This is a genomic window from Lentilitoribacter sp. EG35, from assembly GCF_040784015.1.
Taxonomy (GTDB): Bacteria; Pseudomonadota; Alphaproteobacteria; order Rhizobiales; family Rhizobiaceae; genus Lentilitoribacter.
This window is the reverse complement of record NZ_JBFNGQ010000001.1, coordinates 403,701-461,371: the sequence shown is the minus strand read 5'-3', so window position 1 is coordinate 461,371 and position 57,671 is coordinate 403,701. Positions and strand designations below refer to the sequence as shown.

56 protein-coding genes, 1 tRNA gene and 1 riboswitch (1 of these 58 only partly in view) are annotated in these 57,671 nt (G+C 44.5%); of the genes, 22 read left to right on the top strand and 35 right to left on the bottom strand.

Translation table 11 applies throughout. The features are described from left to right. From AB2J24_RS02120 to AB2J24_RS02105, 4 genes are all read right to left on the bottom strand, one after another. Positions 1-877: the 5' portion of a TRAP transporter large permease gene (locus tag AB2J24_RS02120; RefSeq protein WP_367384251.1), read on the bottom strand. Its footprint begins 419 nt before the window's first position; the window shows 877 of its 1,296 coding nt (coding positions 1-877); its start codon is at positions 875-877; its stop codon lies beyond the left edge, outside the window. Then, positions 874-1,428, bottom strand: coding sequence for a TRAP transporter small permease (locus AB2J24_RS02115; protein ID WP_162652530.1), 555 nt, complete (start codon positions 1,426-1,428; stop codon positions 874-876). The genes AB2J24_RS02120 and AB2J24_RS02115 overlap by 4 nt, the downstream gene beginning before the upstream one ends. Positions 1,429-1,454: 26 nt before the next feature. Then, on the bottom strand, positions 1,455-2,465 hold the full coding sequence (dctP, locus tag AB2J24_RS02110; RefSeq protein ID WP_162652531.1) for a TRAP transporter substrate-binding protein DctP: 1,011 nt from the start codon (positions 2,463-2,465) through the stop codon (positions 1,455-1,457). 120 nt (positions 2,466-2,585) lie between these two features. Beyond that, on the bottom strand, positions 2,586-3,683 hold the full coding sequence (locus AB2J24_RS02105) for a Gfo/Idh/MocA family protein (RefSeq protein WP_367384250.1): 1,098 nt from the start codon (positions 3,681-3,683) through the stop codon (positions 2,586-2,588). Between the two features lie 190 nt (positions 3,684-3,873). Between AB2J24_RS02105 and AB2J24_RS02100 the strand changes: the two genes are divergently transcribed. From AB2J24_RS02100 to AB2J24_RS02085, 4 genes are all read left to right on the top strand, one after another. Next, complete coding sequence (locus AB2J24_RS02100) at positions 3,874-4,533, top strand: GntR family transcriptional regulator (protein WP_367384249.1); 660 nt, start codon at positions 3,874-3,876, stop codon at positions 4,531-4,533. Between the two features lie 362 nt (positions 4,534-4,895). Continuing rightward, positions 4,896-5,309, top strand: a complete 414-nt coding sequence (locus AB2J24_RS02095; RefSeq protein ID WP_367384248.1) for an MbcA/ParS/Xre antitoxin family protein — start codon at positions 4,896-4,898, stop codon at positions 5,307-5,309. A 2-nt stretch (positions 5,310-5,311) separates the two neighbouring features. Next, positions 5,312-6,016, top strand: coding sequence for an RES family NAD+ phosphorylase (locus AB2J24_RS02090; RefSeq protein ID WP_367384247.1), 705 nt, complete (start codon positions 5,312-5,314; stop codon positions 6,014-6,016). An 856-nt stretch (positions 6,017-6,872) separates the two neighbouring features. Then, complete coding sequence (locus AB2J24_RS02085) at positions 6,873-7,043, top strand: hypothetical protein (protein WP_367384246.1); 171 nt, start codon at positions 6,873-6,875, stop codon at positions 7,041-7,043. A gap of 64 nt (positions 7,044-7,107) precedes the next feature. On the opposite strand, the gene AB2J24_RS02080 is transcribed toward AB2J24_RS02085, so the two are convergent. The 4 genes from AB2J24_RS02080 to AB2J24_RS02065 all read right to left on the bottom strand — a co-directional run bounded on the left by AB2J24_RS02080 (position 7,108) and on the right by AB2J24_RS02065 (position 12,631). Then, on the bottom strand, positions 7,108-7,515 hold the full coding sequence (locus tag AB2J24_RS02080; protein WP_162652537.1) for a WYL domain-containing protein: 408 nt from the start codon (positions 7,513-7,515) through the stop codon (positions 7,108-7,110). 551 nt (positions 7,516-8,066) lie between these two features. Continuing rightward, entirely contained in the window at positions 8,067-8,258 is a 192-nt protein-coding gene (locus AB2J24_RS02075; protein ID WP_367384507.1) for a TetR/AcrR family transcriptional regulator, read from the bottom strand. 141 nt (positions 8,259-8,399) lie between these two features. Beyond that, positions 8,400-11,495 (bottom strand): efflux RND transporter permease subunit, encoded by a 3,096-nt coding sequence (locus AB2J24_RS02070; protein ID WP_367384245.1) that lies wholly within the window; start codon positions 11,493-11,495, stop codon positions 8,400-8,402. Then, complete coding sequence (locus AB2J24_RS02065) at positions 11,492-12,631, bottom strand: efflux RND transporter periplasmic adaptor subunit (RefSeq protein WP_367384244.1); 1,140 nt, start codon at positions 12,629-12,631, stop codon at positions 11,492-11,494. The genes AB2J24_RS02070 and AB2J24_RS02065 overlap by 4 nt, the downstream gene beginning before the upstream one ends. A gap of 225 nt (positions 12,632-12,856) precedes the next feature. Here AB2J24_RS02065 and AB2J24_RS02060 point away from each other — a divergent pair, with 225 nt between their 5' ends. Further along, the gene (locus AB2J24_RS02060; protein ID WP_367384243.1) at positions 12,857-13,072 is read left to right on the top strand and encodes a hypothetical protein; all 216 of its coding nucleotides are present in this window, start codon (positions 12,857-12,859) and stop codon (positions 13,070-13,072) included. Between the two features lie 118 nt (positions 13,073-13,190). On the opposite strand, the gene AB2J24_RS02055 is transcribed toward AB2J24_RS02060, so the two are convergent. Continuing rightward, positions 13,191-13,280, bottom strand: a tRNA-Ser gene (locus AB2J24_RS02055). 196 nt (positions 13,281-13,476) lie between these two features. Here AB2J24_RS02055 and AB2J24_RS02050 point away from each other — a divergent pair. After that, positions 13,477-13,944 (top strand): NUDIX hydrolase, encoded by a 468-nt coding sequence (locus AB2J24_RS02050; protein ID WP_197742804.1) that lies wholly within the window; start codon positions 13,477-13,479, stop codon positions 13,942-13,944. Here the strand turns inward: AB2J24_RS02050 and AB2J24_RS02045 are convergent. The 7 genes from AB2J24_RS02045 to AB2J24_RS02015 form a co-directional block, all read right to left on the bottom strand. Next, entirely contained in the window at positions 13,883-15,376 is a 1,494-nt protein-coding gene (locus AB2J24_RS02045; RefSeq protein WP_162652542.1) for an inorganic phosphate transporter, read from the bottom strand. The genes AB2J24_RS02050 and AB2J24_RS02045 overlap by 62 nt on opposite strands. A gap of 112 nt (positions 15,377-15,488) precedes the next feature. Next, positions 15,489-16,814: a TolC family outer membrane protein gene (locus tag AB2J24_RS02040; protein ID WP_367384242.1), complete on the bottom strand. Its 1,326-nt coding sequence runs from the start codon at positions 16,812-16,814 to the stop codon at positions 15,489-15,491. 189 nt (positions 16,815-17,003) lie between these two features. Then, positions 17,004-17,636, bottom strand: a complete 633-nt coding sequence (locus tag AB2J24_RS02035) for a 5'-methylthioadenosine/S-adenosylhomocysteine nucleosidase (RefSeq protein ID WP_367384241.1) — start codon at positions 17,634-17,636, stop codon at positions 17,004-17,006. 19 nt (positions 17,637-17,655) lie between these two features. Continuing rightward, a complete protein-coding gene (locus tag AB2J24_RS02030) occupies positions 17,656-18,345 on the bottom strand; it encodes a type 1 glutamine amidotransferase (protein WP_367384240.1) in 690 nt (229 codons plus the stop codon). 36 nt (positions 18,346-18,381) lie between these two features. Further along, positions 18,382-19,872 (bottom strand): AMP nucleosidase, encoded by a 1,491-nt coding sequence (locus tag AB2J24_RS02025; RefSeq protein WP_162652546.1) that lies wholly within the window; start codon positions 19,870-19,872, stop codon positions 18,382-18,384. 71 nt (positions 19,873-19,943) lie between these two features. Then, on the bottom strand, positions 19,944-20,114 hold the full coding sequence (locus AB2J24_RS02020; protein WP_162652547.1) for a hypothetical protein: 171 nt from the start codon (positions 20,112-20,114) through the stop codon (positions 19,944-19,946). Next, positions 20,111-20,302, bottom strand: a complete 192-nt coding sequence (locus AB2J24_RS02015) for a hypothetical protein (protein WP_162652548.1) — start codon at positions 20,300-20,302, stop codon at positions 20,111-20,113. The genes AB2J24_RS02020 and AB2J24_RS02015 overlap by 4 nt, the downstream gene beginning before the upstream one ends. Before the next feature lie 565 nt (positions 20,303-20,867). Between AB2J24_RS02015 and AB2J24_RS02010 the strand changes: the two genes are divergently transcribed. Together AB2J24_RS02010 and AB2J24_RS02005 are read left to right on the top strand one after the other, a co-directional pair. Beyond that, positions 20,868-21,134 carry a sel1 repeat family protein gene (locus AB2J24_RS02010; protein WP_162652549.1) on the top strand — a complete coding sequence of 89 codons (267 nt, stop codon included), beginning with the start codon at positions 20,868-20,870 and terminating at the stop codon, positions 21,132-21,134. A gap of 202 nt (positions 21,135-21,336) precedes the next feature. After that, positions 21,337-22,302, top strand: coding sequence for an AEC family transporter (locus tag AB2J24_RS02005; protein ID WP_367384239.1), 966 nt, complete (start codon positions 21,337-21,339; stop codon positions 22,300-22,302). A 2-nt stretch (positions 22,303-22,304) separates the two neighbouring features. Here AB2J24_RS02005 and AB2J24_RS02000 read toward each other — a convergent pair whose 3' ends face one another. Beyond that, entirely contained in the window at positions 22,305-23,951 is a 1,647-nt protein-coding gene (locus tag AB2J24_RS02000) for an electron transfer flavoprotein-ubiquinone oxidoreductase (protein ID WP_367384238.1), read from the bottom strand. Positions 23,952-24,213: 262 nt separating this feature from the next. On the opposite strand from AB2J24_RS02000, the gene AB2J24_RS01995 reads away from it, so the two are divergent. The 6 genes from AB2J24_RS01995 (at position 24,214) to AB2J24_RS01970 (ending at position 29,577) form a co-directional block, all read left to right on the top strand. Then, positions 24,214-24,492, top strand: coding sequence for an acyl carrier protein (locus AB2J24_RS01995; protein WP_162652552.1), 279 nt, complete (start codon positions 24,214-24,216; stop codon positions 24,490-24,492). Between the two features lie 32 nt (positions 24,493-24,524). Continuing rightward, the gene (locus tag AB2J24_RS01990) at positions 24,525-25,001 is read left to right on the top strand and encodes a 3-hydroxyacyl-ACP dehydratase FabZ family protein (RefSeq protein WP_162652553.1); all 477 of its coding nucleotides are present in this window, start codon (positions 24,525-24,527) and stop codon (positions 24,999-25,001) included. Positions 25,002-25,016: 15 nt separating this feature from the next. Continuing rightward, entirely contained in the window at positions 25,017-26,225 is a 1,209-nt protein-coding gene (locus AB2J24_RS01985) for a beta-ketoacyl-ACP synthase (RefSeq protein ID WP_367384237.1), read from the top strand. 10 nt (positions 26,226-26,235) lie between these two features. Next, entirely contained in the window at positions 26,236-27,522 is a 1,287-nt protein-coding gene (locus AB2J24_RS01980) for a beta-ketoacyl-ACP synthase (protein WP_162652555.1), read from the top strand. Between the two features lie 62 nt (positions 27,523-27,584). Then, entirely contained in the window at positions 27,585-28,610 is a 1,026-nt protein-coding gene (locus AB2J24_RS01975) for a zinc-binding dehydrogenase (protein ID WP_162652556.1), read from the top strand. A gap of 19 nt (positions 28,611-28,629) precedes the next feature. Continuing rightward, positions 28,630-29,577 carry a lipid A biosynthesis lauroyl acyltransferase gene (locus AB2J24_RS01970; RefSeq protein WP_367384236.1) on the top strand — a complete coding sequence of 316 codons (948 nt, stop codon included), beginning with the start codon at positions 28,630-28,632 and terminating at the stop codon, positions 29,575-29,577. Between the two features lie 66 nt (positions 29,578-29,643). Here the strand turns inward: AB2J24_RS01970 and AB2J24_RS01965 are convergent, their stop codons facing one another. From AB2J24_RS01965 to cobA, 5 genes are all read right to left on the bottom strand, one after another. Beyond that, positions 29,644-30,069, bottom strand: a complete 426-nt coding sequence (locus tag AB2J24_RS01965; RefSeq protein WP_162652557.1) for a L,D-transpeptidase — start codon at positions 30,067-30,069, stop codon at positions 29,644-29,646. A gap of 82 nt (positions 30,070-30,151) precedes the next feature. Then, on the bottom strand, positions 30,152-31,135 hold the full coding sequence (cbiB, locus tag AB2J24_RS01960; protein ID WP_420883610.1) for an adenosylcobinamide-phosphate synthase CbiB: 984 nt from the start codon (positions 31,133-31,135) through the stop codon (positions 30,152-30,154). Between the two features lie 2 nt (positions 31,136-31,137). Beyond that, positions 31,138-32,130 carry a threonine-phosphate decarboxylase gene (locus AB2J24_RS01955; RefSeq protein WP_367384234.1) on the bottom strand — a complete coding sequence of 331 codons (993 nt, stop codon included), beginning with the start codon at positions 32,128-32,130 and terminating at the stop codon, positions 31,138-31,140. Positions 32,131-32,132: 2 nt separating this feature from the next. Continuing rightward, the gene (locus AB2J24_RS01950; RefSeq protein WP_367384233.1) at positions 32,133-33,425 is read right to left on the bottom strand and encodes a cobyrinate a,c-diamide synthase; all 1,293 of its coding nucleotides are present in this window, start codon (positions 33,423-33,425) and stop codon (positions 32,133-32,135) included. Further along, the gene (gene cobA, locus AB2J24_RS01945) at positions 33,422-34,261 is read right to left on the bottom strand and encodes a uroporphyrinogen-III C-methyltransferase (protein WP_367384232.1); all 840 of its coding nucleotides are present in this window, start codon (positions 34,259-34,261) and stop codon (positions 33,422-33,424) included. Before cobA ends, AB2J24_RS01950 begins: the two co-directional genes overlap by 4 nt. Before the next feature lie 123 nt (positions 34,262-34,384). Here cobA and AB2J24_RS01940 point away from each other — a divergent pair, with 123 nt between their 5' ends. Further along, complete coding sequence (locus AB2J24_RS01940) at positions 34,385-35,488, top strand: cobalt-precorrin-5B (C(1))-methyltransferase (protein WP_367384506.1); 1,104 nt, start codon at positions 34,385-34,387, stop codon at positions 35,486-35,488. Beyond that, complete coding sequence (locus tag AB2J24_RS01935) at positions 35,488-36,165, top strand: cobalt-precorrin-6A reductase (protein ID WP_367384231.1); 678 nt, start codon at positions 35,488-35,490, stop codon at positions 36,163-36,165. Before AB2J24_RS01940 ends, AB2J24_RS01935 begins: the two co-directional genes overlap by 1 nt. A 7-nt stretch (positions 36,166-36,172) precedes the next feature. Here the strand turns inward: AB2J24_RS01935 and cobM are convergent, their stop codons facing one another. From cobM to AB2J24_RS01875, 12 genes are all read right to left on the bottom strand, one after another. Next, entirely contained in the window at positions 36,173-36,955 is a 783-nt protein-coding gene (gene cobM / locus AB2J24_RS01930; protein WP_367384230.1) for a precorrin-4 C(11)-methyltransferase, read from the bottom strand. Continuing rightward, complete coding sequence (cobJ, locus tag AB2J24_RS01925; RefSeq protein ID WP_367384229.1) at positions 36,955-38,778, bottom strand: precorrin-3B C(17)-methyltransferase; 1,824 nt, start codon at positions 38,776-38,778, stop codon at positions 36,955-36,957. The genes cobM and cobJ overlap by 1 nt, the downstream gene beginning before the upstream one ends. After that, positions 38,775-39,524, bottom strand: a complete 750-nt coding sequence (gene cobI, locus AB2J24_RS01920; RefSeq protein ID WP_367384228.1) for a precorrin-2 C(20)-methyltransferase — start codon at positions 39,522-39,524, stop codon at positions 38,775-38,777. Before cobI ends, cobJ begins: the two co-directional genes overlap by 4 nt. Continuing rightward, positions 39,521-40,747, bottom strand: coding sequence for a precorrin-6y C5,15-methyltransferase (decarboxylating) subunit CbiE (gene cbiE / locus AB2J24_RS01915; protein ID WP_367384227.1), 1,227 nt, complete (start codon positions 40,745-40,747; stop codon positions 39,521-39,523). Before cbiE ends, cobI begins: the two co-directional genes overlap by 4 nt. Then, positions 40,740-41,381 (bottom strand): precorrin-8X methylmutase, encoded by a 642-nt coding sequence (locus AB2J24_RS01910; RefSeq protein ID WP_367384226.1) that lies wholly within the window; start codon positions 41,379-41,381, stop codon positions 40,740-40,742. Before AB2J24_RS01910 ends, cbiE begins: the two co-directional genes overlap by 8 nt. Continuing rightward, on the bottom strand, positions 41,382-42,482 hold the full coding sequence (locus AB2J24_RS01905; RefSeq protein ID WP_367384225.1) for a sirohydrochlorin chelatase: 1,101 nt from the start codon (positions 42,480-42,482) through the stop codon (positions 41,382-41,384). It lies immediately after the preceding gene. Next, positions 42,479-42,718: a DUF6732 family protein gene (locus tag AB2J24_RS01900; RefSeq protein WP_162652569.1), complete on the bottom strand. Its 240-nt coding sequence runs from the start codon at positions 42,716-42,718 to the stop codon at positions 42,479-42,481. Before AB2J24_RS01900 ends, AB2J24_RS01905 begins: the two co-directional genes overlap by 4 nt. A gap of 287 nt (positions 42,719-43,005) precedes the next feature. Then, the gene (gene cobO / locus AB2J24_RS01895) at positions 43,006-43,638 is read right to left on the bottom strand and encodes a cob(I)yrinic acid a,c-diamide adenosyltransferase (RefSeq protein WP_367384224.1); all 633 of its coding nucleotides are present in this window, start codon (positions 43,636-43,638) and stop codon (positions 43,006-43,008) included. A gap of 2 nt (positions 43,639-43,640) precedes the next feature. Continuing rightward, entirely contained in the window at positions 43,641-47,381 is a 3,741-nt protein-coding gene (cobN, locus tag AB2J24_RS01890) for a cobaltochelatase subunit CobN (protein WP_367384223.1), read from the bottom strand. An 8-nt stretch (positions 47,382-47,389) separates the two neighbouring features. Continuing rightward, positions 47,390-48,469, bottom strand: a complete 1,080-nt coding sequence (gene cobW / locus AB2J24_RS01885; RefSeq protein ID WP_367384222.1) for a cobalamin biosynthesis protein CobW — start codon at positions 48,467-48,469, stop codon at positions 47,390-47,392. Positions 48,470-48,471: 2 nt separating this feature from the next. Next, positions 48,472-48,990 carry a bifunctional adenosylcobinamide kinase/adenosylcobinamide-phosphate guanylyltransferase gene (gene cobU, locus AB2J24_RS01880; protein WP_367384221.1) on the bottom strand — a complete coding sequence of 173 codons (519 nt, stop codon included), beginning with the start codon at positions 48,988-48,990 and terminating at the stop codon, positions 48,472-48,474. Between the two features lie 128 nt (positions 48,991-49,118). After that, positions 49,119-49,502, bottom strand: a riboswitch (cobalamin riboswitch). Positions 49,503-49,541: 39 nt separating this feature from the next. Beyond that, the gene (locus tag AB2J24_RS01875; RefSeq protein ID WP_162652574.1) at positions 49,542-51,005 is read right to left on the bottom strand and encodes a cobyric acid synthase; all 1,464 of its coding nucleotides are present in this window, start codon (positions 51,003-51,005) and stop codon (positions 49,542-49,544) included. Between the two features lie 375 nt (positions 51,006-51,380). Here AB2J24_RS01875 and bmt point away from each other — a divergent pair, with 375 nt between their 5' ends. Continuing rightward, entirely contained in the window at positions 51,381-52,418 is a 1,038-nt protein-coding gene (gene bmt, locus AB2J24_RS01870; protein WP_367384220.1) for a betaine--homocysteine S-methyltransferase, read from the top strand. Positions 52,419-52,455: 37 nt separating this feature from the next. Here bmt and AB2J24_RS01865 read toward each other — a convergent pair whose 3' ends face one another. Then, complete coding sequence (locus AB2J24_RS01865) at positions 52,456-54,108, bottom strand: trimethylamine methyltransferase family protein (protein WP_367384219.1); 1,653 nt, start codon at positions 54,106-54,108, stop codon at positions 52,456-52,458. Positions 54,109-54,322: 214 nt separating this feature from the next. On the opposite strand from AB2J24_RS01865, the gene AB2J24_RS01860 reads away from it, so the two are divergent. The 5 genes from AB2J24_RS01860 (at position 54,323) to AB2J24_RS01840 (ending at position 57,623) form a co-directional block, all read left to right on the top strand. Next, positions 54,323-55,024: a corrinoid protein gene (locus AB2J24_RS01860; protein WP_367384218.1), complete on the top strand. Its 702-nt coding sequence runs from the start codon at positions 54,323-54,325 to the stop codon at positions 55,022-55,024. A 22-nt stretch (positions 55,025-55,046) separates the two neighbouring features. Then, on the top strand, positions 55,047-55,652 hold the full coding sequence (locus AB2J24_RS01855) for a DUF1638 domain-containing protein (protein ID WP_367384217.1): 606 nt from the start codon (positions 55,047-55,049) through the stop codon (positions 55,650-55,652). A gap of 163 nt (positions 55,653-55,815) precedes the next feature. After that, positions 55,816-56,463, top strand: a complete 648-nt coding sequence (locus AB2J24_RS01850; RefSeq protein ID WP_162652579.1) for an exopolysaccharide biosynthesis protein — start codon at positions 55,816-55,818, stop codon at positions 56,461-56,463. Between the two features lie 30 nt (positions 56,464-56,493). Next, entirely contained in the window at positions 56,494-57,267 is a 774-nt protein-coding gene (locus AB2J24_RS01845) for a formyl transferase (RefSeq protein ID WP_367384216.1), read from the top strand. A gap of 53 nt (positions 57,268-57,320) precedes the next feature. Next, entirely contained in the window at positions 57,321-57,623 is a 303-nt protein-coding gene (locus AB2J24_RS01840; RefSeq protein WP_367384215.1) for a virulence factor, read from the top strand. The last annotated feature ends 48 nt before the right edge of the window (positions 57,624-57,671 follow it).

The window sequence follows — 57,671 nt, the reverse complement described above, 5'->3', positions numbered from 1 at the left end:
AATTCAGAATAAATGCACCGCCGATAACGACACCAACCGAAGCAGAGGAACGAGCACTATCCACAAAGACACGATAAAGTCCTTGCAACGAAATCGCTCGGTAGAAAATTGCAGCAAGCATAAGCGCATAAAACGCCGCAACTGCCGCCGCCTCGGTCGGCGTCGTCACGCCCCCATATATTCCGTAAAGTAGAATCGCAGGCATAAGTAACGCAGGAAATGCATTTGCCGTTTTTCGCGGCAATTCCCGCAATGGCACTGGCTCTTCGATAGCAAAACCACGCTTGCCAGCAAGATAATAATTCATTGCCATTAGCACTAGCCCCATAAGTATGCCGGGCAAAATACCAGCCAGAAATAGCGAACCAATTGAGGCTTTTGAAACAAGGGCATAAAGAACCATGGGAATGGATGGTGGAATGATTGGGCCGATAGTAGCCGAGGCCGCCGTTATCGCTGCGGCATATCCGCGGCTATAACGACCATCTTTGGTCATCATCTCAATAATGATTTTTCCGATACCGGCTGCATCTGCAACAGCGGACCCCGACATGCCTGAAAATATGAGTGATGCCACCACGTTAACATGGCCTAAACCGCCTTTGAAGCGACCAACTGCAGCAACACAAAAATTGAGTAATCGATCCGTAATTGATCCGGCATTCATGATGTTTGCGGCAACGATGAACAACGGGACGGCCAGCAATATGGTACTTGTATAAAAACCTTGCAGTATTTTCTCACCTGCAAGCGCCACATCAAGTCCCGCAACACCAAGATACATGACCGATGCAAGTAGTATTGAATACCCGATGGGAGCGCCGATACCGGCGAGCAAGAACAGAGTAAGAAGGCATGATGCTAGTTCGATACTCATAACGCATCCCCGCCTTTGTCGCTGTCAAGTTGAGCAGCATCCACTGCCAATTCAAGTTCAGTTTTGGGTGGTCCATTGCGAAGAATGTTTATAAAACTCCATACATATCGCACGATGACCGCGAGCATGAAAATCGCGTAAATCGAGAACACATCCCGGAGAGGAATTTTGGCATCTGTGAAAGGATTCCGCACCGTAGATGTTTTACGGATTTTCATCCAATCAATGTAATCCCAAGTCGGCAGAAACGAATACAGCATGCCAATGGCGATGGCAGCCGCTGCTATCAATGCGAGAACTTTGCGAACTCTAAGAGGCGATGCTAGATATATGATATCAAATTTTACATGGTCTTGTTCGTTGACTATAAATGCGCAGCTAAAAAAGATCACCCAAACCCACAAGATACCAATAAGCTCTAATGTCCATCCCGCAGGGGTGAAGAAATAGCGCAGAACGATCTGCAATAAAAACGTGACAAAGATTGCTGCCAGCATGCCGCCAGCAATCGCTTCGGCCAAACGGGAGAATGTTTTAATCAAAGATTGCATCACTATTCTCCCCTCCGGATTACGGCTTAGTTACCAAGCGCGTTGATCTGATCAAGAACACCTTCAGGCCATGTGGCAGCGAATTCGCTGTCGAGATACATAGACTGAACTTGATTGCGGAATGCAGCCAGGTCAGGCTCGTAGACAGACATGCCCTGCTCTTCTAGAAATGCAACAAGCTCGCCCTCTAGTTTCAACTGCTTTTGGCGACCAGATTCTGCTGCAGCATCTGCCGCTGCTTGTACTTTTGCCTGCTGATCGGCTGACATCTTGTCCCACGTCGCTTTTGAGATCGCTATGTAGTTAAGGTCAACAAGGTGAGATGTTAGAATGATCTGATTTGTCACCTCAAAAAACTTCGCATCCACTACGGTCGGCAGCGGGTTATCTTGCCCATCTACAGAACCAGTTGAAAGCGCTGTATATACTTCCGAGAATGCCATAGGTGTTGGCGCGGCACCCAGTGCTTTGCCCAAGAACTGCCAAGCATCTGTGCCAGGCATACGCAAGTTTACACCTGCAAGATCCGCCGGTGTGTTGACAGTCAATTCATCTTTGCTTTGACGCAAGTTTACCTGACGACGGCCAAGATACATTACTGACAGAAGCTTTACACCAAGCTCGTCTTCAACTTTCGCTTTGAAAGTATCCATCAAAGGATCGTTGAACACTGCCACCTGGTGAGCTGCATCTTGATGCACATACCCGGCTGTAAAAATTGAGAACTCTGGAAAGAACTGTGCCAGTTCTTGCGCAGATGTGATCGACATTTCCAGATTGCCCCGGCTGATCGCATCAAGCTCAGTTCCTTGCGCAAAAATGGTACCGTTATAGCTCGGCTCGTAGCTGGCAAAATCTGCCACTGCGGGTGCAAACACCTCAGCCATTGCGATTGAACGCTGATCAGTCTCCGAACCAGATGTTGCCATACGCAATTGGATTTTGTCCATTGCAAATGCAGATGCGGCAGAACCAACGACGATGCCCGTTGCCACAATCGCTGAAAGCACGTTTCTACGTGTGAATTCGATTTTCATTTTATTCCTCCGAAATGAATAGATAAGTGAATTTATCTAAGGCAAAACTATATCTTATTTTTCCATTAATGCAATATATTATCAATAATATCTGATATTATTATTAGTATCATAGGATATTCATGCAGTAACTGCGTGAACTGATGTGACATCATCTGGATTGTGTAATTCTGCAAAATCATTAATTTTAATAAGAGAATTAGATTGAGCAGCTTCACCAATTGCCTCCACAACACGGAGGGTTTTCAGTCCTTCAAGACCAGTCACCAGCGGAGCTTCCTCTCCTAAAACAACTTTTGCAAAATGTATAATTTGATTATCGAGGGGATCGGATGCTTCTCTTGGAATAGATGTAGCTGTAATTGGTGACCACCAGTCTCGCTCTGTACCGTGCTTCCAGATCGTTAAATCAGGTACAGACAATGACCCATGAGAACCGCCAATTTTATAACAACTTTGAGAGGTTTTCGGATAGATCGGATACTCACCAGAAGTTAGTTCCCAACTCCACGGAGCCACAATAGAATCCGATACGGTAACCGTGCCTACTGCACCATTTTCAAAACTCAGAAGTACCGATGCAACATCTTCATTTTCAAACCCCCTTTGTGATGGAGCTGATTGGGCCTGAACTGTTGAAATCTCCCCGCAAAGGTATCTAATCAAATCAATATCATGAACGAGATTAACAGAAATTGGCCCTGCACCTTTGTGTTTACGCCAAGGAGCCTGGTCAAAATAATGATCTGGTTTATAGAACCAACAATTCGCATGCACCGCCCGGACATTGCCTATCTCTCCATCGGATATAATTTCGGCCGCCTTTTTGATAAGCGGATTGTGTCTTCTATGGTGACCCACAAGCAGCGGCACCTGCTTTTCCACGGCAAATTTAACAAGGTTTTCAGCTTCTACAGACGATACAGCTAGAGGCTTTTCGATGAGGGCAGCACAGCCATTTGAAATTATTTCAAGACCCAGTTCAACATGACTTGGTGTAGGCGTTGCTACAATTACGCCGTCTGGTTTCAATAGAGCAAATAGGTCGGCAAGACTGGCAAAGCATGGCACGCCATACTCGTCGCAAATATCTTCTGAGGTTAGGTTAGGTTCAACAATGCCGGTTAACCGAACACCTTTAAGCCTCTTAATTGCATCAGCATGACGCCTACCAACTAAGCCTAGCCCAACAACAACCAAATTAACAACGTCACCCATCAAACAAACCCAATCCTTTTAATCCGCCATTAGTGTAGATATTCAATTTCAACTTCCTTACCACTAATAACTTATATTAACAATAATATATGATATTTTTTAAATAATCAGATTTATTATACTATTGTTGTCTGTCAGATAATTTGGTAAATTAATGAAATGGGCGAAATAACCAGATGATAATGAAATTATGAACAAACAAGTCAGCACAGTCGGTACGAACACCTATCAGCGGATAAAACATGATATTATCTATGGTGAATTGGAACCGGGGTCGAAACTAAAGCTAGATACTCTAAAAGCCCGATACGCAGCTAGCCTGTCTACATTACGTGAGATGCTTAGTCGTTTAGCAAGTGAAGGATTTGTATCAGCAGAGGAACAGCGTGGCTTCTTTGTTACAGCCGTTTCCAAAGAAGATTTAATCGAGATTACAAACCTAAGGGTTTTACTCGAATGTTCTGCCTTGGAAGAATCCGTTCAAAATGGTGATGCTGATTGGGAAGGTAATCTTGTAGCGGCACATCATAAGCTTCATTTGATGGAACAGCGTATGTTGGATGGCGATGAAACCCAAAAAGAGAACTGGAAACGATATGATTGGGAGTTTCATCTTGCGTTAATTGAAGCATGTAATTCCAAAAATCTGCTCGATATTCATGCTACGATCTACGATAAATATCTCAGATATCAAATGTTGGTAATCACATATCGTGGCCAAGAAGCTATTGATGAGCATGAAGGCATGTTCAAAGCCGCACTGGCAAGAGACTCTAAACTTGCACGGCAACTACTCGAAAAACACATCAGAAAGGGGCTTGAGCACACGCTTGAAGCCATGCCAGCATAAAGTCTGATTTTGAATGGGAGCATTATTATTCATTCTGGCAGCAATGATATCTGTTTAGTAGTCCTAGCATGACTTAAAATCTATCAGTTATAATCATAATCGATGTTATCACATTATATTTTGATGTCGGTGGAAATTGAATTCCCATTACATCGATTAGAAGTCAATATAGGCAGTATTTACCACTCTGCCATAGCGATAAAACTATGAAATAGTGATCCCGACTTCTACAGCGTATGCCTACAAAGTGGCGCTGGTCATCTTTTGCCCCTTTGTTTCTAACAGCTCTAGTTATTTCAAATATTTGCCTTTTGGCGAAATCCGTATTATATTATGCCAAAAGGCAATATAAGGAGTCTGCAATGCCCCAACTGCAACTCATTGAGAAAACAGCTCATCAACCTACCGTTCCGGAAATCTCTGATGCGGAGAGCGAAGCTATGGCTCGAGCAGTGGTCAATCTGTTTACCAAATGGAGCCTATCAGATGCACAAGCCACCATACTTTTGGGTGGTTTATCACCACGTACATGGGCTCGTTGGAAAACTGGTTCCGTTGGCCGTGTTCCGCGTGACCTAAAGGCACGCCTGTCCAACCTTATGGGCATCCATAAAGCACTACGGATCATCTTTACCGACGCCAAACGTGGTTATAAATGGATTAGTCAAAACAACAACACTTTTGGTGGTACGTCTGCTCTTGATATCATGCTTGCTGGCGAATTGACTGACATTATGCGCGTACGTCGATACCTCGATAGCGTCCGGGGTGGTTGATATTGAACAAGCCGAAAACGGTCCACGTAAACTGGGCAACGACGCATCGAATTATCCGGTCACGCTTCCCACCAATTGATTTGTTCGAGGACATCGCTGACCCAGCCGACTGGGATGCTATTCTATCCGCGGAAACAAAGACTAATCCGCGCTTGGCTGAAAGCGTGGGCATGCTCGACCTTATTCCCAAAGAACGTCGGGTTTCTGGTGCTGGGTCATCGTGGGCCATGGCTCCTTTTACACATACATCCACTGATCGGCCAAGTCGTTTCTCTGACGGGTCATATGGCGTTTACTATGCAGGTGATCGGATAGAAGTCGCTTTGTTTGAGACTATGCACCATCATGGAAAATTTATGGCCGCTACATCAGAAGAACCGGGATGGGTTTCTGATTTTCGCGAACTTGTCGGGACGCTCTCCACTGAACTTCATGACCTGAGCGAAACATCGGCCTTTGCAGACCTTTACGACTTAGAAGATTACTCAGCGCCTCAAACCCTGGGGCGCAATCTCCGTGAAGGTGGTTCAAATGGGGTCCTATACCAAAGTGTGAGATTTCCTGACGGTTTGGCCGCAGCACTATTTTGGCCCGATATTGCTGGCATTCCGACACAAGGCCAGCACTTTTCCTACTACTGGGACGGGAACATCGTCACCAAAGTCAAAAACCTGACAAGCGGAGAAGTATTCTCAGTCATCGATTAATAAGTTTGGTTCATACCGCAACTTTTAAAGTCAAATCATAACACTAAACTTTTGTAATATCACGCTGAACCATCTCGCTTATTAGAAACACATTTTTATGGGTCTAAATAGTTGTTGAGGTATCTGTCGAAGAGGAAGAAATTGGCCGCTAAATTGGTCGGAACCTATTGCTTCATGATCAATAATAGTCAGTTTGGATATATAACAGAAAACATTGGGCACAGTTAAAAATGTCTGACGTCAGCGCCTATGTCTCAGAATTAGGCTGGTCTAATTGAGACATAGGCGCTGACGTCAGACATTGCAGCTGGGATCCGTAAATACGTCTCGCAAATTTCCGGTATGAGAACCGAAGGTATATGGTGCACTTGAGCCTGCTATTTTTGGACGGTACAAAACTCACCGCTATAGCGTGTGTGGATTACGAGTCTCCCGTCTCTACTGTATTTGTCGGCGGCCACACTTCTCGTGGCTGGTGTCGAATACAAGTCCCCCCCGCAGGCTCTTAAAGGGACGCATTTGTTGTTGTTGTTGCGCATGGCATTCAGACACCTATTACGAGTCGTCCAAACAGAATATGGGCTGCCGTTATGCATAATAACGAGATCGCTTTCCGCCGCCAATGCTTGACCTGCAGTTGACATTGCACACAAAAGTGCTCCACCAAGCAATGCCAAAGCCTTAAACGAAGTCTGCAGCTTAACCATTTTACCCATTTTTTTTCCATTCAAATTTGTTGATACTGTTATCAATTTTTAGATGCAGCGCATGGCTAAGTCAATTAGTATAGATGTACTAATGTGCCAACGATCAAAAAGCGCTAGGTTGCCAATTGTTTTGAGGGAAAGATCGTCGAATGAAATCTCTATTCACCGACGCTGTTGACTTCCATGCTGATCGCGCTCGATTATTTTCGCGTGCACCAATTAAAATATTCTTAGGCCACATCGGCTCGGCATGCCTTCTGATTTACTATGACGACGGACAGTCAGTACCCTACCTCAGTTCTAAAATTGTGCGTCATTGAAACTCCATTGAGTAGACGAAGCAGTACTTCCTTTTTCATTGCAGCACTCACGTAAAACAAAATTCTAATCGCAGATATTTTCCTTGATAAAGCAATTTGAACCGATGCAGCCATCCCAACCATCAGCTTTTATGGATTGAGATTTCTCACTGAACACACCCTCAATTACAACAACTGATTTGATCTTATCAAATCTGAATATTCGTTTGGAAGCGTAATCACGCCCCTTAGTGCAACCACGGGATTGCCAACCATGCATGTAAAGCTTACCATTATTGCCAATCGCAACCTGATGCACATCAACAAGGCGTGGAAGACAACCTTTGCTGACGTCTTTGTCATAAACCATCTCGATAATGCGGTTTGTCTTAGCAGCCTCGCAAAGTTGAGCTTCATATTTCGATTGGGCCTGAGTGGATGAGAATGGCGTAACGATAATAAGCGTTGCTATTACTAAGTTTTTAAATTTCATCGCTGGCTCCTTAAAAAAGCTACCTTCTTCTCTCACGCATGGTTCGTTGTTCTATTGAAGAACGTACATGGGGCTATCCAGCAAGGCAAATTCTAATTATCCGTTACTTGGTAAGGCTATGATAGCATCCAATATTCCGGGCCATCCAAAATCAATTGTGCCTATCGGAAAGCCCAACAGAAACCCATAGATTGGCACTGTAATTTCAGAGCGGCTCGCAGACTTTTTGCAGATGTATCTGAGTATTCAATACGATGGGTCATGTAGGCACCAACGAGAGCAACATCATGCCGTCTGCCTAGATAAACGATTAGACTGGATATTGCGTCCGCACCCAAGATTGCTAAAGTACCACCCTTGGCATAATCTCAGATGATACTAGCCAATATTGGAGCCGCCTTGTCATGAATCAAGCGGTTGAGACGGTGGTTGAGGCCTAAACTTTGATGTTCATTCAAAATCAATTGCATATCCATCTGATCGGCAAAATTACTGCCCTTAAAAAGCTCACTCTCCATTGAAAAAATGGCTATAAATCAGCCTCTTGCACTCTAGGATACATTAACTGCTACCGCTCCCAAACTATCAGCTATCCGGTCGGGCAGCTGTTCAAACTCGGAAAATAGGGGCTCATCCTTTGATGAGAAGTGGTGATGAAAGCCACCTTTCGACAACCTAGACACAAGAAGAATTTCTGCCATCGTTGTGGCCTCAAACCCTGCTGAAAAAGAGCTCTTGCGCAACTCCAAGAAGTTAGGCTCGGCGTTCGTCTGGTTTCATATTTTTGCGCTTCTCGGCACCTATATATTTATCCTTTAAAGCCTTTCGGTCAGCGTCATTTACTCAACCGAATTCGGGTGCGCAAAACTCACCGATACGAGTGACTATTTCTGCTGTTTCTTCTCACCTAGCATCAACATGGCAGGTGTTACGATGAGAGTAAGAACTGTAGCAACGACCAAGCCTCCGGCAATCGCGCTAGAAAGTTCTGTCCACCACTGTGTTGACGGAGCGCCATAAACAATATCTCGCGTGAAGAAATTTATATTAAGGCCAATTACCATTGGCATAAGACCAAGCGCTGTTGTTATTGATGTTAAAAGCACAGGTCTTAGCCGTTGTGCACCAGTTCTAAGCGCAGCTTCAAGGGATGATTGTCCATCTCTTTTCAACTGATTAAAGGTATCAATAAGCACGATATTGTTATTCACAACGATACCAGCGAGCGCAATAACGCCTATGCCGCCCATTACAATTCCGAAAGGTCGTCCAGTTATAAGTAATCCAAGCAGTACGCCGGCAACAGAAAAGACAATCGCGCTCATCACAATTAATGCCTGATAGAAACTATTGAACTGAAGAAGCAATATCATGAACATCAAGACAATTGCTGATATGAAAGCGCCTACTAGGAATACCATTGCTTCGTTCTGATCTTCAGCTTCACCTGCAAAAACAAAGTCTACACCATCGGGCAAAATTCCTTCGTTTAATGCAGATGTAAGCTCGCTTACCTGATCATTTACTAAAATACCAGGTGCTACATTTGCTTCAATTGTTACGACACGTAACTCATCAATCCGCCGGATGGTACCAACACGCTCTGCGGGAGAAAAATCAACGAAGTTTGAAATAGGAACAAGTCCAGATGACGTTGGGACACGAAGACTTCCGAGCTCCGCAAGTGAACGATCCTGGTAAGGAAATCTAATACGAATATCAAGAGTACCATCAATATCGCCAGGTCGAAAAGTTGCTATCTTAATTCCTTGAGTGAGCAACTGAACGGCTTGTCCGAGAAGGCTAACATCGGCACCAAAACGGGCTGCTTCTACTCTGTTAACATTGATAGAAAGCTCTACACCGGGAAGCGGTCTTGTATCAGTTATATCTGTAAAACCTCCAATTTTAGCCATTGCCGACCTGACGACGTTTACAGCTTCTGACTGGGCTTTTGCATCCTGCACCCGCAATTGAAGGTTAATTGGCTTTCCACCTGAGGGGCCGCCGCTCTCAGTTTGCACTTGAACATTGATGCCAGCAATATCTGAAACATCCTGTCGGATTTCTTCGCCTATTTCAGCTGCAGTGCGACGCTCATCCCAATCGGTGAGTTCAAGCTGAATTGAACCTACTGTCTCTTCATCACCCTGCCCGGCACTCATCATTGAGCGGGCATAGACACTTGATACTTCTCCATATTCAAGCAGCCTGTTCTCAACCAGACGCACCAAACGATCCCGTTCATAAATTGAGATATTATCACGAGCTCTAACTTGGACCTGCATGAACTCTGGTTCAACAGAGGGAAAGAATGTGACACCTTTACCAAGTTGGCCGTAGAGGCCAAAAGCCCCTAGCAACATGGCAACAGCAAAAAGAACAGTAGTGCCAGGACGTAGGATCGACCATTCAAGAACGCGAACATAAAGACCAACCAAACCACTCATCTTCCGTGGATCACCTATCTCAGCTGCGTGCAATACGGCCTTTGATTTAGCTGTTTGTGGTTGGCGTTTACCTATCAAACCACCAATCACCGGGATAAAAATAAGCGCCATGAACAAAGAGGCAAACAGAGTGAGAAGAACCGTGATTGGTAAGAACTTCATGAACTCGCCAACCAAGCCAGTCCAAAATAAAAGCGGAAAGAATACACTAAGTGTCGTAGCGGTAGATGCGATAATTGGCCATGCCATACGTTTGGCAGCAAAAGCATATGCATCCTTGGCAGTTGCTCCTTCCTGCAGTTTTCGGTCGGCAAGTTCCGTCGTAACAATAGCACCATCAACAAGCATTCCCACAACCAGAATAAGTGAAAACAAGACCACGATATTCATCGTATAACCCATCATCCAAATCGCAGTTACTCCAGCTAAGAATGCACCGGGGATTGCCAGCCCAACAAGAATTGCAGATCGGGGACCCAGCGCAAAGACGATGACAATCATAACCAAAATCACGGCCGCAATAACATTGGCTTCAAGGTCTGAAAGAAAAGTTTTAACTGGTTCTGACTGATCTTGCAGGTATGTAACTTCGATCGCATCGGGCCAATCCGACTTCATACTTTCGATCTGCTCTTTCACCTTTGCTACCGTTTCGATAATGTTGGCACCAGACCGCTTTTTCACTTCCATTGCGAGAGCAGGTTGCCCGTTAATCCGAGCAAAGCCTGTTGGGTCATCAAAAGCCCGGCGAATTGAAGCAACATCGCTAAAGGTGACGACTGTCCCATCCCGAACCTTAACTGGCATTGTCAAAACATCATCTAAATCTTCGATTAGTCCCGGTACTTTTAGCACCACGCGGCCAGAGCCATTTTCAATCGAACCAGCTGCGATAAGCTGATTGTTCCGTTGGATTTGACCAATCACTTCTTCAAAAGATAGGTTATAGGTTTGAAAGACAGTCGGATCGATAAGAACTTCTAAAAATTCATCACGCTTGCCGCCGATATCGACCTCTAATACACTTGGCAATCCTTCAATTTTTTCTTGAACATCTTCAGCAAGTTGATTTAGTGCGCGTTCCGGTATAGAGCCCGAAAGAATAACTGTAACAATCGGGAAAAGAGCCGTATTTATTTCCGTAATAGTTATATCATGTGCATCTTCAGGCAGGTCACCTGCAGCTCGATCAGCAGCTTCACGTACTTTATCTAGCGCTTCATCAATGTCGCCCCCAGCCTGAAACTCTAATTGAACACTGGCAAAGCCCTCAGAGGCATGGCTCTCCATGCGGTCCAATCCTGCAATTGCAGCAAATTCACTCTCGAGCGGCTCAAGAAGAAGACGTTCTGCATCGGTAGGGCTTATGCCATCCAATCCAGTTGAAACATAAACCAACGGCAAAGGCACTTCTGGATCGGATTCTTTAGGTATTGAATTGTAAGCTACGGCGCCAACCATTATGATGATCAGTAAGAGCAGCACAACCACTCGGCTGCGCGAGAAAGCAGCATCTATAAGGAGATTCATTTATCCGCACCTTTTGATGCCGAATCAACTTGCGAACGGACGAGTTCACCATCGCGAACATATCCTTGTCCCACTGTTATTATTTTAACCCTCTCTGGCAAACCCGTTACCCAGATACCCTCGATTTGGGCGCGAACAACTTCAATAGGGTAGAACCTAACCGTGTCCTGTTCATCAACGACTTTAACACCAAGTGCACCATCCTGATTGAGCGAGACAGCTGAAGGGGATAGGAAATGTGCATTAACTTGACCAACGGGAATTTGAATTTTCGCAGATATCCCAGCAGGGATAGCGCCATCACTATTGGGAACATCAATTTCTGTTAAAAACGTTCGGGTATCTTGAGCCGCTGACGTGCCTACAAATGATACCGAACCTGCTCGTTCCTCACCCGTAATGAAAAGTACTCGCGCAGGCTGATCATTTTGAAGTTGGCGCAGTGACTGTTGTGGCACCTGAATAGCCACTGTTAGTGGGGCGTTATCCACAATTCTACCTACATCGTTGCCGGATTGAATAAACTCACCACGGTCCAAACTCAGAGTTTCTATACGTCCGGCGAAGGGAGCCGAAATGATGGTATCAGCTAAGGCTTCTTCCGCGGCAGTCAATTGCGCACGTGCAGAGGCAAGTGCAGCTTCGGTTTCAGTAACTCGAGCTACCGTCGCAACACCTTGTTCTTTAAGTTTGCTAGCGCTAGTAAAGTCTCGCTGAGCTCTTTCGAGCTCAGCGCGCGAACGCATAAGATTTGCTTCTTTTTCAGCTGTTTCAAATCGAGCAATGACGCTACCCGCCTCGACATCCTGACCCTTCGTGACAAACACTTCAGCAATCTGGCCGGAGGTTTCTGCTCGAATAGCCGTATCTCTATCAGGAAGCGCCTGACCTTCGGCTTGAAAAAACTGCGTTACAGGTTTTGCCGATGATAGTTTCACGACAACGGCAACTGGCAAAATTTCGATTTGTTCAGCGGTCTCTAGTTTGTCTTCAGATGGAAATATAAAACCACTACCCATCCATATGATCAGAGCAACGGAGAGAATTAGTGCACCCCAAAAAGAGAAACCAGCTCCACGGTCGTCGGTAAACTCTAAAACTTCAACCGAAGATATGTCGTTATCAATTTCTGCCATGTATTCGTTCCATTTCAGGTCCATTATTCGAAACTATTTTTTAGCAATATGTTTCTGTATCTGTTTCAACCTATCAGAGTTCAGATGAGGTGCAAATCGAGAGGTTAGTTCTTCTTCGCGCAATAAAGAATCTGACGTACTTTGCAAGAGATTTTTCGATGGCCAACCTATGTATCTCACTTTTCGCAACTGTTGTGATCAATGCAGCCAATACGGGGAGAAAATATGGAATTCAACTTAATCATCCTATTCGTCGGATTTGTTGTCGGTTCTCGCATCATAGGTGGTGCTATCTATTCTGGTCTCGCATGTGTTGCTGATACCATTAAGGACAATCATGAGCAAACGAACACCCGATATAATATGCCTCGCGCGGATAAGTGCTCCAAAGGTTCTGTTTTGGCGTTTTGCCGAGAACGTGTTCGAGGTTCTTGGGTATAGCGTTGAAATCGAAAACCAATATGTCGGTGAGTTAAATACATAACTAAGTCCGAGCACGTGAGTGGGTACAATCCCAAACCGAGGATTTAAAAGCTATGTAGAATCAATAGATGTAAAATGGCGGAGAGGAAGGGATTCGAACCCTCGATACCATTCCTGGTATACTCCCTTAGCAGGGGAGCGCCTTCGACCACTCGGCCACCTCTCCGGTAAACTGGTTTCTAATGATTTTTAGAGCTTTGGCAATAGGTGAACGGCATTGCGGAAGCAAAAAGTCTGTTTTTTCTTAATTCGCGTAAAATATGCGAATAGATAAATGTGTCACTCTCAATTTTGCATCGGTTCAAATGATAGTTATGCTTATGGGAATTGATTCGAGCAATTTGACAACATAGAGGAATATTATGCACAGGGTTGGAGTTCTACCATTCGACATTTTTGAAAACGAAATGGCGATGCTCTTTATCACATCTAAAACACGAGGACGATGGATCCCGCCAAAGGGCCGCGCCAAAGATGGTGAAAGCCATGAGGATGTCTGTCATAGAGAAGCATTCGAAGAAGCCGGCATTAACGGAACTGTCCTATCTGATTTTCCAATTACTGTTGTTATTAGCCGAACCAAGAATGGTGTGATCGAAAAGATACCAGTGACCTATTATCCGTTCTTAGTGGAATCACAGTCCAATGCTTGGCCAGAAAAAGACGAACGCGAAAGACACTGGGTAACGATGAAGGACGTGCAGAGGTTTGCTGACCGCAAAGATTTTTACAATCTTCTTGCCCAATTTGAAGAATTGACCCCTTGGATTAAAACAGCCGCGTTATTGCATAAATCAGAGCAGCCAAAAGCGCAGAAGCAGGCACAGTAACAACCCAAGCAGCAGCAATGGAAAGCACGAAACGGCGGCGAACTAACCTTCGCTTACGTTGAGCTTTGGAATTAACAATAGCATCCTCCGCTGTATCACTCAGGATGATATCTGCGCCATATTTGCGTCTTGCCGGATGCTCGGTATATTCGCGCAAAAATCCAACACCAAATACAGCACCCACCGCAATGTGTGTGGAGCTAACTGGTAAACCAAGTGCGGATGCTATCAAAACCGTAATGGCAGACGATAATGCAACGCAATATGCGCGCGGTGAATTCAATCGCGTTATTTTCTCACCAACAATACCGATTAACTTGGGACCAAAAAGGCCGAGCCCCAGGGCAATACCAAAAGCTCCAACAACCATCACCCAAGTAGGAATGGACACTTGGCTAGAAAATTCAGCGCCCTCACCTATAGTAGAAACAATCGCCGCCAACGGTCCAACAGCATTTGCCACATCGTTTGCGCCATGCGCGAAAGATAAAAACGCAACACCAATAATCAACGGCAGATCAAACAATCCATTGATATCTTTTTTCTTGTTTTGTAGTTTTGAGATCTTCTTTAAAATATATGGCCGTGAAGCCAGGAGCGCAAGAACAAACCCTATGAGGGCATAAATAGCGATTTCGGCAATTGAGGGCTTCCAGATCTTTTTAAGACCTTTCATAGCCATATAAGCGACAAATGCGGCGGCCATAATACCGATTAATACGGGAACCCACGTTTTGGCTGCGGCTAACCGATCTGACACGTTAAGTATATTCACCTTGATGAATAGCAACAACGCAGCAGCGACCGCAGCACCAAAAACTGGCGAAATGACCCAGCTCGCAGCTATAGCAGACATCGTACTCCAATTAACCAAGCCAACACCAGCTGCGGCGATCCCTGCCCCTAAGACGCCACCCACAATCGAATGAGTGGTCGAAACAGGAGCACCAACAAATGTCGCCAGGTTGATCCAGACAGCAGCTGCAAGAAGCGCGCTAAGCATCAAATATCTAAAATCAATGACACTTATATTGTCGCCTGGTGTAATAATCCCCTTAGATACTGTTTTAACAACATCACCACCAGCCAATAAGGCGCCTGCACTCTCGCACACAGCTGCGATAACGATGGCCCAGAATACAGTGAGCACCTTGCCCCCAACCGCGGGGCCCATATTATTGGCGACATCATTTGCTCCGATATTGATGGCCATATAACCGCCAATGACGGCAGCTATAACGATTAACAACGGCTCTTCTGATATGCCTGTTAGCCGCGTGCCAGCAAAAATAGCTATAAACGCAAGAAATATAACTGATATGCCAATAGGGATAATGACACTGCGAAGGCGCAAAGCCGTAGATTGGGTATAATCCAATCTCCTTAGATCATTTACATATCGATGGTCAGGATTTTTTTTATTATCAGTCATGCGCATCTCCCCAAGTACAACAGCGGGTACCCTAAACAGCATAATTTTGGGAGAAAAAACGGATCAAAACTGATCATACTTGTTAATAGCCTGTGGAAAAGAGACTATTCAATCACTTAGTCACGGTTCTTAAACCAAACCACTTGTCTTCGACTTGCTTAAAATGGGCTTCAGGATTGTATCTTTTCGCATTCAGGTTTAACCCATTAGCAGTCAACTGGCCTGTTGTATAAAGAATATTATACGCAGCAACAATTGTATTACGTTGCGATTGTGCCAAAGCTTCTCTTGCACTTAAAACACTGGCTTGGGCATTTAGAACATCTAGCGTTGTGCGCTGACCAACTTTTCGCTCTTCTATTACACCAGACAAAGCCAAGCGGGCTGCTCTAACTTCTGCATTTCCAGCCTCTATGGAAGCTTTGGAGGAATTAAAGCTTACCCAGGCATCGATAACAATTTGCTCAACTTGGCGACGAACAGAATCAAGCCTGATACGCGCTTCGCCCAATCTTTCCTTTGATTGTCTTACACCAGCTGCATTTGCACCGCCACCATAGATCGGTATGGTTAAGCGAGCACCAATTTGCGCACTCGTCACACCGCCATCAGCTTCCGTTAAAGCACCAGTGAGATTTACTCCGGGCAAAAGGGCACTTTGAGCGACATTTACATCAAATTCTGAAGCATCGATAAAGTGCTTGGCAGAAGCAAGTGCAGGATGGTTCTGCATACTTAAACCAAGAGCCAAATTCAAATTCTTAGGGATAAATTTGGTCGGTATTTTGGGCACTTTTAACTTTGCGGGCTTAAGCCCGACAATTTGCTTATAAACCGCACGAGAAGACCGCAGATTTGTCCTGGCTGCTGTAAGCTGCGCTTGTGCAGCCGCCAGCTGCGCCTGTGCCTGCGCTACATCGGTACGCGTACCTTCACCAGCATTCAGACGTGCTTTTGACGCATTTAGCTGTTCAGCAAGAAAATCAAGGTTTTGTCTGCGAATACTCGATATTTGCTGATTAAGAAGAACGTCAACATAAGCCTGCACACCGCCTATCAAAACATCCATCTCTGTGGATTTAAGGGTTGCACGACCAGCCAAAATTCGAGAGTTCGCCGCCAAAATGCTATTCTTGGTTTTAAAACCATCAAACAATGCCTGCTTAACCGTCAATGAAACCTGGGCTGTCTTTGAAACCGTATTATTTGTATCAGAATATGTAGCTCTTGCCTCAGCCGCTACATTCGGACGACGACCAGCTTTGGCGATTGCTATACTCTCATCAGTCGCGCGTAATCCTGCACGGGCAGCTTCAATATCTGGATTAGACTCATAAGCACGCGTAAGTGCGCCATACAAGGTTTCTGCATGGCTAGCCGCGGGCAAAGCCAATAATGAAAAAATGCAGAAAAATAGAAATCTTATCGACGCTGACAACAACAACACTCCACGCAAAGGCGGCAATCCCGCTTACAGAAATTTCATTAGACTATAAATGATGCGCATTAAACCTAATCACAAGGGTAAAACAGATATCAACAGGAAAAGGACTTTATAAGTGGCGCTTGCGCAACAGCTAACAACTCATAGAAGCAACGATCATGAACGAAAGTTAGGCTAATCCCGTTAAAGAATTTCACCTGACATTATCACTTTGAACAACTTTTCGACCGTTTGGGCAAGTTTTTGATCAATAGTATCAAGATATTCTGTCCAATCAGTCATTTTTTTCAGCTCCTCTTTCCCATCTGAAATTCCTCGCAGGGCCACCATAGGAACATCAAATTTCATACAGCTGCGCAGGATTGCAAACGATTCCATATCTACCATCTCAGCATCAATATCTTTGTATGCATCCCCCGAGACGATGTTAGCCCCAGTGGATAATCTCGCGGTGGGTACGCCAGGAATTAGGAACGGAAGCACGTTTTCAACTGGCAGATCTAAAAAGGGAGTTTTACCTTTTTCAAAACCAAGGGGGGAAGCGTCCATATCCCGATAGGAAACACTTGTCGCTTGATAGACTTCCGCTTGTTTCAAAGTAGACGATCCCGCAGAGCCAAGCGAAACCAATACATCCGGCAAGTCATTCCTTAGCGATAACTCTGCTAATGCATGGGTAACCTCAACGGCAGATTCTACAGGACCTACACCGCACATTAGCGGACTAAAGATTTGCTTAAGCTGCGTCCCATATTCTGGCTCAGCAGCCATAACGAATAAAATAGACTTGGTTCCAACTTGTTTAAGAGCATACATAGTAAATCCGTATCTGGAATTATTTTTTAGTTTGAGATGTCAACATATCAACTATTTGAGACGTAATGGTGCTTACGTCCATCATTGGTTCCAAACTTGCACGAGCAGTTGCAATTTGATGAGGCGCAAGAAAGTCAGCTTTTACGTCGAGCAAGTCGAGGATAAATTCAGCGTCCATTTCTGGATGCCCCTGAAATGACAGCCCCCTTTCCCCATATGAAAGCGCCGCACATGCACAAAAGTCCGACGTCAAGATTAACGTAGAATCAGCAGGAGCTGCAAGTACTTGATCTTGGTGAAAGGCGTTTATTGGAAAGATTTTGCCATCAAAGTCTCGATATTCTTGTCTGCCTAATGCCCAACCATCTTTAAATTTTTCAACTTTACCACCGAGCGCCTGCGCCATTACCTGATGGCCAAAACAGATCCCAACAACGGGCTTGATTGCCACAAAGCAATCTCGGACGAATTGTTCTAGTTCTGATATCCAGGCGAGCTTTTCATAAACGCCATGTTGCGAGCCTGTGATTAAATAAGAATCCGCTGCATGCACACTTATTGGAAGCTTGCCACGGTTGACCTCATAAACATCGAATTCAAAACCTTGCCCATCCAGCATTGTTTTGAACAGGTCTGCATTTGAACGATATTTTGCAGCAATCGCCTCACCTTGGTCGCCGGTTTGAAGAAGCCCAACCCTTACAGACATATTTTCACATTTCTATTTGGATTCATCTGACAAAAATTATTGAAACGGTGTTTCAGCAAAGCTACGAAGTTTACGAGAGTGCAGCCGTTCCGGTGGCATATCTGCCAACATCTCCATAGCTCGAATACCAATTTTTAAATGCTGATTGACCTGCGTTTTATAAAACTCGGTTGCCATTCCGGGCATCTTCAGTTCACCATGCAATGGTTTGTCAGAAACACACAATAAGGTTCCATAAGGTACTCGAAACCTAAATCCGTTGGCTGCAATCGTCGCTGATTCCATATCAAGAGCAACAGCACGAGATTGAGATAAACGCTGAACAGGCCCTTTTTGATCTCGAAGTTCCCAGTTCCTGTTATCAATTGTTGCTACTGTTCCAGTCCGCATGATACGTTTAAGGTCATAACCGTCATACCCGGTCACTTCCTCAACAGCATCTTGCAATGCAACCTGAATTTCCGCCAATGCTGGAATTGGAACCGACAGCGGCAAATCCGAATCTAGAACATGATCTTCACGTACATAGGCATGCGCCAGCACATAATCACCCAACTGCTGACTATTACGTAATCCTGCGCAATGCCCAAGCATCAACCATGCATGAGGGCGCAAAACCGCAATATGATCGGTGATTGTTTTCGCATTTGACGGCCCCACACCAATATTGACCATCGTTATACCGCCATGCCCTGACTTTGTCAGGTGATAGGCTGGCATCTGGGGCAATTTTACTTGCTTGTCAGAATTAGTATTTGATGTATTTGGGTATGTGGTAATATTTCCCGGCTCGACAAAACTATCATAGCCCCCCGTCCCATTTGCCATCATGTTTTTGGCATAATTGCAAAATTCATCGATGTAAAACTGGTAATTCGTAAACAAAACGAAATTTTGGAAATGGTCTGGATGAGTAGCTGTATAGTGAGCTAGTCTGGCCAGAGAATAATCTACACGTTGAGCGGTAAATGGTGCAAGAGGTTTCGGCTCGCCTGGCTCTGGCTCAAACGTGCCATTGACAATGGAATCATCCATTGTAGCCAACTCAGGCGTATCAAAATGATCCCGCAAGGAAAGCTTAAACTCCTCGCCCTTAGACGAACTTACGCTGGTTTCACTGGTAATTGCGAAATGCAGAGGGATCGGAACATGAGATTCCCCGATCACAAACACAACATCATGGTTCTCTTGAATGATTTCTAGTTGTGCAGTCAAATAAGATCGAAAGAGCGTGGGATCAGTTATTGTCGCACTGTAAACGCCTGGCGACGAAAAATGCCCAAATGAAAGCCGCGGATCAGTTTGGCCAAATGTATGACAGCTGATGCAAATTTCAGGATAATAAGCGCGATAAAATTTACGAACGCTGGGAACAAAATTCTCAAAAGCATCTTGAATAAACTCTACATTCTTGTTGTAGAGCCTCTCCAATGCAGCAACGGCATCTTTTGGACTGCGAAATTCTTGAGCTTCTTCGCGTTGTGGTGAAAGTATATTGTCAGAATTGGTGTGTAAATGTGTATCCATGTGACCTTATAGCGGAATAACGGTGACAGGAAAATAACAGAATTCATCTCAGTGTCTTTTTTCACAATAGATTATGCACCGCGTTGAATACTTTTAATAAGAACAAATCCAATGGCGTTGCTATCGTCGCCAAAACCACGGTCTTGACTAAGAGCCATTGCACAAAGCGGTCCAGTTAAAACCGCCATCAAAAGAGAAACTCTAAAAACAATAGAAAAAGTTTGTTTAGCTGGCGTTCTCATTGTTCTATTCCGTTCACATCTTGAATGTTGCAAATTGGTTCTTTTCCTGAAACACAGACGAACAGTTCGCCAGATAGGTATGGTCGGCGCAAAATTTGTTGCTCGCGAACCTGCCAGACAAAAAACATTGCAAACACGGTCAGTGCCAGTCCGATTATTGTGAAGCGCTGCGCCAGAACTATTGTCATTTTTAAAAGCCCCTCATCCGATTGATCTTCTTGTCTCGATGATTGAGAAGATAGACGACTGAAACTGAACAAAATCTGAGATACCCATTCATGTTCGGTTCAGTTTCGTTAACAGGCTGATGATCAGCGTCGGATTTGTTGGCAAAAAGGCAAAACAAGACCCCAAGGTGGATAATCAAATCACACCAATTTTCAGGACAATTTTAGTAAAACTGTATTTTGTCTTCGGAATCTTTGGTTACTCAAAGGTTGAAATTCATTCATGAATCAATCGTAAATTTTGATCGAAATTCGCGCATTCTGAGTGACTCTGATGTTTAACAAAATGACAAATTTACGAAATATTTTCATTTTGTTTATCCGAAATTAATCATGCAATTTAACAGCATTTTCAAAGTATTCCGACATTCTAACAACCATCAAACAAGCGTTGAAAAACAGCGCGACAAGGACACTAAGTCCACATAAATGACAGGCGTAATGCTCCTCAAGAGCAACAGGGAAAATTCCGGAAAACCGGACAATATAAAGCTCCGCAAAGGAGTAAATGACAGGGATAAGTAAAATGGCACGTTTTGAAATGGCAGAAGTAAATAATGTAATAGCAGGCGGTGAGGCACCAGCCGATATCCTTTGCGATATGGGCCTTATGTATGCAACAGGTCGTAATTGCGAACTTGATATGATCACAGCACATAAATGGCTTAACATTGCTGCCATCAAAGGCTCGGAACGTGCGGCGGACCTTCGCGCAGAACTATCAAATACAATGACTAAAGCAGACCTCGCAAAAGCGCTTCGTCAAGCCCGCGAGTGGATGACGATGCACTAGGTCTAACCTAAGAATAAGCCAGGGGACGGCTAATTAAAGCTCGTGATCAGATGACATAAATCTGACACGGGCTTTTTAATTAAATGCTTATCCCTCTTCCTGTTTTTGATTGCCAGCCCTATGCTGCATCAAGTGTAAATTCATTTGCCCTTTTTAGGTGATAACTATAATTTCAATGAAACTTACGCTCGAAAGCGACTAAATGCCAGCATATACTGAAACCATTATCTATATATTCGCATTGATCGCACTGGGATATATATCGGTTGCCTTTAGTTACTTTAAAGCAGAAGTCAGTGATAATCTGACCGCTTTTATCTACAAAGTAGGTGTTCCACTTTTACTTTTCAAAAATACACTTTATGCAGATTTTCAAAGTGGAACTGTGATCCAGCTTTGGTCAGTTTATTTTGGTTCAGCGGCTTGTATTTGGGCTATCTCTCACCTCACAATTCAAAAAGCATTTAGGCGAGATGCACGCGCAGGTGTCGTAGCTGGTGTAACTGGCGCATTTTCAAACAGCGTGCTTGTCGGGATACCGTTTGTCAGTGGCGTCTATGGTGATGATGGTATGGCGGTTTTGTCTAAAATCCTGACAATACATCTGCCGGTCATGCTTGCCGCTACAATTATACAAATTGAATGGGCAAGCCGACGTGATGGGGCGGCGGATGGTGCTATCAACTTTATTCAACTACTTAAAAACTTCATTCGTCAATTATTGTCAAACCCGTTGGTAATTGGTGTTCTCGCCGGATTTACAGCAAAAATCATTGGTTTCTATCCTCCATCCGTTGCTAATTTGCTTATAGATAACATCAGCGCAACCGTAGGCCCCATAGCTTTATTTGCACTTGGCATGGCTGTTAGCCGCTATGGCATCGCTGGGCAAATCGCACCTGCTTTATCGCTTGTATTTTTTAAACTCATGCTCATGCCGGCATTGGTCTTGTGCGTAGCAATTTTAGTTGGAATGCCTGATTTTACAACTAAAGTTGCAGTTTCTATCGCCGGGCTACCAGCAGGAATAAATGCATGGGTTGTCTCTCAACAATTTGGTACAGGGCAACGACTAGCCGCCACATCAATAACCATAGGTACTGGCGCAGCCATAATCTCTACAAGCCTATGGCTGCTTATCACAAATACAGTGCTACAACTATTATAGAGCTACATGTTCGGGTAAAGAGGTCCCTCGCCACCCTGCGGCACAGTCCAATTAATATTTTGATTAGGATCTTTTATGTCGCAAGTTTTGCAATGCACGCAATTCTGGGAATTAATCACAAAATTTTGCTGATTATCTTCCTCCACCCACTCATAGACACCCGCAGGACAATATCTATTAGACGGGCCTGCAAACATCGCAAGCTCAGACGATTTCTGCAAATCAGCATCTCCAAGCTTCAAGTGAACAGGCTGATCTTCTTCGTGGTTTGTATTTGACAAAAACACCGATGAAAGCCGATCAAATGTCAAAACACCATCTGGTTTCGGATAGGTAATTTCCTTATGCTGATCTGCTGGCTCTAAACATGCATGATCTGGCTTCCCGTGTTTCATCGTGCCAAATGGTGACCACCCAATGAGGCTGTTAAGCCACATATCCAAGCCACCAAGACCAACGCCAATGATCGTACCAAACTTTGACCAAAGTGGTTTTACGTTTCTAACACGTTTGAGATCCTTGCCTATCTCGGTTGATCGCCATTCATTTTCATACTCGATGATCTCGTCTTGCGCACGCCCCGCAGCTAAAGTCGCAGCAACCTTCTCCGCAGCTTGCATGCCCGAAAGCACAGCATTATGAGAGCCTTTGATACGTGGCACATTTACCAATCCAGCAGAACATCCGATCAACGCACCACCTGGGAACGTGAGTTTAGGCACAGATTGCCAGCCACCCTCGGTGATGGCACGAGCGCCATAAGATAATCGCTTACCACCCTCAAAAGCTGCCGCAATCGTCGGATGAGTTTTAAAGCGTTGAAATTCTTCAAATGGAGAAATCCAAGGGTTTTTGTAATTGAGATGAAGTACAAATCCTACAGCCACTAGATTATCTTCAAGATGGTAAAGAAACGAACCGCCCCCTGTTTTCATATCCAACGGCCAGCCAAATGAATGCTGAACGAGGCCCTTTCGGTGATTTTCGGGTTTAACTTCCCAAAGTTCTTTAATACCAATACCAAATTTCTGAGGTTCTTTATCTTTATCAAGTTCAAACTTGTTAATGATCTGCTTCGCCAACGATCCTCGAACGCCTTCACCAATAAGCACATACTTTCCAAGCAGCTCCATACCCACTTCATGATTTGGGCCAGGTTGACCGTCCTTACCGATGCCCATATCACCCGTTGCAACGCCAATTACCGCGCCATCATCGTTATACAACACCTCGGCGGCGGCAAACCCGGGATAGACTTCAACGCCCAGCGCTTCAGCCTTCTCACCCAACCAACGGCACACATTACCCAATGAAACTATGTAGTTTCCGTGGTTACTCATCAAAGAGGGCATCATAATATTGGGTAGACGTACTGATCCTGCCGGTCCTAGCACCAGAAAATGATCATCTTTTACTTCTGTTTTAAAAGGATGATTTGCGTCATCCCGCCAATTCGGCAGCAACTTATCAATGCCAACCGGATCAACAACAGCACCAGAAAGAATGTGAGCACCAACTTCCGCACCCTTTTCCAGGACAACTACGGACAAATTTTCGTCAAGTTGCTTCAATCGAATAGCAGCAGAAAGTCCCGCAGGTCCCGCGCCAACGATAACCACATCAAATTCCATACTTTCACGTTCTGACATTCAATCCTCCAAATCGCACTCATAAAAGTGGTATTTGAGTCAATCTCAACCCACTCATTGAACTACCCTTACCAAGTGTTTAGGAGAATTTGAAAAGCCTTGTAAAGAAATATAACCTCTGGTCTGCAAATAATTACAAATCTGGTCCACAAAAAGTCACAAATTATGGCCAATAACATTGAATACAAGAATTAATCGTTGGCTTTTTGTGCGCACTTGATTATAGGTTCGCCGAAACAATAAATTTATGAGGTCCTAAACCGTGTCTGAAACATTTGACAAAGTTGCCGATATTATCGCTGATACGAGTGAACTTGATCGCGACACAATTCTACCGGAAAGCAATACCGTTGATGACTTGGGAATCGACAGCTTAGATTTCCTTGATATCGTTTTTGCGATTGATAAAGAATTCGGTATTAAAACGCCATTGGAAAAATGGACTCAAGACATCAATGACGGCAATGCAAATGCGGAAGATTATTTCGTATTGAAAAATCTTTGCGCAAAAATTGATGAACTTAGAGCTGCCAAGGGCTAATTAAAGCCCCAACAATTGGCGGACGACAACATATGCAATTAGAATACTTCCAAATGCTTGACCACGTTGAGGCTATAGACCTTAGCGCGAAAACTATAAGCATGCGCTCAACCGTGCCAAAAGAAAGCCCTGTTTTTGAAGGGCATTTCCCAGGTTTGCCTTTAGTGCCAGGCGTTTTACTCATAGAAACTATGGCACAATCAGTCGGTCTATTGGTTATCGCTGTCACAGACTTCAAGATCATGCCATTTTTAATGTCTGTTGATAACGCAAAAATGCGCATGTTTGTCGAGCCGGAAACAGTTTTGGATATCAAAGCTCAGATCGAGCATGAAGGTTCAGGGTTTATCGTCGCAAAGACATCAATCACAACGGCGGGTAAAAGAGTATGCAATGCGCAACTCAAATTTAAAACAAGATCCTTTGAAGAACTGCCATTTCTTGATAATGTTCTTGGCAGCGCAGAAAAATTGGGCCTACACGAAGCCATCGCAGCCCAGCAAACATAGTGAAGGAAGCCTCAAATGGCTCACAGAGCGGCTCAGAATACTGATGTTGTGGTCACGGGCATTGGTCTCGTAACGTCACTTGGTGTGGGTGTCAAAGCTCACGAGAATATTTTGACATCATCGACTAAGATTGATCCTGTAATCGATACAGAGATCCTCTCTCCCTACGCCGTTCACAAACTCCCTGAAATTGACTGGACGGAACAAATTCCCCGTAAAGGTGATCAACGTCAAATGGGAAACTGGCAAAGGCTTGGTGTATTTGCGGCAGGTTTGGCTCTAGATGACGCTGGCCTTAAAGAGGATGCAGATGCCGTAGGATCAATGGATATGATTGTTTGCGCAGGCGGCGGCGAACGCGATGTTGAAGTCGACTCAATGATCGTTGAAGGCGCTCGAGAAACAAATAATGTCGATGAATTGCTAAACGAAAAACTTGGTACCGAAATTCGCCCAACGCTTTTTCTTGCCCAGCTATCAAACTTGATGGCAGGAAACATTTCAATCGTTCATAAAGTAACCGGTTCGTCTCGCACCTTTATGGGCGAAGAAGGTTCAGGCGTTTCGGCCATTGAAACAGCCCATGCCCGAATTAAACACGGACAATCAACCCATTGCTTAGTTGGTGGTGCTTTCGTTGCAGAACGGGAAGATGTACTTTTCATATTTGAAGCAATAAATGAGCTCGAAAAGACACCTATTCGTCCATTTTGGCAACGCAAAGGCGAACAAGGTGGAATTGCACTTGGAACAGCCGGAGCATTTCTTATTCTGGAATCTCGCGAACACGCAGAAGCACGTGGCGCGAAAATTTATGCTCAGCTTGATAATGTTGCCGGTGATTGTGGTCCACGTGATGACAAAGCGCTGCAATCTCGCATAGATTATCTTTGTGAGAGTACCCAAGCGACAAATGATACTGAAACACTCGTAATATCTGGCGCGTCAGGGGCGAGAGAAATTTCGAATCAAGAACGGACATTACTTGATCAAAAATTTGCTGATTCGACCGTTAGAACCAGCAGCGCTTTATTTGGCCACACAGTTGAGGCACAATTCCCTCTAGGCATTGCTTTGGCAGCGGTTGGGCTCAGCAATGATGAAAAGCTTGGTAAATTTGCAGACGAGTTAGATCAAGATATGCAAAATCCTCCCCAGAAAGCCGTTGTTACCGGATTTGGACATCGTCGCTCTGAGGGCATCGCCACACTTTCAAAGGCTTAGGTAGAATAATATGACATCATCAGCATTTAAAGATCACCTTGGCAGACCAATTGTTGTCGTTACAGGAATGGGTGTCGTCACATCATTGGGGCAAGGTGTTGATGAAAACTGGACAAAATTGACTGAAGGTCAATCTGGCATACATCCGATAAAACGTTTCTCCACCCATGAGCTATCCACGCATATTTGTGGGAGTATCGACTTTATCAACATTGAAGAAGATAATATTGTCAATCGTTCCCATAAGCTTGCAGAGACTGCAACCATGGAAGCTGTGGCAGATTCGGGTATCAATGGGGATTTTAATGGACCTCTTTTTCTAGCCGGCCCACCCGCCGAACCTGATTGGCAACAGCGCTTTGACTTGGCTAACCAGGTGCCAATCGAAAAGCGTGAAGGTTCAGCCTATCGCCAATTACTGAACCTCTTACAAGATAAACCAAATGAAAAGCTGCATGATTCAGCCCAGTATGGCGCTATATCAGAGCGACTTGCTGCAAAATTTGGTACACGCGGTTTGCCGATCACCTTATCTACGGCTTGCGCATCGGGTGTAACAGCTATTCAGCTGGGTGTTGAAGCCATTCATCAAGGTCGTACAGACCGTGCGCTTTCTGTGGCTACAGATGGTTCAATTAATGCAGAACAACTCATACGCTTCTCGCTATTGTCAGCTTTATCTACGCAGAATGATCCGCCAGAAAAGGCTTCAAAACCTTTCTCTAAAGATAGAGATGGCTTCGTAATTGCCGAAGGTGCAGCGACACTAGTTTTGGAATCATTAGAAGCCGCTACAAATCGCGGAGCCAAAATCTATGGCGTTATTAAAGGGTGTGGCGAAAAAGCTGATCATTTTCATAGAACCCGCTCATCACCTGATGCAGCACCTGCAATTTCAGCAATAAAAGCGACACTAGCCGATGCTGGTGTTGATTGTTCAGATGTCGATTATGTGAACGCGCACGGCACCTCTACACCTGAGAACGATAAGATGGAATATCTAGCACTTTCGACAGTGTTTGGTGATAATATGGCCTCGACTCCGGTTTCATCTAACAAATCAATGGTTGGCCATACGCTCACATCTGCTGGCGCGGTAGAAGCAGTATTTTCAGTTATGACAATCAAATCTGGCACCCTTCCGCCAACGATCAATTATGATAATCCTGATCCTGCAATTCCATTGGACACCGTGCCAAACGTAAAGCGCAACATGCCAGTTACCACTGTTCTTTCAAATTCTTTTGGATTTGGTGGACAAAATGCATGTCTTGTCATCAGCGCCAATCCCGCTTAAAGGTTTGCGACACGCTTTTTGGCGTAACATTATAATAAGAATCAAATATTCAAGGAAAGCTGATGCGCGCACTGCAACTTGTTGAAGACCGCAAACTGGAAATTGTTGACCTACCTGAACCTGAAGCACCAGGTATCGGAGAAGTTCAACTTTCCATAAAAGCTGTTGCACTCAACCATATTGATGTTTGGGGATGGCGCGGCATGGCATTTGCAAAGCGCAAAATGCCACTGGTCATTGGCGCAGAGGCTGCAGGCATTGTTGAGGCGGTAGGACCAGGAACCTCAGGTTTAGTGCCCGGTCAAATTGTATCTATCTACGGTGCACGTACCTGTGGACGCTGCAAAAATTGTCAGGAAGGCCGCGATAATCTTTGCACAGAAGTCGGTGGCGTTCACGGCTTCCACCTTGATGGATTTGCACAAGAGCGGGTAAATTATCCCGCACGATTGCTCGTCCCTGCCCCACCAAATGTCGATGCCGTAAGCGCAGCTCTTGCACCTGTCACATTTGGCACAGTTGAACATATGCTCTTTGATAATGCAAAGCTCCAGCCGGGCGAAACCATTCTCATTCATGCTGGTGGTTCAGGCATTGGATCCGCGGCTATTCAGCTAGCCAAAAAAATGGGCTGCACGGTTATCACAACGGTCGGCTCTGATGACAAAATTGAAAAGGCCAAAGCACTTGGTGCTGATCACGTCATTAACTACCGCGAAGACCGTTTCGAAGGCCGAGTGCGCAAAATCACTAAAAAGAAGGGTGTTGATGTCGTTTTCGAACATGTTGGCAAAGATACCTGGGCTGGCTCCATGTTTAGCCTTAAAAAAGGTGGCCGGCTGGTCACCTGCGGCTCAACATCAGGTGTTTCTACCGAGACCAATCTCATGATGCTGTTCCAGCAGCAATTACGCCTCATTGGTTCTTTTGGTTGCCGCATGGAAAACATGAACAATGCCATGATCAAAATGTCACAAGGCCTTGTATCGCCAGTCATCGACACTGAGATTGACATGGAAAACATCCAAACTGCGCTTGAGCGTATGGAAGGACGAAAAGTGTTCGGCAAAATTATCCTGAAACTGTAAATAGTTCGAACTGAGATTAGTGTTGCAACAAACACCCAGCAAATTTTCAATAAAGCTATATAATATAGCAACAAATATCCGCTATAGACTTGAGGCGAGTGTCGCAATTTCGATGCTCAATCTTGCGCGCTTGCTACCCGTTCAGACAGCATTAAGCTTTATGGACAAAATTACAGGATTTGTTGGTCCAAGAACCAGCCGGCAAAAACTTGCCTTGAAAAATGTTGCCCTTGCATTTCCGGAGAAATCTGAGGAAGAACGGGAAGAAATAGTCTCCCAAATGTGGTCAAACATGTCTCGCTTGGGTGCGGAATATATATTTTTAGACAAAATCTCGAAATATGATCCTGAAAATCCAGACAATGGTAATATTGAAGTTATCGGCACTGATATTTTCTTAGATTTAATGGAAAATCCCAGACCATTCATTGTTTTTACAATGCACGCTGGGAATTTTGAACTCCTACCAATCGTTTCACAAAAATATGGCCTGTCTGTCAGCGCGTTGTTTCGCCCGCCAAACAATCCATATATTGCTAAGAAGATTTTTTCAGCTCGCGGTGCCCATGTTGATGACTTAGTGCCCTCAACTGCTGGCGCTGCTTGGACATTGGCTCATAAACTGGACCGAAATGGCGGCGTAGGCATGCTGGTTGATCAAAAGTTCGATAAACGAGGTGCTGACACGACTTTTTTTGGGCACAAGGTTCGAACCAATCCGCTTCTGGCTAAACTTGCACGTCAATATGAATGCGATGTTTTCCCGGCAAGATGCATCAGATTACCGGAAGGGCGGTTTCGCATCGAGCTTGAACCGGCAATCGATATCCCCAAAAACGCCGATGGTGTCGTTGACATTAACGCCACCTGCCAATTGCTAAATGATAAAGTTGAAGATTGGGTGAGAGAGTATCCCGGTCAATGGCAATGGTTTCATGACCGCTGGAATATCAAACATACGCTTTGATTGTATATCAAGCCCAAAAAAAGGAGGGCAAAGTGCCCTCTTCTAAAACCAATAACTAAAACCCGTTTAGTGCTTGATGACCACACGCGTATTACTTAAGCCCGCTTTCTCTACCAATCTGTAAAATTTTGATGCATTTTTTGGGTGTAATCGAATACAGCCGTGCGATGCTGGTCGACCCAAATTTTTAATTGCATTTGTAGCATGTACTGCATAACCACCGTTAAAAAATACAGCAAACGGCATTGGCGCATTGTTATATTTTCTAGATTTATGGTGTCTGGAAAGCCATTTAGCACTCCATTGGCCCGTAGGTGTACGGTAGCCCTTTCGACCACTGGAAATCTTCCATTTGTACTTCACTTTACCATACTGTTTGACGATCATCGTTTGTGAAGAAATATCAACGCGCGCTTCAAGTCGTGCTGCACTGGCCTGCACTGTCGAAAATACAAACATTACAAATGCAAATATCATAAGAACATTTTTCATTCGGCACTCCCCCAGAGAGATTAAAAGATCACCTCTTTTACGTGAAAAATGACTTAGTGCACAGCCAAAAGGTTGAGAATGGTTAAAACGAATGATTAATGGTGATGAGTATGACAACAACAAATGCCTCTATCAAACACGCAGTCAAAAATACAATTTTAGCCAATTCAACATCGATAAATGTTAGTTTTTTCCGACCAGTAGCGTTCATAAATGCGTCATCAACTTTGTATTCTGAATAGGTTCTAGGGCCAGCAAGTGCAATATCTAAAGCCCCTGCCATTGCAGATTCTGGCCAGCCAGCATTTGGAGATCTGTGATGTTTTGCATCTTTCAGAACTACTTTGACAACAGACATAGGGGGTTTCGTTCTTGCGCCAAGGCCGGAAGCAAAAATAATGAATAATGCGGATAAACGCGCAGGAAACCAATTAACAAGATCATCCACTTTTGCACTTGCCCATCCAAAATCCTGATATTTTTCAGTCATGTGCCCAAGCATACTATCAGCTGTATTGATCATTTTGTAAGCAAACAAACCGGGCAACCCAAAGATTGCATACCAAAATATTGGAGCAACCACACCGTCTGAAAAGTTTTCCGACATGCTTTCAATGGCAGCGCGAGAAATAGAAGATTCATCAAGTTGAGCTGTATCGCGGCCTACAATCATTGAAACAGCGTTCCTAGCGCCATTGATATCTCCATTTCTTAATGGAGTGATAATCCGTTCCACATGATCAGACATGCTTTTTTGCGCAATGAAGATGGCCACGATGATAACTTCCAGCACGTATCCCAGAAATCCAATATTGGATAAAATTGCTGTAAATAATAGGCCTAAAATTACAGCGATTGCCACAAGCATGACAATCGCCATTATACCTGTGAACTTTTTATGAGCCTGGGAGAGAAGGTTAGAATTGAAACGTTTATCCATATATCCGGTAATTTGACCAAACCAAACGATCGGATGTGTATACTTCCGCCAGATCCAGTCTGGATCCCCCACAAGCATGTCCAAAATAGTTGCGCAAAACAGGATAGTAAAATGCCATTCCGACAGCATCATACCTGAAACCCATTTAAAGCGTTGAGCAAACGAATATCTTCGCCCTGATCAGGCGTAAGACCTATACGCATCCATTTAGAATTATAATCAAATATGCGGGTCAGAATTTTTTGCTCCTTCAAATGAACATCCAGTGCTTTTGCATTTGAGTGTTCTATGAGAAAAAACAACTTATTCTCACCAATAATTGTTAGCTTAGACTGTTTTAGGATCTCGCCCATCTGCTTGTGACGGATTAAGGTTTTCTGATTAAGTTCGTTTACAATATCAGGATGTGTAAAAATATGTTCTGCAATAGCCAGTGCCGGACCTGTAACCGCCCATGGGCCAAGATATGTTGCAAATTTTATTCGAATATCAAACGATGAAAACACAAACCCAAGCCGGATACCTGCCAAGCCAAAGAATTTCCCTACCGAACGAAGTATAATAATATTATCTGCTCTACTTTGAACATTAAGAAGACTATTATGATCATCAAACTCCATAAAAGCCTCATCAACGACCAAATATCCATTACGCTTAGATAGTTGTACGGCGAGTTCTTGCAATTCCTGTGAGGTATATAGCCTGCCATCAGGATTGTTAGGATTGGCCAATATCACTGACGATACATCATCAATAATCTTAAAATCTGAAAGCGACTTGTAGGCTCTATTATTACGCAAAAACGAATTTGCATATTCACCATATGTTGGCTCGACAATCCCGACCTCACCATCCAATATCTTTGACAGATGCTGGATGGCAAACTGCGAGCCCGGTACGGCCAGGCAATTATATTTCGTTTGATAAAACTCCTGCGCTTGTCCCTCAAGACGCTCGACATGCAAAGGATCTGGTAGGCGTCGCCAGACATCTTTATGGAACGTAGGTAGATCAATAGTAAACGGGCTTACGCCTGTTGAAAGATCGAGCCAATCTTCTTGAGTGCCACCAAATTCCTCAATGGCTTTGAGTAAATTTCCACCGTGTTGAATATGCTCCATAACTAAGCCCGATCAACCACATGCATATATGAACCCGCAACATGACCCACGCGCATTCCCCTATCACCTAACGCGTTGTCTTCAGCATCCCCGGCGGAGAATAAAGGTTCAACATGATCTGCTTTATGAACAGTCGAATAATGGAACTCATGACCACGAAGCGGTCCATCCCACAACAAATTATTTTTTGGGTGCAGTTTGCGATACCCTAACTGACGTTTTCTACTCGCAAAGCTTGTTTCTAACGGTAACAGACCAAGCATCGGGTGCGATACCCCATGTGCATCGATCAACCTCTCACCAAGCACCATGTACCCACCGCACTCGCCGTAAATCAATTTGTCTTCATTGGCAGCTTTTCGCATTGCAGATCTAAAACTAGTGCAATTTGACAGCTTTTCTGCGTAAAGTTCAGGGTAACCACCCGGAAGGTAGATTGCTTTTGCATTTTGAGAGGGTGTTTGGTCATTAAGAGGAGAAAAGAAACTCAATTCTGCGCCCATATCTCTCCAACCAGTTAAAATATGCTCGTAGGAAAATGAAAACGCCATATCGCTTGCGACAGCAATATTTTGAGCAATAGGCGGCAATGCATTTACTGTGGGAATTTGCGCAGAATGCTTACTATCTGCCACATCAATAATCCGTTGCATATCAAGGTTCTGCTCAATATGTGAGGCAACATCTTCAATAAATTGCTCGATTTTCAGATGTTCACCCGCCTGCACGAGGCCAAGGTGACGTTCCGGTAACTTGAATCTATCGTCACGATGTATTGCACCAAAAATCTCGATAGATTGGCTAGATAAAGCTCCCCGCAGCATTTTTTCATGACGAGTGCTTGCGACTTTATTCAGGATAACACCACAGATATGTACATCGTCCCGAAAATGGGCAAAACCAGATACAACAGCCGCGACAGAATGAGAAAGCTTTGAGCAATCAACGACCAGAATAACTGGCAGATTAAGTAACGCTGCCAAGTCCCCTGCAGATCCAGTACCATCTGCAGCACCATCAAACACCCCCATCATAGCTTCTATAAGCAAAAAATCATCAGGGCTTTGCAATCTGTTTTTTTGGCCAATAAGAAGTTCAGGCCGCATGGCCCATGGGTCAAAATTATAGCATTTAGCACCCGATGCAATGGCGTGAAACTGCGGGTCAATGAAATCAGGACCGGCTTTACCTGATGCTATAGAAATGCCTCGGTTTTTAAGTGCCCGCAAAAGCCCCAATGTAATAGTAGTTTTACCGGAGCCTGATGAAGGAGCTGCGATCACGCACCCGCTCATGAGACCGCTTTGTTGGGTTTGAGCTTCAACGGATCAGGAACTAGCAATCTGCCAGCAGCAGCGCCGAGCCAGTCTAACCCCGAACGAAGGCGAACGACATCCCCCAAAACGACAATGGCAGGTGGCGATAAATCTGCTGCTTTGATGTCCCTCACAGCATCTGCCAATGTAGTTTCTAGCACAAAATGTTTCTCCGTGGTCGCATCACAAACTAACGCGATCGGCTCATCAGCTCTACGACCGGCCGCCAGTAATTTGGTAACGATGGCATCCATATGCTTCATCGCCATATACATAACAATTACGGGTGAACCCTTAGCTATGCTATTCCAATCAATCGAATCCGGTATAATTCCGCCAGCATCATGACCGGTCAAAAATGTCACTGCCTGATTAACTTCACGGTGAGTAACTGGGATACCAGCATAAGCCAAGCCTCCAATACCAGCTGACACACCAGGCACAATGCGAAACGGAACGTGATGTTCAACAAGTGCTAACGCTTCCTCACCCCCGCGTCCAAAAACAAAAGGATCGCCGCCCTTAAGCCGCAAAACTTTTTTTCCAGCACGCGCCAATTCTACAAGTCGAAGCGAAATGTCGCGCTGTTTCGCAGATGGCTTCCCACCTCTCTTGCCCGCATATTCTATAACTGCGTCTGCACTGGCCAGTTTTAAACAGTCCGAATTCACCAAAGCATCATGAACAATAACATCAGCCTGAGACAATGCATTATAGGCATGGAGAGTTAGCAATCCAGGATCACCTGGCCCTGCACCAACCAGCCAGACATGCCCATCTTCCATCATTGGTAATGTGTTTTGCCAATCCTGCATGCGATTAAGTTTAACCCTCGTTTCGAGTTCCTATATGGTTATGTTTCTTCTACACTCTTTCCATCCGGTGGAAAAGAATGATATCGACAAGAAACAGATGAATCTATGGTATTATCACCAATAATGACTGCTGATGAAAACAACAAAGACGGGACAAGACAGTTACAACGCGGTTGGACGACTGGCGCCTGCGCGACAGCGGCCACAAAAGCTGCATTGACAGCCCTCATTACTGGCGAATTTCCTGACCCTGTCGCAATCCTTTTGCCGAAAGGTGAAGTCCCACACTTCCCTTTAGCGATGGAAAGTCTTGGTGAAGGCTATGCAGTTGCGGGAATAATAAAAGATGCTGGTGATGATCCGGATGTAACGCATGGCGCCATGATCATCTCCTCGGTCAGGCCTATGCCGCCAGATAGCGGCATCGTATTCAAAGCTGGCGAAGGCGTGGGGATAGTCACAAAAAGCGGCTTACCTATCCCAAAAGACGAGCCTGCAATTAATCCAGTGCCACGCAAAATGATGACAGAAATTGTCGAAGAGATTTGCACCACCTATGGTCTTCCGGCAGATGTCGAAATCAGAATTTCCATACCCGATGGTGCAGAAATTGCAGAAAAGACATGGAACCCTAGATTAGGGATTGTGGGCGGCCTCTCTATATTGGGAACAACAGGTATAGTTCATCCATTCTCGTGCTCGGCATGGATACACTCCATTCATCGCGGCATAGATGTCGCAAGAGCAGAAGGGCTTGATCATGTTTTAGGTGCTACAGGTTCAACGTCGGAAAAAGCTGTTCAAGATTTATATGGTCTTCCAGATATTGCGTGTTTGGACATGGGTGATTTTGCAGGAGGATTACTAAAATATATCCGCAAACATCCGGTACCAAAACTGACAATTGCAGGAGGTTTTGCAAAGATAACAAAACTTGCACAAGGATCGATGGACCTACATTCCTCCCGAAGCCAAATAGACATGAACTTCCTGGCAAACATTGCATTGGAGGCGGGATTGAATCAAGATCTTAAAAGCACGATTCTAAGTGCGAATACCGCTCTCGAAGCCTTTGAAATAACAAAAGAAAACAACATTGATATAACAACACCGATCGCAACATTGGCCTCCAAAAATGCAAAAGATATGCTGCGAGATGCGCCAATTGAGCTGGAAGTTATTATTGTTGATCGACAAGGAAACATTATTGCTAAAGAGGTATTGTAATGGAAACCATTCTAGTCCTTGGTGGCACAGCGGAAGCCGTTACAAAAACACAAGAACTCATCGGCGAGAACACCAATCATAACATCATATATTCTCTTGCAGGCCGAACAACAGGTCAACCAAAACTCAACTGTGAAATTCGCATCGGCGGTTTTGGCGGGATAGATGGATTAATCAAATTCATCGCTGAAAACAATGTGACCAAAATCATAGATGCAACACATCCCTATGCTTTGCAAATTTCAAAAAACGCGCGAGCGGCTTCAAATAAAAAGAACATTACATACAACTCACTCTTGCGGGCAGAATGGGAAAAACAAGACGGTGATAATTGGGTAAACGTCTCATCAACATTGGAAGCTGCAAAAACCATCCCCAACATGTCACGTGTATTTCTGGCTCTTGGAAAACAATATATTGATGTTTTCCAAACACGTACAGATTGTTACTTTGTCATCAGAATGGTTGATAACCCGGAAGTGGAGCTGGGTTTCAAATCCCACAAGTTGCTAACTGGGCGACCAAGCACATCGATTGAAGAGGAGATTACACTCCTTAGAGAAAACGAAATCCAGATCATCATATGCAGAAACTCCGGCGGCGAACAATCCTACCGCAAGATTATAGCGGCAAGAGAATTAAGCATACCGGTGATCATGATCAACAGGCCGGACTAAAATAAGACTACGCCCCTGCCCTGCTCTTTTTCTTCCCTACATTTCGCAACACATGACTATATTCAGAATTATATAAATCTGAATCTCTAAAATTGACATCGCCAAACACTTTTCCAACCATAACCAAAGCTGTACGCGTAATCTTAGCCTTGCGTACATCTGCCTTCATATTCTCCAGCGTAGTAAAGATATACTGCTCGTCAGGCCACGTCGCACGATATGCGACGACCACAGGACAATCCAACCCATAATAAGGTTCAAGTGAATTTTTGATATAATCAAGATTACGAATAGAAAGATGGATCGCAAGTGTTGCTTTAGATTGACCTAAAATCTCAAGTTGTTCTCCATCCGGCATGGATGAGGCTTTCATACCAGTTCTGGTAATAATGACTGTCTGTGCTATTTCTGGCAAAGTCAATTCTGTCGAAAGTTTTGCCGCAGCGCCCGCAAAAGCCGGCACGCCCGGAATAACTTCATAAGCTATATTTAGCGCATCAAGCCGACGCATTTGTTCTGCCGTTGCACCGTAAATAGCCGGATCGCCTGAATGCACACGCGCGACATCTTTGTCCTCTCTATGCGCTTTTTTGATGTCATCAATAATTTCGTCAAGGTTCATCGGCGCAGTATCTTTAACAAGCGCATCCTTTGGAGCAGCCTGCACAATCTCTTCTGGAACCAACGAACCCGCATAAAGACAAACGGGGCAGCGCTCGATGAGCTTTAACCCGCGCACAGTAATCAAATCAGGCGCACCAGGCCCGGCACCAATAAAATAGACTTTCATTATTTCTCACCCATTGAGGAACCACTTTTACCGGAATATCCGCGCGGTGTATAAACCCATGTTTTACCATCGCCTGTATTGATTGTTCGACTTTCACTCGAACCAACAATCACGACAGTCAGCATATCAACGTCATTGATGTCCAAATCGCCAAGTTTAACAACGCGTACATTTTCACCTTCGCGTCCTAAATTAGTGGCCAACACGACAGGTGTGTCATGTGGTCGGTCAGCAAGCAAACGATCCCGCGCCCACGCAAGTTGAGTGCGGCGTTTGCGTGAAACAGGATTATAAAATGCGATAACAAAATCGCCCATGGCGGCAGCGCTCACACGTCGTTCAATATCTTCAAGCGGTGTTAGAAGATCCGAGAGTGAAATTGTACAAAAATCATGTCCAAGTGGTGCGCCGATACGAGCCGCAGCTGCCTGCAATGCCGAAATCCCCGGAGACACCGCGATCTCGATTCGTTTTGCATCTGGCGTTAATCCGTCTTCACCGTCAGCCTTATCCAACAGCTCAAAGACAAGCGTTGCCATCGCATAAATTCCAGCATCACCTGAGCAAACAAGGGCAACATCTTTGCCCTCTCCCGCCAGCTCCATAGCGTGGCGAACGCGAGCTTCTTCCTTACCAAGATCAAAGTCATGACGGGTCTTACCGTGTGTAAGCGGACCTAACAAATCGAGGTAAAGTGAATATCCGACAAGGTCTGTCGCCATACAAACATATTGTGTTACCTCTGGTGAACGCCATGCGTCATTTCCTGGCCCTATCCCAACCACAAATAATCGACCACGTTGCTTCCCTGTTTTTGATGTATCCACAAACACATCTGAAGCTTGCCCAATAGCCAATGTCGCTCGCTGGCTCTTTTGCTTAGCCACGATCAAATCGCCGTCGCCTCCAGAAGCAGCCAAAGCTGCGCCTTCCGCCACGCCGTAAACGCCAACCTCACCAAAAACAATGTCAGACGGAGTTTGCAATCGATCCGTCTGAGCAAGTAACTCATCCGAGTTATAGAATTGCGCTGGGCAGTCAAACCGTCGCGCCAATGCGTGAATTGCAGCTTCATCCGCCTTTAAATCAATTGATGAAACCATACCGATGGCAGCTTCGGAAAATCCATTTTCATTCATCGTCGCTTCGGCAAGCTCTATGAGTTCGTCCGCACTACAACCGCGTTCACAGCCCACGCCAAGAACCAGACTCTTTTTGTAATAGACCAGCTCTAATTCCTTGGGATGACTCAGTTTTTGTGTAACCGTAAGCTGAACTTCAGCACCATCTTCAAACGCCAATTTACTTTCTCGAAGCCATTGTGCATCTCCCACTAAATCAACATTCGCACCATTTACCAACGCTGCCATTACATTTTTTGTGCTCTCGGGATTCGTCAATACATACCCCTTGGGAGGATTATCAAGCGCTACACCAAAATGGAGATCACCAGCAGTCGTAATAGCTGCGTGAGCGCCTAAATCATCTGCCAATACTCTAGCCATTTCGTTTGCACCATGATGACCACCCAGTAATGGCACCACGCTCGACGCATCTTCTGCAACCACCAGAACAGGTGGTTCACTAATCTTGTTTTTAAGTAATGGAGCCAACAAACGCGTAACGGCACCAATTGCCATGACAGCAACAATCGGGCGTCTGGCTAGGAAAAGTTCAGCTAGATGCTCCTTTACATCTCCAAAAACAACATCCGCGCTTAGGACTCTTTTCTCAAATCCATGAATTTCGCCGGAAGTGCTTTGCTTAATTTTCTCTGCCACTGCCATTGCAGACGAGGACAGAATTATGATTGCAGGCTTCATTGTAAACGTTCCGCCTCTTTCTCTGGTATAGGTAAGTTAGAGACCCAATCTTCAGCACCTTTGTACATCAAGATCATTGAAAAATAGGGAGCAACTTCAGTGGGGTTCACCGATGCCAACGGCATGATTTTTTGTGTAGGAAGACTGATCCGCTCCAAGTAACCACAACAATCTATCAGTTTGGCTTTGGTCAACAGACTATGAATACGCTCAAAGTGGCGGCCAATCTTGATAATGGATGCAGCATCACAACTCTTTAGTTGGCGCGAGATATCTTCATCTGGCAAAGGTGCAGGAATAACAGTCAGCACATCATTTCTAGCTGCAAGCGGCCTGCCTAACGCAGATGCTCCTGCCATCATTGATGAAACGCCTGGAACAACCTCACATTCGAATTTATCTGCAAGGCGTTCATACAAATACATAAATGAGCCGTAAAAAAACGGGTCCCCTTCACACAAAACAACAACATCGCGGTCATGCCGCAAATGCTCAGCGATTTTGTGAGAAACAGCATCATAGACCTCCTGTGCAGGAAATCTTTCAACACGCATTGGAATGACAATGGGAATTTCGCTCTGATCTTCCGATATAAATGGCGCTGCGATCTGTCGGGCAAAGCTTTCACCATTGTCTGGCGCTGGATAGGCTACAACAGGGCACTCACGCAATATGCGCAATGCTTTCAACGTCATTAACTCGCTATCACCCGGACCTACGCCAATTCCATAAAGTGTGCCGCTCATCGGTTAGCCCCTTTTAATACTGACCATATCGTAACTGGCATAAAAGGTTTCCAACCGGAAAAACGACCAACTGGCACAGCCCTTGCAATTTGCATACGAACAAGTTCACCACCGTATTTTTCATGTAAGGCGATCAACTTCGCTTCGCTTTCAACAGTCACAGCATTTGCTACAAGCGGCTTGCCTTCATCCAATGCGGACCAACAGGCATCAAACACGCCTTTATCCGTTAAACCACCGCCGATAAATATGGCATCGGGCTTTTGTAAACCTTCCAAACTCGCAGGTGCTTCGCCTTGAACCAACTGCAACTTTGGCACACCCAAGTTCTTTGCGTTCGCCAAAATCATATCACAGCGTTCAGTATTTTCTTCAATTGCAATTGCACAGGCACCATGTGAAGATCGCATCCATTCAATTGATACTGAACCGCACCCTGCTCCAACATCCCACAGGACTGCATTTTGATATGGCATTAAAAACGAAAGTACGACGGAACGGACTTCTCGCTTTGTTAGCTGACCATCATGCTCAAACGTTTCATCAGCCAAGCCAGGAACTCGCGATAGGACAGGTGCCGAAACATCAGCCTCACATGCGATGGCAAGAATATTGAAATCAGCAAAGCTATTCAGTTCCGCCGAGATTTCAGAAGCTTTAAATGCCGTAATCTTTTCGCACTTTCCGCCAATATGCTCAAGAACCGTAACCCGAGATGAACCAAATCCACGAGCAACTAATAATTTCGCAACTTCAAAAATTGTCCTCTCATTTGACGTTAAAGACAATATCTTTGCCTTTGGCACCAGATGTGTATGAAGCCCCTCCACTGCGCGGCCATGTAGTGATATTTGGGCTGTATCCTGTAGCGGCCACCCCATCTTTGATGCTGCCAGCGAGAAGCCGGAAGGCGATGGTACAACAACCATCTCATCCGCATCAAAAAAACGCCGCAACGTGGCGCCGATCCCAAAATGCATAGGATCACCAGTTGCCAATATAGTGGTTGGTGTACCGCGTCTCTGCTTTATCAATATAATTGTTTCAGAAACACCAAATGTCCAGGGGATAATATCACGATCACCTGTTTCAATTTCTTCGAGAACGCGCGCAGGCGCAATAACGGTTTCAGCTGCTTCAAACAGTCTCGTTGCTTGGCCGCTTAAGCTGTCTAAACCATTATCGCCTATACCGATTATGTAAAGCCAGGGAGTTCTAACCATTGTTGTTCAACCCACCAGCTAGTGCATTTACCGTAGCGGCGGCCATTGCAGATCCTCCACGACGACCAGCAACTGTAACAAAAGGCACGCCACGTGGGTTGGCAGCAAGTTCGGCCTTTGATTCAACTGCACCGACAAAACCAACAGGCATGCCAATGATTAAAGCCGGTTTTTCACAACCTTCATCCAAAAGTTCCAATAATCGAAAAAGAGCTGTTGGCGCGTTGCCTATGGACACAATCGACCCTTTAAGCTGATCTTTCCACAAATCAACCTGAGCCGCTGATCTCGTCGTATTTTTCTTCTGCGCAATATTCGGAACATCTGGATCATTCACCAAACAAACAACCTCATTTTCCGATGGTAACATGCGAGGGATAATGCCCTTTCTAACCATCTCAACATCACAAAAAACCTTAGCACCGTTTTCAAGTGCATTGCGTCCGCTAGTAAATGCATCTTTTGAGAAGAAAACATCATCAGCAATATCAACCATCCCGCAAGAATGAATCAATCTGATAACCAGTTGATCCAACCCTTTGCCAAACCTGGATAAATCCACTTCCTGCCGTATAGTTTCAAATGACTTTCGATAAATTTCGGCAGGGTTTCGCTCGTATGACAAAGAAGACATTTATGTCTTCTTTGTCATTGAAACGGGTCCGTGTGGATGATCTGCGTGCGGATATGGATGATGATGGTGATCATGACTATGAGTATGGCCATCATCATGAGAATGATCATGTGAATGTATCGGTGTAAACGGAAGATTATGCTTCTCACAAAATTCCTGATCGCGGCAAGAGGCATCGCAATCGCCATTACACGGGCAATCTTCTAAACCACCGCCAATACCCTCGACATGATGATGATGGCTTTCCTGCGGCAGTCCCACTTGATCCTCAAAGCCCAAAACCTGCTCACGATATTTACAAAGCTGGCAATTCATCAATGCCTGCCCGACTTTTACTTCTTCAACCCGGTCTTTAAATGTATCCAGGACAAGCGAATGGTCATTGAGATAACCGGCCTTCACAAATTGAATATCAGGGTTTAGTGCCGCTACCTCATCGGTGTAGCTAAATATACGCTTGACCAAAACGCCCGTAAAAAGAAAATACGGGAAAACAACAATACGTTTGTAACCAAGCTTCGCTGCATGTTTAAGGCCAGGTGCGACGAGTGGAAATGTTACACCAGAATAGCAAGTATCTGCCCACCCAAAGCCCAATCCTTCCCAGAGCATCCGCGTGATCTTGGCCACATTTGAGTTGGCATCAGGATCAGATGAACCGCGCCCGACAACCATGAGAAGTGTTTCGTGCTTACCCACTTCACCATGCTCTTTATTTGCAGCTTCCACCGCTTCTTCAACACGCGCACCTGCTGCGCGGATCATCTTGAGATCTACACCAAGTTCACGACCATAATTTATAACCATACCGTCGTTCTGCGCTTGATAAGTGTTAAGTACAGAAGGGATATCATTTTTTGCATGCCCGGCAGCAAATAGCATTCCCGGAACTGCCAATACACGGGTAACACCTTGTTCACGAAGCTTATCCAAACCATCTGAAATAACCGGATTACAAAATTCCAGATAGCCATATTCAACGGGCGTATCAGGGTAGAGTTTTTTCAAACCCTTGGCGACAGATGAAAACTCTTTTGCGGCATTCTGATTACGACTTCCATGGCCACACACCATGATGCCGATTTTTTCTTGAGCGCTCATGCTGTTTCTCCAGTTTCACCGCTTGCAGTCTCTTCCGACGATACATCGTCTTGCTCGTTGTCCACCTCAGTGTTCTTTTTGCCTTTGACCAGAGCCGCAGCAATAGCGATTGCTGCAACACCAGCAGCAATTCCCACCCAATGGGCGTGCCCGGCCAATTCACCAGCATGCCCCATATGGGCGTATGCAGGTTGAGCTAAAATAATGAGTCCAGTCGTAATTGATAGAATGCGCATCGGCATCTCCTTGTGTTTCATCATTTGATGCACGAGACGCCGAAACTGAAAACAGCTTCGATGATCGATAGTTCTGGAATTGGCCCTTGGTTTAAGTCAGCCGCACCGGAATTTCTTTCAGCCCTTCAAAGGGCACCACCGTACATACGTTTGTTATCTATAATTTTGTATTCTCTCGGTCAAACAATTAAGCCCAAAATACATAAAGTATTGACCAGTTTTTTGACCTCATTCAATCCCAATTCTGAAGTACCGGTATTCCAGCACCGGAAGCTATAAACCCTCCCCTAAAACTCCACACCGACCTGTGCTTTAACGCCCGAACGGAACGGGTGTTTGATCATTGTCATTTCAGTTACCAAATCGGCAGCTTCAATGAGTTCATCCTTGGCATTCCGGCCAGTGATAATAACGTGCTTCATTTCAGGTTTTTGCTTTAAAAACTCAACGACTTCGTTAATATCAAGATAGTCATAACGCAGCACAATATTCAGCTCATCCAGCAAAACCATATGGGTACTGTCATCCATAATCATCTCTTTAGCGCGTTCCCACGCTTGCTTGGCAGCCTCTATATCACGCTGACGGTCTTGGGTTTCCCACGTAAAACCATCACCCATCGCAGTAATTTGAACTTGATCAGGAAAGGCTTCAAGAACTTTGCGCTCTCCAGTTCCCCATTTACCTTTCACAAATTGAACGATACCGACATTCATATCATTACCTAGAGCACGAAAAATCATACCAAAGGCAGCTGTTGATTTACCTTTACCCTTACCCGTATGAACCATCACAAGACCTTTTTCGATTGTCTTGGTCGCAATTATCTTATCGCGTGCGGCCTTTTTCTTCTTCATCTTTTCCGTATGGCGCTCGTTGAGCTGCTCTTCGGTCATGTTATCGGTGATTTTACCCGCCATGCTTAACTCCCATTTCCATCTAGTTTCGCCATCTCGTTGAGCTGGAATTTCGCTGAATTACTTTTCGGTTGCCATAGATTTCGATCAATGGCTTCTAAAAAGCGATTTGCCATTTCTTTCAAAGCTTCCGGATTATTATCTTCAATAAATTGCCTGACCTCATCGTCAACCAAATAGGCTTGATACACAAGTTCAAAGTGATGATCTCGTACGGCACCGGTTGTTGCAGCGAAGGCAAACATGTAATCCAGCGTTGCCGCCATCTCAAAAGCGCCTTTATAGCTATGACGCATAATACCAGAAATCCATTTTGGATTAACAGCTCGTGCACGCACCACACGTGAAATTTCCTCATCAAGCGATCGAATGACTGGTTTTTCAGGTCTTGAATGATCATTGTGATAGATCGATGGTTTCGTACCAGATACTTTTTCCACCGCAGCGGTTAAACCACCCTCAAACTGATAATAATCATCACTATCAAGCAGATCATGCTCGCGGTTATCCTGATTTTGAACAACTGCTTCAACGGATTTCAAACGAGTTTCAAACAAATCACGTTCAGATTTTCCATCTTCATTTGCACCATAAGCATAACTTCCCCAAACCATATATGCTTCGGCAAGATCATCCTTAGACTCCCAACCCTTCTCATCGATGAGAGCCTGTAAACCAGCGCCATATGCACCGGGTTTCGAACCAAATACACGGTAGCCTGACTGCTTCTTGGCATGTTCTACGCTAACGCCCTGTGCCAATAAGGCCTGCTCCTCTTCCTTCATGCGAAAAGCAATTGGATTATCGGCAGCATCTTCGTCAAGTGCGCCAATTGCACGAACAGCGCGATCAATCAATGCAATTTGATCTGGAAATGCATCTCGGAAAAAACCTGAAATTCGGAGCGTGACATCTACCCGTGGGCGACCAAGCTTGGCCAAAGGTATGATTTCGTAACCAGTCATTCTGCGTGAGGCCATATCCCAAGTTGGCCTTGCGCCCATCAGTGCCAAAACTTGCGCTAGATCATCACCACCTGTGCGCATATTGGACGTGCCCCATGCAGTGATGCCAAAGCTTGTAGGCCAATTTCCATTATCTTGGACGTAGCGCGCAATCAAAAGCTCGGCAGATTTTTTGCCAAGCTCCCATGCAGTCGGCGTCGGCAATGAACGACTATCAACGGAATAAAAATTCTTGCCCGTAGGCAAAACATCAGGACGTCCGCGTGTTGGCGCACCAGATGGGCCGGGAGGTACGAACTTTCCATCCAACGCAGTTATTATATTACTGATCTCATTTTTGCCGCTATCAATTACACTTTGCTTCAATCGATTCTGCGTTTCTAACAAAACGATATCTGTATTCACCCATTGTTCGGCACACTCAGTTCTGCCAGATACTAAGTCTGCTGCGAGTAGCTCTATCCGCTCGACTGTGTCACCATTTGATCGCCAATTTTCCGAACTCACGTTGTTGAGCGCATCAGGGCGATGTCCATCCCATGTTTTTGAAAAATCACAATCCAGTGGATCAAAACCATGCCCAAGTTCAAGGTCAGTAGCAATTGCACGATGAAGACTTTTATCTTTTTCGCCTTCTCCGCGCGGCAATCTCGCAAGCGCCACTGTCAAATCCTCAAGCAATCGATTTTGTGGTGCAACACCAAAGATATGCAGCCCATCGCGGATTTGCATCTCCTTCATTTCACAAAGCCACGCATCCAATTTCTCCAACGCCAGATCATCATTAGCGTCATTTTCAACACCCACATCTTTCGCAATATCGGTATCTTGCATCAGTTCAAAAATCTTCTTCTTGAGCAATTTTAAACGTCGAGGATCGTAACCAGAAGCAAGATAATACTCATCAACTAACGCTTCCAAATCTTTGAGTGGACCATAGCTTTCCGCACGCGTAAGCGGAGGTGTAAGATGGTCAATTATCACGGCAGATGTTCTGCGCTTTGCCTGTGTCCCCTCACCCGGATCATTGACAATAAAGGGATAAATATTTGGAACAGCTTTCAAGATTGCAGCAGGATAGCAGCTCTCAGATAAAGCTAAAGCCTTGCCGGGCAACCATTCCAAATTTCCGTGTTTACCCATGTGAACAACAGCATGTATCTTGGCGATTTCTCGTAAGTAGATGTAAAAAGCAAGATAGCCATGAGGTGGAACAAGGTCTGGGGAGTGGTAACTTTCTTTAGGATCGATATTATACCCACGTGCTGGCTGGACACCGATCAAGGTCTTACCACAGCGGATAAATGGGAGCTCCAGCTTTCCATTTTTAAAGAACGGATCATCTTCTGGAGAACCCCATCTTTGTTGAATCTCATCACGAACGGATTGAGATAATCCGTTGAAGTGATTCATATATTCATTAAGCTCAAGCACAACTTGAACATCTTGAATCACTTTGGAAGAATTTGTCTTACCCCCTTGAAGGGCATCCATCAGGTCGAGCGATGTTTTGGGGTATTCGCCCACATCATAACCATTGGCCTCCATAGCACGAAGCACTTCAATAACACTTGCAGGCGTATCTAAACCTACACCATTTCCAATGCGCCCGTCTTGGTTTGGATAGTTTGCTAGTATCAGCGCAATCGCTTTATCATTTGGCTTGGCATGCGCTAACTCTGCCCATGATTTAGCTAGATCCACAACATGCTGAATGCCGTATTCATGCGGTTGATGCTGAACAATATTCGCTTGAACATTCTCATCATAATGATCTGCCGTTTTAAACGAAATCACCTGAGCAAACACACGACCATCTACTTCTGGCAATGCCACATTCATTGCAAGATCCTTGGACCCTAACCCTTGTGATGATGCCTCCCAAGCTTCAATATTCCCGCCCGCTAAAACAGCTTGTAAAACTGGGGCACCGTTTCTCTCGAGCACTGTAGCGGCGTAATCATTGCCTGGCTTTGAAACCGCAAATCCTGTCGCATTAATCACCACGTTTGGTGGCGTTTGACGAAAGAGATGCAAAACAACATTTTGTGAAAATTCCTCTTTCAAACTGGATACATATATGGGAAGCGGGTTTAACCCGGCTTCCCGCATCTTCTTAATCAAAGCATCGATTGGTGATGTTTGTCCGCTTTGTATAAGCGCGCGATAAAAATTGATCCCTACAATCGGAGCGCCTTTGATCCAAATTGATTTAAGCTTATCTAGGGTTGGTTCAGTTTCTTGCGGCCAATATAATCCAGCTTTTAGTAGCGGCGCAGCGGAAACAGGTCTTGTTCTATCTTCAAGTAGCGTTTCACAATATTCTACAAAACCTGCTGCATTTTTTGCGCCACCCTCAATGAGGTATCGCCACAATGCAGCTACGTCTTCACCTGAAACATTGCAAAACCGATCTAGTTCCGGATCCGGTTTGTCATCACCTGGAACAACGACTATCTTGATGTTGTTGTTGCTCGCAGTCGCATAAAATGCTTCTAGTGCATGGGAGAAATAACCCGCACCACCAAGTGCACGAATGACAATCAGCTTGGCATGTTTAGCGGTATTTTCAGCATATGTGTCAACTGACATTGGATGCGTCAGCTGCCCAAGGCTAGCCAGTCGCCAATCCAAATTAGCAACACCATTAACAGCATTTGCAATACTTGAATTCTCAGTGTCTGCTGCTGAAAGGAAAATCACATCTCCCGGAGATTGACCAAGATCAATGGCCTCATCTCCGTCAGATATTGTTCCTTTTTGCGCTAAGAGAAGATGCATGATTTAACTCAGATCAATCCCTTGATTGCAGAAGCAATTTTTTGTTGCTCGATATCATGCAAACCAATGACCACGAGTTTAGAAGACTTCTCTTCATCAGCATTCCACAGACGATCAAAATGCTGATCAACACGCGCACCTACGGCTTGGATAACGAGGCGCATGGCTTTGTCTGGAACATGAACAATACCTTTGAGCCTAAGAATACCATATTCCTGGATCAACTCGCTGAGACCGACACAAAACTCCTCTGGCTTTTTAACCACACCAAGTTCAACCACAAAGCTTTCAAATTCATCATGGTCATGATGGTGGTGGTGGTGTTCATGATCATCGTCAGAATGTTCATCATGGTGATGTTTCTCATGATGTGATTTGCGAGTTGCCAGATCGTCCTCAGAACCAACACCAAGCCCAAGCAGTACATCTGATGGGACAATACCATTGCGCGCTACGACAAAGGCTGGTTTACGCTCAATAGAATTTTGTACCGATGCTTTAACCTGATCAAGTTTGATCTCATCAATGAGATCAGCTTTATTTAGGACAATCATATCCGCCGCCGTAAGCTGGTCTTCAAATAGCTCCTCTAACGGGCTTTCATGATCCAGACTTTCATCTTCCTGGCGCTGCGCATCTAGTTTATCATGATCATGGGCAAACCTGCCATCAGAAACAGCGGCACTGTCTACCACAGTCACAACCCCATCAACGGTTACTTGCGACTTTATTTCAGGCCAATTGAATGCGGCAACAAGCGGCTGTGGTAGCGCAAGGCCTGACGTTTCAATTACGATATGATCTGGCCGCTCTTCTCGCTCGAGAAGCTTCTCCATTGTGGGAATGAAATCATCAGCAACCGTGCAACAAATACAGCCATTTGTTAGTTCAACAATATCTTCCTCGGTGCAGTTTTCAGCTCCGCACCCTTTCAACACATCACCATCAACACCCAAGTCACCAAATTCATTGATAATGAGGGCGATTTTCTTGCCGTCGGCATTTTGCAACATCGATCGAATGATGGTTGTTTTACCTGCGCCAAGAAAGCCTGTGATAATCGTTGCAGGAATTTTAGATTGTAGCATGTTCAGCCCTTTAATTTGGATGGCAGTCCGGCGGTGAGAAAATATACCTCATCAACTGCTTGAGAAATTTTTTGGTGCAAAAGACCAGTATGATCAATAAATTCGCGTGCCATTTTGTTATCTGGTACAATGCCTTGTCCGACTTCATTTGAGACAAACACAACTGGCACTGAGAGAGTTTTGAGAACATCAATCAGCTCATCGCTCGCTGCTTCTACGTCTTGCTCTTCCATCATGAGGTTTGTAACCCACATCGTTAAGCAATCAACGAGAACAGGTTGTTTTTGATCATTCAATATCTTGAGTTGATGCGCGAGCTCAATCGGTTCTTCAAAGCCCAACCACTCATCCCCGCGACGTACTTTATGTTCATTAATGCGATCACGCATCTCATCATCCCAGATGCGTGCGGTTGCAAGATAGCTGCATGAAGGCGCAAGGTTAAGTGTCAGTTTTTCAGCAAACAAAGACTTGCCAGACCGAGCACCACCAAGCACGAAATAATGTCGTGCGATAGACATTTTCTAACGACGCATAATAGCCAGCATGGGCCCAGGCCATGCTTGGTTTACAGACGCATTTATAGAATATAATACATTTCCCACTCAGACAGCTCCCCGTGTCTTCAATGGCCTGACATACATCAAGCCTGTTTCAGTTCCCTTCTGGCAGGTCTCCTGGCTCACGTATTTCGACAGTTTCCTGTCATCAGCACACCCTTACCTTCCCAATGTTTGGCTTCGATCTAAATCGAATACCGGCGTCTGGGCGAGGAACGATTCGTAGAGAAAGAGGCGTTCAACCCGTGTTATCCCAGTTGCCCATCAGTGGTTTTTTCGAAATTTGCCATTGAACCCAATTCATCAATATGAATTTACAAAGCTCTTAGCCAAACAACGAAGGGGTGCCTACTCGCTCTACAGTCGCGGGATCGGCTGTGATTAAAGTCCTCGACTTGAGTCAACTTCCTCACATTCCCTTTTAATTTTGCTTTGCACCTTGCAAAACAAAAACCAAATGGTGAGCGATTGTTAAGCGCGCATTCAGTGACTGTCAATTGGGTAATTTGATTTTATGATGAAGTTTCTGCAATCTTCAGTAAAGCATCGAAATCTACAAGTTGTTCGAGTTCATTAGCAATATCATCTAATGCTACATCTACCATCTCAGTATAGTTTAGCTCAGATTGCATTATGCCGAAGTGGTTCAAAAACGCATGGCGAAAATCATCTTCGGTAAACAGGCCATGTAAATATGTGCCAAAGATCAACCCATCTTGTGTAATAGCGCCCTCGCCTCGCTCACCCACAAACGAAAACGGTCGCAAGCAATCCGGGCCAGTTGTTCTGCCTATATGGATTTCATAACCATTTATATCTTGACCAAAAAACTCCGAACGCGCATCAGTTTTCTGAGTAACTTTTTCAGGTTCCATGATGGTTTCAATATCTAGAAGACCAAAACCGTCTATTTCAGAAATGTCACCTTCAATACGATCAGGATCAAAGATTTTTCTGCCAAGCATTTGAAAACCTCCACAAATACCGAAAACTGAACCACCTTTTTTCAGATGCTCCCGAAGCTGAACATCCCATCCCTCAGACCTTAGATAAGTTAAATCAGCAATTGTCGATTTTGTTCCTGGCAGGATAATAATATTAGCATCGCCGGGTATAGCTTCCCCCGAACTGATGAACTGCACGTCAATATTCTGCTCTGCAATCAACGGGTCAAAATCATCAAAATTAGCCATCCGTGGAAGTCTTGGAATCGCTATTTTAAACTTACCTGATGTGTTTGCGCTCATTCTATCGAGAACAACTGAATCTTCAGCGGGCAATTTAGCAGCTGCTTTAAGCCACGGAATAACACCATAGCTCAGCCAGCCTGTGAACTTGTGTATTGATGTTAAGCCATCATCGAAAAGTGACACATCCCCTCGGAACTTATTAATCAAATACCCTGTAATCATATCGCGATCTTTATCCGGCAAAATCTGATATGTGCCGACAATGGAAGCAATGACACCTCCACGATCGATGTCGCCGATAAGTATAACCGGGACATTCGCTTCTGTTGCAAATCCCATATTTGCGATATCACCATCTCGCAAATTTATTTCAGCAGGTGACCCGGCCCCCTCCACCAATATCAGTTCATACTCTTGAGATAGCTTTTCAAAACTCTCCAATACGCACGTCAATAATTTTGGTTTGACCGATTTATACTCGCGAGCCTTCGCCTGCCCCCAAACTTTGCCATGAACTACAATCTGACTTCCTGTTTCTGATTGAGGCTTTAACAGAATTGGGTTCATGTGAATTGATGGTGACACACGAGCCGCAAGGGCTTGTAGCCATTGACCGCGGCCAATCTCGCCACCATCATCGGCAATCGCTGCATTATTCGACATGTTCTGTGGTTTGAATGGCGCAACCTTAATGCCACGATTAGCAGCAAGACGGCAAAGACCGGCAACCAACACGGTTTTACCAACATCCGAACCCGTACCCTGAAACATAATTGCTTTAGCCATAATCGCTGAATAACACCCGCAAAGAAAAGAGGGAACGAAAAATTGTGGCTCATAAAGAAAAACCGCGTCAGCTCAAAAAGCTGACACGGTTTTTTGCCAAAATACGCAGGCACTACAAAATACGCATGTAGTTACTAGCACTTCGGTACGCAGTACCTGATCCGAAGCGAGCAAATTTTAAGTTTGCTGGAGGTAGTTCTACAGCAACATCGTTACCGGAAAGTTATTGAAAGACTAAGCGAATCTTAATTTCGCATTTTTTCTGGTTAACTCGCAAAAAAATTTCAAACAAAAATCTGACAAAGCGAGTTTAACACTATTGCAATGATATAAAGACATGTTTATATCTTGAAATGATTTGAAAAGGCGTAATCTATGACCAATACATCTAATCCTATAACTGACCTGATCGCGGAAAAAGGGATCTTGATGGCTGATGGCGCCACAGGCACAAACCTATTTGAAATGGGATTAGAAGCAGGCGAAGCGCCTGAACTTTGGAATGAAAGCGCACCGGAAAAAATTGAAAACCTACACAAAGGCTTTGTTGATGCTGGTTCAGATATCATTCTTACAAATTCATTCGGCGGAACGCGTCACCGTTTAAAACTTCACCATGCGCAAGACAGAGTGTTTGAACTCAATAAAGCTGCAGCTGAAATTGCAACAAAAATTGCAAAGACAGCAAACAAACGTGTGATCGTGGCTGGTTCCGTTGGACCAACTGGGGAGTTGCTGGTTCCATTAGGCGCGATGACCTATGACGAAGCAGTCGCTGCATTTGTTGAACAACTGGAAGGTTTGAAGGCTGGTGGCGCAGAAGTTGCATGGATTGAAACAATGTCAGCAACGGACGAAATTCGGGCAGCGGCAGAAGCAGCAGTGAAACTTGGTATGCCTTATGTTTACACCGGTTCATTTGACACTGCTGGTAAAACCATGATGGGTCTTCATCCTAAAGATATACACAACGTCGCCGGTGACATTGGCGATGGCCCTGTCGCAGTTGGCGCAAACTGTGGTGTTGGAGCCTCCGACATTTTATCATCTCTACTTGATATGACAAAAGCTGACCCTGACGCAGTTGTTGTTGTTAAAGGCAATTGCGGCGTCCCAGAATTTCGCGGTAGTGAAATTCACTATTCCGGCACACCAGCATTGATGGCTGACTATGCTCGCCTTGCAATTGATGCCGGCGCGAAAATTATTGGCGGCTGTTGTGGCACTTCATGCGACCATCTCTCAGCTATTCGCGGTGCAATTGATAAACATAACGCCCCGGCTGACGGATTTACAAAACGACCAACTATTGAAGAGATCGTTGAACGCATCGGACCAATGAAAAATCAAGCTGCGGCTGATGGTGCTGATGCGCCAGCTCGTCCCCGTCGCAGTCGTCGTAAGGTGAATTAATTCGCTATCGTTTTTAACTTACTGAGCACTGATTAACCTACCGCGCAAACTGCCTAAAAACATCTCCCCACATATTATCATGCAGATGATTGGCAGCAATCGCCTGGCAATCAGCCTCTTTAAAACTGCTATAGTTTGATTTTGGCATTTGAGCACAAACTTCTCTCTTTGATTCAATAAAATCGCGCAAAGCCTGATCAATCCTGAGATCAAGCGGCGGTTGCTGATAATTGTCTAGCCACAATTTGCAAATTACATTCGCGCGCGCTTCAGAAGTCTTAGCACCATCGGCATTCCATTGTTCAAAAATGCTATTGTCCGAAAGAATTGAACCATTATCAAACTTTCTAAAATTATCCTTGGTGTGACGACTCCCTAAAAAACTACCAGAAGCTATTCCGTCTGAAATCGTATCTTCGCTATCACCAAAACCGATGAATTCGACGGAAGAAACACGCCTTTGAAGCAATGAAAGCTGGTCAGAATCGGTAATAAATTTCTGATAAGAAGCGACTAACCCACCTTCCAATGAGCCCGCACCACATGAAATAATATTTGCCCCACTGGAAATTGATGCGATTAATCCGTTATGAGCCTCCAATGTTGCCTGTGAATCCAACGCTTTTGAGCCGGTTATTCCACTCACTGCCCTAAATGGCACACCTAGTTTTCTTGCAATTTGCCCAGCGCACTGCATAAATTGACCGCCCTCAGGAGAGCTGAACGATAGCGTTCCTGTCTGCATGGAAGCAACGGCAGAAAAAACACCAAAAACAACGGGAGATCCCGGCCTAACAATTTGTGTAAATGCAGCTCCGGCAAAGAACTCTGCCGTAACTTGCACCAACGCATCAAAAATCGACATTGGACAGGTAATCCCCAGAAGCGCCATTGAGGTAATAACCGAAGCTTGATTTGACGAAGCATAGACCCGCAAAACATCAAGAACATTCTGCTCGAATTTTAGCGGTGATTGAACATTGACTTCAGCCAACAAAACCTGATGGTTTTCTAAAAACTGCTCACCGAAAACAATCTTTGCGATTTCAACCGAGTGCAAAGCCTCCATCTGCGAACCGACAGCACCGCTAAAAGATTTATCCGAATATTTTATGTGCGCATATAAAGAGCTGAGATATCGCTCACGTTTATCAATGTCTGATGCCTGACATGGAGTAAAACCTTGCGCATGAACACTTGGCGAAACGTGTGCCAGTTTTATAAAATTTTCTAAATCATTCTGTGTTGACTGCCGTCTGTCACCGTTTAAATCTTGGACAAAATGTGCGCCTGACGATAGTGTAAAAGACGATGTGTCGCCACCAATTTCCAAAGAGTACTTTGGATTACGTGCATGATGGGTAAAAGTTCTTGGCGCGTTGGCCAGAAGTTTTTGACACATCCCTTTTGGAAAATAAATTCGCCCATCTCGTTGTTCAGCTCCCGCATCAGTCAAGATGGTAAGAACTTCGCCATCAAGGCCAAAATCCACACCAAGATTCTCTAAGACAGATAATGCACGCTCCTCTACAAGCGGCAATGTCGCACTATCTATGAGGTTCAAACCTTTGACAGCTTGCTTCAATGAACCAAAATAAGGCTCAATCACTTGATTTTTCTGCTCTCCGCGACGCGCCTTGGAGCCACCAGTTCGCTTACGCGCATTTTCATTGTCTTTTTTAAGATTCATTATTAAATCAAACATCATTTTGCTAGAAATTGCCAGCCGTTATTGATATAAATAGCAAGGTAATTTCGTATAAGTCTCAAGCCATTTCAACGGTGCAGAATAAATTAGAAAATTAATGCAAGCTCTTGATAAACGTTAGTTAAATTAACAAAGCCTTTGCACTTATATTAGATAATAATATCTCACGAAAGCAAGACACCAAAGAGGATCTCCCATGTCTGAAGAAGAAGAAATCATACTCTCTGAATTGCCAGATGATGAGCTGGTTCTCCAGATGCATGACGACCTTTATGATGGGTTAAAAGAAGAGATACTCGAAGGAACGCAATTGCTTCTTGATCGCGGCTGGGAACCTTACGATGTTTTGACCAAATCCCTCGTTGCAGGCATGGCAATTGTCGGTGAAGATTTTCGTGATGGTATTTTATTTGTGCCAGAAGTATTGCTAGCCGCAAATGCAATGAAAGCAGGAATGGGCATTTTAAGACCACTTCTTATTGAAACTGGCGCACCGAAACTCGGCAAGATGGTGGTTGGCACCGTTAAAGGTGACATTCATGATATTGGCAAAAATCTTGTCGGCATGATGATGGAAGGTGCAGGCTTTGAGATTGTTGATCTTGGCATCAATAATCCTGTTGAGGACTATATCGAAGCACTGGAAAAAGAAGATGCGCAAATTCTTGGTATGTCCGCGCTTTTAACCACAACCATGCCCTATATGAAAGTTGTTGTGGATACACTGGTGGAAAAAGGCATCCGTGATGATTATATAATTCTTGTTGGCGGCGCGCCACTTAACGAAGAATTTGGAAAAGCCGTTGGCGCTGATGCTTATTGTCGCGACGCTGCTGTAGCGGTGGAAACTGCAAAAGAGCTTATGGCACGTAAGCATAATACTCACGCCTCTGGATAAATAGAACTACGAGAAAACCGTTATGAAACAAAGCAATAACACAAAAATAAGAGTTATTGCTTGCGGTGCCTTAGCACGTGAAATCCTAGCCGTTTCAAAGTTGAATGAGCTAACGCAAATTGATTTAGACTGCTTACCCGCACAATGGCATAATAATCCTGAGAAAATAAGCCCGGGCGTAAAAGCAGCCATAAAAAGGGCGCGTACTGAAGGGTTTACAGATATATTCATTGCCTACGCTGATTGTGGTACCGGTGGAGAATTGGACAGGGTCTGCAAAGACGAAAACGTCAAGCGACTTCGCGGCCCACATTGTTATTCATTTTTCTCAGGTAATCTGGAATTTCAAAACCGCTGGGACAATGATATGTCAGCGTTTTTTCTCACTGATTTCTTGGCTCGACAATTTGAAACACTCATCATCGATACCTATAAATTGAAAACGCATCCAGAGCTCGTTGAGATGATGTTTTCCAATTACAGCAAGCTTATTTACCTTGCTCAAACCAACGATGTTAATCTAGAAGAAAAAGCCAAAGACGCTGCTAGGTTTCTGGGGTTAGAATATGAGTATCGCTTCACAGGATATGGTGATTTAATCAAAGAACTCAATGAATTAGAGCAGTAAAGTACTGTTCGTTCAATTATCTATTTACCTTTTATTTTAATAGAAGATTTACGACGAAGCCAAGATAAGCAATGTAAACTTTCAATTTACTATACCGCATAACCGAATCCTCAATAGCTTTGTGTTCTTATCGTCATATAAAAAATATAAGATGGGACAGGGCATGGATGTGGCAATTACAAATAGCGCAATTACAAGTGTGACACAGGTGAATACTGAAGAAAATTGCGAAGAACTTTCAGTAACACTGCAAAATTTGGCAGATAACGCCACAGAGAATGTGAGTGTGAAACAAATATGCGAAGCGCTGGGAGATCGATCATTCGGTGCCTTTCTCCTCGTATTTTGCCTCCCAAATCTTGTCCCCCTTCCACCTGGATCATCAGCCATTCTGGGCATTCCACTAATCATTATTTCATTTCAAATTCTTGCAGGTCATTCGCAAATTTGGCTACCGAAACGATTAGCTGAATACAGCCTTAGTAAAGATAGTTTCCAATCTATGATTGGTAAAATCATTCCACATTTTAAAAAAGGCGAATCCTTTGTCAAAGAGCGTTACTGGCCAATAAATCTGGCGCTAGGTGATAAACTATTTGGCCTGTTTAGCCTTATTTTAGCAGTCGTCGTCACGATTCCTATTCCATTGGGGAATTGGCCACCTGCATTTGCAATTGCCTTTCTTGCAGCTGCCTATACAAAACGCGATGGGATTATGCTTTTCATAGGAACACTCCTTGGAATCGGCTCACTGATCCTTGCCGGTTCAGTTATCTTTGCAAGTATTGTTATTCTAAAGCACGTTTTTTAATCGACGACATATACCCGCTATGTAATGAATATGAGCAAGTCAGAGCAAAAAATTTTATATGTAACAGCGGGCGGGGACGCACCATATGCCCTCGCCAATCATATATATAGAACGCATCCCAACCTCATTATCGCACGTGAAAAAGTACAATCTAAAGCTGCCATAACATATTCCAGAGCCAGATCTAAAGGCTGGTTGAAAGCGCTCGGACAACTTGGCACAATGGTCTTCTCTCGTATGGGAAAATCTGTCTTTTTCAGAGTTTACAAACGTGAAATATCGGAGCGGAATCTTGATGTTAAACTAGACCGTAATATCGATATTGTAGACATTTCCACACCCAATTCATCAGAGTTTATTGATTTGGTTAAAACACTGAAACCAAACATAATATTCCTTTCAGGGTGTCGAATTATCTCACAAGAAACACTGACTGAGATCGATATCCCTATCTTAAATTATCATGCCGGGATTAATCCAAAATATCGAGGTATGTTCGGCGGCTATTGGTCGCGCAGAAATGGTGATGTAGATAATTATGGAACGACAGTACATTTGGTAGACGCTGGAGTTGATACTGGCGATATTTTGTACCAAAGCATCATTCCCATTAAGGGGCATGAAACCATGCTCACGGATGCCATTATCCAAGTCACTCATTCAATGGACATTTCACTTAGAGCTATTGATGATGTTTGCAATAATAAAATAGTTGTGAAAGATGTGAACATCCCATCTCAGCTATGGTTTCAACCAACACTTTGGTCTTATATCTGGTGTGGTATTACCAAAAATATTTGGTAACCCAATAATCTTGTTCATCTAAGAACACTCATCACATAATATAAGAGAGAACAATGGCCAGCTGCACAATCCTCTATTGGAGAGATATTCCCGCACAAGTTATCGTTAAGAAACGCAGAAATGCAGCTAAGAGAGAACTATCTCTCAGATTTACGGAAGCAATTGACATGTGCGCTATGCGAACCGGCGCAGCTGAGAGCGAAGACTATCTTGCTGAGTGGCGCAAGGGCGACCCTGTTGAGGTTTCAGATAACTTAGAACAGGAAGCTGAACAGGCCGCAACCGCGCTCGAAGCTGAATACACGAAGGATATACTTGTTGCATTGGTAAATTCTGAAGGCTGGGCAAAGAAATAGATGATTGACATGACGGTCGATCTTCCAGCAAATATGCCTTGCTATACT

What these genes read in the sequence shown, in the direction of transcription:
- AB2J24_RS01865 (WP_367384219.1), bottom strand. Translation starts at nt 54,108, where the DNA reads ATGAATCTTAAAAAAGACAATGAAAATGCGCGTAAGCGAACTGGTGGC.
- AB2J24_RS01975 (WP_162652556.1), top strand. Translation starts at nt 27,585, where the DNA reads ATGCGCGCACTGCAACTTGTTGAAGACCGCAAACTGGAAATTGTTGAC.
- AB2J24_RS01860 (WP_367384218.1), top strand. Translation starts at nt 54,323, where the DNA reads ATGTCTGAAGAAGAAGAAATCATACTCTCTGAATTGCCAGATGATGAG.
- AB2J24_RS01965 (WP_162652557.1), bottom strand. Translation starts at nt 30,069, where the DNA reads ATGAAAAATGTTCTTATGATATTTGCATTTGTAATGTTTGTATTTTCG.
- AB2J24_RS02115 (WP_162652530.1), bottom strand. Translation starts at nt 1,428, where the DNA reads ATGCAATCTTTGATTAAAACATTCTCCCGTTTGGCCGAAGCGATTGCT.
- AB2J24_RS01850 (WP_162652579.1), top strand. Translation starts at nt 55,816, where the DNA reads ATGGATGTGGCAATTACAAATAGCGCAATTACAAGTGTGACACAGGTG.
- AB2J24_RS02020 (WP_162652547.1), bottom strand. Translation starts at nt 20,114, where the DNA reads ATGAGAACGCCAGCTAAACAAACTTTTTCTATTGTTTTTAGAGTTTCT.
- AB2J24_RS02030 (WP_367384240.1), bottom strand. Translation starts at nt 18,345, where the DNA reads ATGTCTGTAAGGGTTGGGCTTCTTCAAACCGGCGACCAAGGTGAGGCG.
- AB2J24_RS01955 (WP_367384234.1), bottom strand. Translation starts at nt 32,130, where the DNA reads ATGGAGCATATTCAACACGGTGGAAATTTACTCAAAGCCATTGAGGAA.
- cobA (WP_367384232.1), bottom strand. Translation starts at nt 34,261, where the DNA reads ATGCAGGATTGGCAAAACACATTACCAATGATGGAAGATGGGCATGTC.
- AB2J24_RS01985 (WP_367384237.1), top strand. Translation starts at nt 25,017, where the DNA reads ATGGCTCACAGAGCGGCTCAGAATACTGATGTTGTGGTCACGGGCATT.
- AB2J24_RS01905 (WP_367384225.1), bottom strand. Translation starts at nt 42,482, where the DNA reads ATGAGCGCTCAAGAAAAAATCGGCATCATGGTGTGTGGCCATGGAAGT.
- cobI (WP_367384228.1), bottom strand. Translation starts at nt 39,524, where the DNA reads ATGAGCGGCACACTTTATGGAATTGGCGTAGGTCCGGGTGATAGCGAG.
- AB2J24_RS01855 (WP_367384217.1), top strand. Translation starts at nt 55,047, where the DNA reads ATGAAACAAAGCAATAACACAAAAATAAGAGTTATTGCTTGCGGTGCC.
- AB2J24_RS01950 (WP_367384233.1), bottom strand. Translation starts at nt 33,425, where the DNA reads ATGAGCGGGTGCGTGATCGCAGCTCCTTCATCAGGCTCCGGTAAAACT.
- AB2J24_RS01935 (WP_367384231.1), top strand. Translation starts at nt 35,488, where the DNA reads ATGGAAACCATTCTAGTCCTTGGTGGCACAGCGGAAGCCGTTACAAAA.
- AB2J24_RS02085 (WP_367384246.1), top strand. Translation starts at nt 6,873, where the DNA reads ATGAAATCTCTATTCACCGACGCTGTTGACTTCCATGCTGATCGCGCT.
- cobN (WP_367384223.1), bottom strand. Translation starts at nt 47,381, where the DNA reads ATGCATCTTCTCTTAGCGCAAAAAGGAACAATATCTGACGGAGATGAG.
- AB2J24_RS01940 (WP_367384506.1), top strand. Translation starts at nt 34,385, where the DNA reads ATGACTGCTGATGAAAACAACAAAGACGGGACAAGACAGTTACAACGC.
- cobU (WP_367384221.1), bottom strand. Translation starts at nt 48,990, where the DNA reads ATGTCTATCGCACGACATTATTTCGTGCTTGGTGGTGCTCGGTCTGGC.
- AB2J24_RS02025 (WP_162652546.1), bottom strand. Translation starts at nt 19,872, where the DNA reads ATGGATACACATTTACACACCAATTCTGACAATATACTTTCACCACAA.
- AB2J24_RS02070 (WP_367384245.1), bottom strand. Translation starts at nt 11,495, where the DNA reads ATGAATCTCCTTATAGATGCTGCTTTCTCGCGCAGCCGAGTGGTTGTG.
- AB2J24_RS02060 (WP_367384243.1), top strand. Translation starts at nt 12,857, where the DNA reads ATGGAATTCAACTTAATCATCCTATTCGTCGGATTTGTTGTCGGTTCT.
- AB2J24_RS01980 (WP_162652555.1), top strand. Translation starts at nt 26,236, where the DNA reads ATGACATCATCAGCATTTAAAGATCACCTTGGCAGACCAATTGTTGTC.
- cobW (WP_367384222.1), bottom strand. Translation starts at nt 48,469, where the DNA reads ATGCTACAATCTAAAATTCCTGCAACGATTATCACAGGCTTTCTTGGC.
- cobM (WP_367384230.1), bottom strand. Translation starts at nt 36,955, where the DNA reads ATGAAAGTCTATTTTATTGGTGCCGGGCCTGGTGCGCCTGATTTGATT.
- AB2J24_RS02065 (WP_367384244.1), bottom strand. Translation starts at nt 12,631, where the DNA reads ATGGCAGAAATTGATAACGACATATCTTCGGTTGAAGTTTTAGAGTTT.
- AB2J24_RS02100 (WP_367384249.1), top strand. Translation starts at nt 3,874, where the DNA reads ATGAACAAACAAGTCAGCACAGTCGGTACGAACACCTATCAGCGGATA.
- AB2J24_RS02095 (WP_367384248.1), top strand. Translation starts at nt 4,896, where the DNA reads ATGCCCCAACTGCAACTCATTGAGAAAACAGCTCATCAACCTACCGTT.
- cbiE (WP_367384227.1), bottom strand. Translation starts at nt 40,747, where the DNA reads ATGGTTAGAACTCCCTGGCTTTACATAATCGGTATAGGCGATAATGGT.
- bmt (WP_367384220.1), top strand. Translation starts at nt 51,381, where the DNA reads ATGACCAATACATCTAATCCTATAACTGACCTGATCGCGGAAAAAGGG.
- AB2J24_RS02000 (WP_367384238.1), bottom strand. Translation starts at nt 23,951, where the DNA reads ATGTCAGAACGTGAAAGTATGGAATTTGATGTGGTTATCGTTGGCGCG.
- AB2J24_RS02045 (WP_162652542.1), bottom strand. Translation starts at nt 15,376, where the DNA reads ATGACTGATAATAAAAAAAATCCTGACCATCGATATGTAAATGATCTA.
- AB2J24_RS01900 (WP_162652569.1), bottom strand. Translation starts at nt 42,718, where the DNA reads ATGCGCATTCTATCAATTACGACTGGACTCATTATTTTAGCTCAACCT.
- AB2J24_RS02050 (WP_197742804.1), top strand. Translation starts at nt 13,477, where the DNA reads ATGCACAGGGTTGGAGTTCTACCATTCGACATTTTTGAAAACGAAATG.
- cobO (WP_367384224.1), bottom strand. Translation starts at nt 43,638, where the DNA reads ATGGCGGGTAAAATCACCGATAACATGACCGAAGAGCAGCTCAACGAG.
- AB2J24_RS01990 (WP_162652553.1), top strand. Translation starts at nt 24,525, where the DNA reads ATGCAATTAGAATACTTCCAAATGCTTGACCACGTTGAGGCTATAGAC.
- AB2J24_RS02005 (WP_367384239.1), top strand. Translation starts at nt 21,337, where the DNA reads ATGCCAGCATATACTGAAACCATTATCTATATATTCGCATTGATCGCA.
- AB2J24_RS01875 (WP_162652574.1), bottom strand. Translation starts at nt 51,005, where the DNA reads ATGGCTAAAGCAATTATGTTTCAGGGTACGGGTTCGGATGTTGGTAAA.
- AB2J24_RS02010 (WP_162652549.1), top strand. Translation starts at nt 20,868, where the DNA reads ATGGCACGTTTTGAAATGGCAGAAGTAAATAATGTAATAGCAGGCGGT.
- AB2J24_RS01845 (WP_367384216.1), top strand. Translation starts at nt 56,494, where the DNA reads ATGAGCAAGTCAGAGCAAAAAATTTTATATGTAACAGCGGGCGGGGAC.
- AB2J24_RS02035 (WP_367384241.1), bottom strand. Translation starts at nt 17,636, where the DNA reads ATGTATGCTCTTAAACAAGTTGGAACCAAGTCTATTTTATTCGTTATG.
- AB2J24_RS02080 (WP_162652537.1), bottom strand. Translation starts at nt 7,515, where the DNA reads ATGAAATTTAAAAACTTAGTAATAGCAACGCTTATTATCGTTACGCCA.
- AB2J24_RS01910 (WP_367384226.1), bottom strand. Translation starts at nt 41,381, where the DNA reads ATGTCTTCTTTGTCATACGAGCGAAACCCTGCCGAAATTTATCGAAAG.
- cobJ (WP_367384229.1), bottom strand. Translation starts at nt 38,778, where the DNA reads ATGAAGCCTGCAATCATAATTCTGTCCTCGTCTGCAATGGCAGTGGCA.
- AB2J24_RS02015 (WP_162652548.1), bottom strand. Translation starts at nt 20,302, where the DNA reads ATGACAATAGTTCTGGCGCAGCGCTTCACAATAATCGGACTGGCACTG.
- AB2J24_RS02105 (WP_367384250.1), bottom strand. Translation starts at nt 3,683, where the DNA reads ATGGGTGACGTTGTTAATTTGGTTGTTGTTGGGCTAGGCTTAGTTGGT.
- AB2J24_RS01840 (WP_367384215.1), top strand. Translation starts at nt 57,321, where the DNA reads ATGGCCAGCTGCACAATCCTCTATTGGAGAGATATTCCCGCACAAGTT.
- dctP (WP_162652531.1), bottom strand. Translation starts at nt 2,465, where the DNA reads ATGAAAATCGAATTCACACGTAGAAACGTGCTTTCAGCGATTGTGGCA.